This is a genomic window from Streptomyces sp. NPDC087787 (assembly GCF_044743035.1).
Lineage (GTDB): Bacteria > Actinomycetota > Actinomycetes > Streptomycetales > Streptomycetaceae > Streptomyces.
The window spans coordinates 66,305-122,740 of the sequence record NZ_JBIUVQ010000003.1 but is presented as its reverse complement, the minus strand read 5'-3'; the positions used below and the strand labels follow the sequence as shown (position 1 = coordinate 122,740).

The following is a 56,436-nucleotide window of genomic DNA, read 5'->3' as shown; positions in this document are numbered from 1 at the left end:
GCACGCGGCGGAGCGCCGCGAGGTCCTCGTCGTCTGCGCCTCTGGCGCCCGCTCGGCCAAGGCCTGCGTCTACCTGGCCCGGCAGGGCGTCGCCGCCGCCACCCTCACCGGCGGCACGGGAGCCTGGGCAGCGGCGGGTCACGAGCTGCACCGGCCGACGGCCTGCGACACCCCGGCCGGCTGGAGCATGGAACGTCAAGTGCGTTTCACGGCCGGATCGTTGGTGCTGCTCGGGCTGGCGCTCGGACTGCTCGTCCACCCGGCCCTGCTGATCCTGCCGGCGGGCGTGGCGGGCGGGCTGGTCTTCTCCGCCCTCACCGACACCTGCGGCATGGCCGTCCTGCTCGGGAAGCTCCCCCACAACCGGCCGCGCGCGGCCCGGCTCGACGCGACGCTCGAGACGCTGCGGAGCAGGTGAGACCGGCGGGGCGGCCGCCCGGCCGCCCCGCGGCGACCCCGCCCCGCAGGGACAGGCCATCCCCGGAGGCCGGGACTCCTTCGCCGGCCCGGAGGCCGGCCCGGACTCACTCGACGGGGCCCTCGTGGTGTTCCAGCAGATGCCCCATGCGGTCGCAGAACAGATGGCCGAACAGCGCGCCGCCGTAGACGACGAACCCCGCGCCGACCAGCCAGGACTCCACCACCAGGATGGTGCCGATGGCGCCGTAGCTGACCGCGTTGGTCACGATCAGCGGGGTGAACACCAGGAACGAGAAGGCGCGCAGGCCCACCAGGCCGACCATGGTGGCGACGGCGCCGGGGAAGAGGAGCCGCCAGCGCACCTGGCTGCCGAGCAGGAAGTGCGGGCCCCACCAGAAGAACAGCACGCCGACGCCCACGCTCAGCAGCATGCGGTAGGTCCCGTTGAACACCGTCCGGGTGAGCACCTGCATGTACAGGTACACCATGAGCGCGACCAGCCAGACGGCCTGCCGCCAGATCCGGTGCCAGGGCCCGGCGGGCAGTCGCCACACCCGCTCGTAGGCGTTCTGCACGCTCGACGCGAAGGACACGCCGAACACCGCGAGCAGCACCAGGCCCCACGCGCTGGTGGTCCCGGCCACCTTGCGCGCCGGGCTGAAGACCTCCGAGAGCACGTCGGCGGACCGGCCGGACAGGTCCATGCCGTCCACCAGCCACAACGCGAACCCGCCGTGGTGCAGCGGATCGAGCGCGGCGACCACGATCAGCAGCGGGGCCAGGGTGACCAGGGAGAGCGTGGCGAACCCCATCGCCCGGTGCATGAGCTCCAGCCGCTTGCCGCGCCGGTAGAGCTCAGCGGCCCACCCCAGGTGCGTCGTCGGGCGGTCGGGGGACTTCCGCTTGCTCAACCCGGCCGCCGTGAACGCCCGTCACGGTGGCCGGTGCCGCTCGACGCCGGAGGGGACGGGGTGGGACATGACATGGCGACGGCGCCTCCTCTCCGGATCACGGGTGACCGGCGCCCGGCCCGCGCAAACCCATCATCGCGACCCACCCGCCCGGCCGCGCCACGGGCAGGCGACAGGCTCCAGGACGGCAGCGGGCCGTCCGTCGAGCCCTTCCGACTCCGGCACCTCCATCGTCGCGCCGCTGCCCCGCACGGGCACACCGCGAGCACGGGCACCCTTCGCGCCCGTCGTCGACGCGCCCAGGCCCCTCCCGCCCCTGGACGAGAAGGGCCCTCCTTTGCCGATGGCGAGGCCGGGCCTCAGCGCATCCTGGTGGTACAGACCATGTGCTCCGAGACCCAGACCCTCTTGCCGTGGCGGGTCGTGAAGTAGTGCCCCTTGACCTTGTGACAGTTGTGGTGCGCTGTCCCGTACGAGGTGGTGCTCTTGGCGGGCGCTGCCGATGCGGTGCCCACGGAGGCCACGGCGGCGCCACCCGCCATGACGCCCGCAGCGAGGCCGGTGGCCAGTGCGCGTGTGAGTCGACGTCGCATTACTGGCTCCCTTTCGCTTGGGAATCAGGTACATTGCCCATTTTCGTCCCTTCCCTGGGCACTTGCATCAGCGCTGGTGGGCGGGCCGGGACCCGGGCCCGGCGGGTGGTGCCGCAGACGTCCGGCGCCTCGTACGGGGTCATTTCGCACGGTGGGACGTGCAGTTCGCCCTCGCCCCTGGGGTGGCGCGCAGCCCCGGAGTCCCGCGCGCCCGGTCCGTTCCGCACCGTACAAAGCCGGGCGGTCGCTCGCCATACTGGACGAGGGTCCTCCCGCGGATCAGGCCGGTGCCGGGACGGGGCCAGGGGGCGGCCCGGACGCCGGGCACGGCCCGGAGAGGCGGGGTACACGGCGACGGGGGCGGCGCGAGATGTCGGACACCATGCTGATCCAGGGCCGTTACCGGCTGCTCGACACCATCGGCCGGGGCGGCATGGGCGAGGTCTGGCGGGCGCGGGACGAGTCGCTGGGCCGCCATGTCGCGGTGAAGTGCCTCAAGCCGCTCGGCCCCCAGCGCGACCCGTCCTTCACCCGGGTGCTGCGCGAGCGGTTCCGGCGCGAGGCCCGGGTGGCCGCCGCGCTCCAGCACCGCGGGGTGACCGTCGTCCACGACTTCGGCGAGTCCGACGGCGTGCTCTACCTGGTGATGGAGATGCTCGACGGCCGCAACCTCGGACAGTTGCTGGAGGACAACGACCACCGGCCGCTGGCCGTGCCCGACATCGTCGAGATCGCCGAACAGGTCACCGCGGCTCTCGCCTACACCCACCAACAGGGCATCGTGCACCGGGATCTGAAACCGGCGAACATCATGCGGCTGACCGACGGGACGGTGAAGATCTGCGACTTCGGCATCGCCCGGCTCGGCCACGACATCGGCTTCACCGCCCGCCTGACCGGCACCGGCGTCGCCATGGGCACCCCGCACTACATGTCGCCCGAACAGATCGGCGGAACCGAGGTCGACCAGCGCAGCGACCTGTACTCGCTGGGCTGTGTGCTGTACGAACTCGCCACCGGGACACCGCCGTTCGACTTCGACGACGCCTGGGCGATCCTCGTCGGGCACCGCGACACCCCGCCCGAGCCGCCGCGCCGCCAACGTGCCGAACTCCCCGAGTACCTGGAGCGGATCATCCTCGACCTGCTCGCCAAACTGCCCGAGCAACGGCCGGACGACGCCCACGCGTTGAGCCGCCGCATCATCGCCGGCCGCACGGCGGCGCCTCGGTACGCGCCCACCGTGGTCACCCCGCTCCCACGCCCGCGCCCGTCCGAACCGGCCGGTCGTGACGCCCGACTGCCATCGTGGACACGCGGCATGACCACCGGTCACAAGGCGGCCGGCGCCGCGCCGCGCACCGCACCCCCGGCCGACGCGGCCGGCCTGACCGGCGAGTGGACCCCGCGCACGGCCACGGACGGCCCGGCGGAGACCGGGCGGACGCCCGGCGGACTGCCCGTCCCCGCGCCGGAGGCCGTCAGGGCGCTGAGCGACCGGCACCGGGCGACCCTGAGCCTCGGACGGCTCGGGCGCTGGGAAGAGGCGTGCGAGGCACACCGCGCCATCGCCGACGAGCGGGCCCGCCTCCTCGGCCCCGACCACCCCGACACCCTCGCCAGCCGCTACGAATTCGCCTTCGGCCTCAGCCGTACCGGTCGGCCGGCCGAGGCGCTGCGGGAGTACAAGCGGGTGGCCGAGGCGCGCATCGGGGCGCTCGGCGCCGACCACCCGGACACGCTCGCCGTGCGCCAGGAGATGGCGTACGTACTGGGCCGCCTGGGCCGCCACTTCGACGCGCACCAGGTGTACGCGGCGGTGCTCACCGCGCGCGAGCGCACCATGGGCCCGGACCATCCCGACACCCTGCGCTGCCGGCACAACCTCGCCTTCAGCCTCAGCCGGCTCGGCCGCCCGGACGACTCGTACCGCATGGCCTGCCAGGTCGCCGCCGCCCGCGCCCGGGTGCTCGGGCCGCAGCACCCCGACACTCTGGTCACCATGTTCGAAGTCGCCTATGCCCTAGGGCAGTTGGGGAGGTGGGCGGAGGCTCTGGACACCTACCACGAGGTCGCCGGGGCACGCGCCCGTGCGCTCGGCGCCGACCACCCCGACACCCTGGCCGCCCGCTACGAGGTCGGCATCAGCCTGGGCCGGCTCGGGCGCAGCGCGGAGGCGCTGGAGCTGTACCGGGCCCTGATCGACGACCGCACCCGGGTGCACGGACCCGCGCACCCCGAGACCCTGCGCGCGCGCCACGGTCTCGGGGTCAACCTCGGCAGGCTCGGCCGCTGGGAGGAGGCCCTCGCGGAGTCCCGCGACGTGTGCGCGATCCGCGGCCGCGTGCTCGGCGCCGACCACCCCGACACCCTCGTCAGCCGCCGCGAGGTCGCCGTGAGCCTCGGCTGGCTCGGCCGCTGGGCCGACGCGCTCACCGAGTACCGCGCGGTGGCCGGGGCCCGCGAGCGCGTCCTGGGCGCCGGCCACCCCGACACCCTCGCCAGCCGCACCGACGAGGCCCACTGCCTGGAACAACTCGGCCGCGGCCAGGAGGCCGCGGAGCTGTACCGCCAGGTCGCCGTCCTGCGCGGGCAGCGCGCGACCGACGGGCCGTAGGCGCCCGTCCGCCGCGGACCGCACCCTGGCCGATGTGGATCACCGCGTGTTACGAAGGACCATGCGCGCACATCAGGGACACGGTACGTACGACGCCGTCATCGTCGGCGGAGGGCACAACGGGCTGGTCGCCGCCGCCTACCTGGCCCGGGCCGGACGGTCGGTGCTCGTGCTGGAACGGCTGGACCACACCGGCGGCGCCGCCGTCTCCACCCGCCCGTTCGCCGGCGTGGACGCCCGGCTGTCCCGCTACTCCTACCTGGTCAGCCTGCTGCCCCGGAAGATCGTCCAGGACCTGGGCCTGGACGTCCGGCTGCGCACCCGCACGATCTCCTCGTACACGCCCGTCGAGCGCGGCGGACGGCCCACCGGACTCCTCGTGGGCGGCGGCGAGGAGCGCACCCGCGAGGCCTTCGCCCGGCTCACCGGCTCCGACCGCGAGTGGGAGGCCTGGCAGCGCTTCTACGGCATGACCGGACGCCTGGCCCGCAGGGTCTTCCCCACGCTCACCGAGCCGCTGCCGACCCGCGAGGAACTGCGCCGCCGCGTCGACGACGAGGAGGCCTGGCGGATCCTGTTCGAGGAGCCGCTCGGCGTCGCCGTGGAGGACCGCTTCGCCGACGACCTCGTACGGGGCGTGGTGCTCACCGACGCCCTCATCGGCACCTTCGCCGACGCCCACGACCCGTCCCTCGCGCAGAACCGCTGCTTCCTGTACCACGTGATCGGCGGCGGCACCGGCGACTGGGACGTGCCGGTCGGCGGCATGGGCGCCCTGACCGACGCGCTCGCCGCCGCGGCCCGCCGGGCCGGGGCCGTCATCGCCACCGGCCACGAGGCGGTACGGGTGGTGAGCGACGGGCGCGCGGCGGAGGTCACGTACCGCACCCGCGACGGCGAGGGCACCGTCGGCGCCCGGCACGTGCTGGTGAACGCCTCCCCGCAGGCCCTTGCCGCGCTGACCGGCGAGGAGCCGCCGGAGCCCGCCGAGGGCGCCCAGCTCAAGGTGAACATGCTGCTCAAACGGCTGCCCAGGCTCCGGGACACCGCGGTCGACCCGCGCGAGGCCTTCGCCGGCACCTTCCACATCGCCGAGGGGTACCGGCAGCTCGCCGACGCCCACGCACGGGCCGCCGCGGGGGAGCTGCCCGCCGCGCCGCCCTCCGAGATCTACTGCCACTCCCTGACCGACCCCACCATCCTCGGCCCCGGGCTGGTCGAACAGGGCTACCAGACACTCACCCTGTTCGGCCTGCACACCCCCGCCCGGCTCTTCGTCCGTGACAACGACGCCGTACGCGAGGAACTGCTGAAGTCCACGCTCGCGCAGCTCGACGCCCACCTCGCCGAACCACTCGCCGACTGCCTGGCCACCGACGCCGACGGCCGGCCCTGCATCGAGGCGAAGACCCCGCTGGACCTGGAACGGGACCTGCGCCTGCCCGGCGGCAACATCTTCCACCGTGCCCTGAGCTGGCCCTACGCCCAGGAGGGCATCGGCCGCTGGGGCGTGGAGACCCAGCACGCCAACGTCCTCCTGTGCGGCGCGGGCGCGGTACGCGGCGGAGGAGTCAGCGGCGTACCGGGCCACAACGCCGCGATGGCGGTGCTCGGAGAGCGCGACGACTGACGACGCACGCCCCCGCGAGGCGGGCCGGCGCCCCGCGCCCCGGGAGCGTGACGGCCGGCGCGCGGGCGGCCCCGACCCGGCCCGTCGGCCGCGGCTGCGTGCCACCGGATCGCGGTGGTGTGCGCCGCCGCAGCGGGTGGGAGGCCGGGCTCCGTTCCTGCGCGGCGCCGGGCGGCCGTGGTTCGGGGCCGGGCCGTTGGTGGTGCGCTACCGGATCGCGGTGGTGTGCGCCGCCGCGGCGGGTGGCGGTCCGGGCTCCGTTCCTGCGCGGCGCCGGGCGGCCGTGGTTCGGGGCCGGGTCGTTGGTGGTGCGCTACCGGACCGCGTGGGGTGCGCCGCTGCGGCGGGCAGGGGACCCGTCCCCGTTTCCCGCACGCCGCGCTACCGCACCGCCGCGGCCGGCAGCGTGTGCAGGGTGCCGCCCGAGGAGGCGGCGTGGACGCTGCTGGCGCCGGGGGAGCAAGCCGTGGCCAGGATCTGGCCGCCCAGGTCGAAGCTCTGGAGCGACGCGCCGTCCGCCGCGTCCAGCAGATGGAGCCGTCCGCTCCAGCCGCCCGCGTACACCGCGGCCCCGTCGGAGCACAGGGCGAAGAACTCCTCACGCTCCCCGTGGTGCGCGCGCCAGACCGGCTCGCCGGTCGCCGCGCCCAGGCAGTGGACCGTGCCCGCGACGTCCCCGACGACCACCGTGTCGAGCACCCTGATTGGCGCCGCCACCACCGGCGCGCCGAGCCGGACCTCCCACACGGCGGATCCGTCGGCGGCCGCGAGGCACCTCACCGTGCCCTCGCCGTCCGCGACCACCAGGTGCTCCTCCAGCGGCAGCGGCGACGCAAGGACCGGGGCCGGCAGCCGTACCGGTGCCTTCCAGGCCAGGGCGCCGTCCTCGTCGTCGACGGCGAGGATCTCCGCGCCCCGCACGGCCGACAGGTACACCTGCCGGGCCCCGACCACCACCGGGACGGCCGGGGCGCCCGAGGTGTCGGTGAGCGGATCGGTCTCCCACCACAGACGCCGGGTCACCGCGTCGAAGTGGTGCAGCCGGCCGGTCGCGTCGCCGAGGAACACACTCCGCCCGCGCAGCAGCACCCGCGCCTGGGCGAGTCCGCCCGCCGTCGAGGACCACCACAGGCGGTGCTGCCGGGTGTCCCAGGACTCCAGCCGCCCGTCCGCGTCGCACACCAGCAGCACGTCGCCGTCCGCGCACAGCTGCACCGGAGCCGTGAAGTCCGGCCGGCGGACCTTCTCCGCGCCCGTGGCCGCGTCCAGCCAGCGCACCGCGCCCCCGCCGTCGGCCACGACCACCCCGTCCTCCTCGGTGGCCACGACGCACTGCGGCCACTCCCCGACACCGGCGCTCCAACTGCGCCGTCCCGGACGGAACGGCACCGTCAGATCCGCGGCGTTCCCCACCCCGGTCAGGAAGTCCCGCAGTTCGGTGCGGTACGCGGTCAGGGTGCGGCCCACCACCTCGGGCAGCCGCAGCGCCCCCGGCCGGCCGAAGCCGTCGACGACCTCGTCCAGGTGGGGACGGTCGGCCGGATCCTCGGCCAGACAGGCACGGATCAGCCGTCCCGTGGCGTCGTCCGGCAGCCCGGACAGATCGGGCGCGGCCCCGCTCACCCGGCGCACCAGCATGGCCCGCGCGTCGTCCTCGGCGGTGTACGGCGGGTGGCCGGTGAGGGCGTACAGGACGATGCCGGCGAAGGCGAAGACATCGGTCGCGAGCCCGGTCCTGGCCAGCCCGCGCACCTGTTCGGGCGCGCAGAAGTGGGGCTGGCCGATGACCATGTCGAGGGTGAGCGTGACCCGCTGGCCGCGGATCCGGGTGAGCCCGAAGTCGATGATCCACGGCCCGTCGTGGGTCAGCAGGATGTTCCCCGGGTGCAGGTCCCGGTGCAGCAGTCCCTTGCGGTGCGCGGTGCCGAGGGTGTCGAGGAGTTCGGCGGCGAGCGTGTGCACCGTGTCGCGGGGCAGCGGACCGCCGTGCGCCTCCACGACCCGGTACAGCGACAGGCCGGGGATGAAACGGGTGGCCAGCGTGGGACGCCGGCCGGCCGCGAAGTCGAGCGCGAGCAGCTCGGGGATCCGCGCGCCCCTGCACCGTTCCAGCGCCTTGCTCTCCTGGTGGAAGCGCTGCATGTGCTGGGCGTCCTCGGTGAACTCGTGCTTGAGCAGCTTGACGGCCGCCAGCGTGTCCGGCCCGTGCCGGTCGCCGGGCCGCCGGCCGAGGTAGACCGTGCCGAACCCGCCCGTGCCCAGTCTGCCCAGCAGCCGGAACCCGGCGGCCTCCGCCGGATCCCCGTCCGGGGCCAGGGGCATCACCATGTCGACGTCCTTTCTCCGGGCCTTGCGCGGCCCGCCGGGTGAGGGGTCACTGAAGGACGGCCGCCTCGTTCTCCGTCTCGTGGGAGAACCCGATGCCGCACAGCACGGTGGACTTGCCCAGCTCGCAGGTGCCGGTGTCGCGCAGCCGCTCCCCGCCCGCGCGCGGGGCGTCGCGTTCGCACCGCAGGACGAGGACCGCGCGTCCGGCTTCCTGCCGGCCGCGCACGGTGATCCGGGCCCGCACCTGCCCGGCGTCCGTCTCCTCGGTGACCTCCCGGCCGCGCAGCGGGATCGTCTGCCGGTTCCCGGTCCGCAGGTCGGTGACGACCAGCAGCCCGCCGAGTTCGGGGTTGCGCTGCCGGTGGACCCGCCAGACGAGGGCGGAGCCCAGCAGCAGGACGAGCAGTACGAGGGGGTAGAGCCAGCCGGGCGGCCGGCCGGGCACGGTGCCGCGCAGGTCCAGCGCGGTGACGACCGGCTCGCCGGTGGAGAACTTCGACTCGCCGAGGGAACCGCGGACCGTCGTCGTCCACGCCGAGGAGACCTCGGCGCGCAGGCCCACCCGCTCCCGGAAGTCGCCGGCGCCGGGGAACAGGCTGAACCGGGCCTCCTGACGCCAGGTCAGCGTCATCGGCACGGTCTTCTTCTCACCAGGGCGCAGGGTGACGGGCGCGGCGGGTCCGTCCGGGGTCAGCCGTGGACCGCCGGTGTCCCCGGTGGCCGTCAGCCGGACCGTCAGCGGCACGTGCGTGGCCTTCGACTCGAGCGTCACCCGCAGCGTCCGGGTGCGGGCGCCGGTGCGGTCACCGGTGGCCACGGCGACATGTGCGCGGCCCGCTTTGCTCACGCCCTCCCCGGCGACCGACACGGTGACCGTGCCGCCCTGGTCGGCGCGGAGCAGGGACACCGCCTTCTGCGTGCGGACCTGGTCCTTGGCGGCGCTGAGCTGCGAGCCGAGGGCCGTGGGGTCGACCGGCAGGATGCGCGGGGCGCCGAAGGCGCCGCCGAGCACCTCGGCGACCCCGGTGCCCTCGGCGAGCGGAAGCCCGTAGCCCATGATCTTGCGGTCCTCGCCCAGCGCGGCGAAGCGCGACCTCAGCCGCTGCCAGGCCGTGCTGCCCAGCTTGGCGAACGGGCTGCCCGGCGCGTTGACGGCGCCGTCGGTGAGCATCAGCACCGCCCCGACCGGGGCCGTGCTGCGGTCGAGCTGGTCGGCGGCGGCGTCCAGCGCGGCGCCGTGGTCGCTCGCCGACTCCTTGGCGGACTGGGGGAGTTCCTTGGTGAACAGGCCGTCGGTGCGGTTCGCCGGGGACATCGGGTGGACGACCCCGGTCGCCCGCCCGAAGGTGACGACGGCCACCTGGTCGGCGGGCGTCAGCGAGTCGAGGAAGTCGGCCAGGCGCCGCTTGACCGTGGTGTAGAGCGGTACGCCGTCCGGGCCCCGGTCCTGCATGGAGCTGGAGACGTCGACGAGGACGACGTAGGCCGCAGGCACGTCGTCGACCTTCAGCGAGCGGTAGATGTCGTCGCGCGGCACCGGTGGGTCCGCGGCCGCGGCGGGCGCCGCGCCGCACAGGGCCAGCAGGAAGGCGAGGGCGAGCAGCGCGGCTCGGTGGGCCGTGGCCCGGGTGGTGGGCATGAGGTGGTGTCCCCCTGTGTCGTGCGGTTGTGCGTCGTGCGTCGTATGTCGTGGGGTTCGCGCTCGTCGGGCTGTGCGTCGTTCACATGCGGGCGCGGGCGGCGACGGCGTCGAGCTTGCGCAGCCGGCTGATCTCCCGCTCGCACTGCCGGCGCTGCCGGTCGAGGTCGTCCTTGAGCTGTGCCTGCCGGCCGATCGCGTGGTCGCGGTACTGGGTCCAGATCCGGTGGCCGGTGCTGCTCCGGATCAGGGCGAGCTCCAGGTCCTCGCGCTCCTCGGTGGCACGGCCGGTCGCGTCGTAGGAGGTCCAGACCTGCTCGTAGGCCTCGAGCAGGGTGAGGACGCGTTCGCCGACGCGTCCGTGGGCCGCCCAGTCCTGCAGGGCGGCGGCGAGCTGGTTGTTCGCGGCGCCCGCCCGTCGTGCCCCGCAGACCTGCACGGCCAGCTTCTCGCAGTCCTCCGGGGTGCCCGAGCACCGCGACGCCAGGCCGTGGACCTGGCGCAGGCCGATCAGGGGCCGCAGGGACGGCAGGCGGTCCGCGACGCGCATGAGCCACCGCCGGTCCTCGGACGTCTCACGCCAGTGCGGCTCCTCGGTGGCGAGCCGGTACACGGCGTCCAGGACGGTCTGCTGGAAGGGGCCGGGCCAGTGCGACAGATGCCAGGCGAGGTCGCGGCCCGCCTGCCCCGGACCGGCACCGGTGGCCCTGTCCACCGACAGGGCCTGGTCGAGCAGCAGGCCGACCACGGCGTGCGCGTGCTGGTGCGCGGGGCGCGTCTGAAGCGCCGCCCGCAGCGTCGAGACGTAGGTGTCCACCCGCCCCGTCACGCCCGCGGTGCCGGGCTGCGGCGCGGTCGCGGCCAGGCTGAGGAAGCCCGACGGCGGCAGACCGGCCAGGAGGCACAGCACGTCCCAGTGGGCCGCCGTCTCCGGCCGCATCCGGGCGGGCGGGCGCCCCAGTGTGCGCAGGAGCGGCGACCGGGGGGTGCCGTCCGCCGCGGCGGGGGAGCGGAGCACGCGGTCGAGGAGCCCCTGGAAGAAGCCGGGCAGCAGGACCTGGTCGACGGCGCCGCAGACGACGGCGCCCTCCAGCAGACGTGCCGCCGCCTCCGGGTGGCCCGCGGCCCATTTCCGGTCGGCCTCGGCCGGACCGGCGCCGGTGCTCAACAGGATGTTCAGCAGAGGGAGTTCGGCGCCACCGGCGATCTCCGTACGCTGCTCGGGCCCGGCTTCGCCGCACAGCCACCGCAGCCAGGCGCGGATGAGGGCGCCCGGTTCGGCCTCCGCGTACAGGGCCCGGACCAGGCCGCCCGCGAGGCCGGGCACCTGGCACAGCATCGAGTGCGTGAAGCGCATGGTGCCCTCGCTGAACGGAGCGACGGCGGGCAGCAGCCCCTCGGTCACGGGATCGGGCACGCCCTGCGGGCAGCGGACCCGGAGTTCGTCCATGGCGCCGGCCAGGACCTCGTCCAGCGGGGCCAGGCTCTGCCCGGTGGAGGTGAGGGCGGCGCGCATGCTCTCGAAGTCGCGGCGGGCCACGTCCGTCCGCCCGTGGAGCAGATCGGCGAAGAGCTGGTCGCGGTAGGCCTGGGAGACCTCGGGGCTCGACATCAGGGGCGCCAGGGCCTCCATTCCGGTGTGCGGATGGGTCAGCGCCTTCCCCGCGAGGACGGCGAGCGCTCTGGAACTGATGCCGGGCATGCGCAGGGCCTGGTTGATCCGGTCCGCGTCCACCTCCTGGCCCGCGCTGACGGCCTGGGCGACCGCCAGCGACGGGTCCAGGGCCGCCAGCACCTCCAGCGCCCGCTCGTGCGCGTCCGGCCCGGCGATGTCCAACGGTTCCCGGGCGTCCGCGAGATGCCGTACGACGGCTTCCCCGCCGTGCGTGGCCCAGATGTCGATGAGGAGGTCGTGGTAGCCGCGGGCCTGCGGGGACAACTCACCGAGATCGGGCAGCGAGGCGCTCACGGGCAGGCCGGTCACCCCGGGAGAGCCCTCGGCGTCACCCCAGTACAGGCGCATGGGCACCTCGGAGCCGGAGGACGTCGAGCTGGCCGCGGACAGGGTGCTGCGCATGCCGAAGGGAAGCAGGGCGGCCACGGAGTCCAGGACGCGCAGCAGTTGGAACGGCTCGTGGTGGCGGTCCCCGGTCACCGCCACCGGGCCGTCCAGCAGATGGGCCGCGGCGGCCGCGAGCCACCGCGTGCGCTCCGAGACCGAAGGGGTGATCCAGCTGACGTCGGTGACGAGCTGGTCCTCCTCGCGGAAGACCAGCTCCGCGGGTCCGGTGCCGGGCAGGCCCGCGGCGGCGGCGTGGGCGGCGCGGGCCAGCGCGCACCAGCCGATGCCCGCCGCGCCCACCTCCGCGTAGGGGACGGCGAAGTGGGTGATCCGGTAGATCGCCCGGTTGCTTCCGTCCACGTCGTCCGTGCGGTCCAGCAGGAAGACCCCGACCGCGCGGGCTCCGTCCACGCCTCTGGCGCAGCCCATGGTGATCCACGGCAACGGGTCGCCGGGCTCCGGAGTACCCGGCGACCAGTGGTGGACGGCGGCGTTGAACTCGGCGCTGCGGGCGGGCGGGTGCGCGACGAGGACCCCGTATCCGCTGCTGGTGTGGGGCTCCTTGCCCCACACGGCCCAGTCGGCGATCAGCCCCGGTGCCATGGCGTGTCCTTCCTCATGCGGGTGTTCGGGTGCCGGATCAGGACTGCGTCGGGCCGAAGCCCCGCAGGAAGAGGAACGGTTCGAGGACGTTGACGGGCCTGGGCGGCGCCACGAAGCGCACGCTGTCCTCGACGTGGTTGATCAGGTACGGGTTCTCGAAGTCGAAGCCCCGGTCGGGGTCGACCCAGAAGCCGACGGCGGAGCAGACGAAGTAGCCGACGCGTTCGGGTGCGAAGAACTGCTCGATCTGCTGCTGGATCTCGCGCAGGCTGCCGTGCGGGAACGCGTTGCACAACCCGTCGAACAGCCGCTTGGCGTCCATGACCTCGGGTTGCCCGGTACGCGGGTTGACCCGGACGTTGCCCTGTTCGCAGGCGAACCGGAACACCCGGTCGTCGTCGAACTTCGCCAGGCACACGGCGATGCTGTGGGGCAGGAAGTTGCCCTGGCGCTCACGGCGCATGTTGATCTCGGTGGCCACCCCGCCGAGGACCTCGGTGAAGAAGTCCGCGTTCTGCCGGGCGTCCTTGGTCACCGGTCCGTCGTCGCCGTTGACCTGCCACTCGCGGACGGGGTCGACCACGTAGACCATGGCCCGCGCGGCACCGAGGTCCTTGATCAGCCTGCTGCCGTAGGCGGCTCCGGTCTGGGAGCGCAGGTCGAACGCCTCCCCGGGCAGGTCGCGGACGGTGACCTTGAACTCCGTCAGGTCGCGTGCGCGTTCGGCGCCGCGCCGGAAAAGTCTGCGTCCGGCGCGCGAGTAGCGCGTACCGGTGAGGTCGCCGGCCAGGGTGAAGCGGACGGGGCGCTGCTCGGTCAGCGTCGCGTTGGGGAACTTGCGCTCCCGGTACAGCAGGCGCGCCAGGTCTCCCAGGAACTTCTGGGAGGCGTGGTCGTCCGGATAGATGGTCCACTTTCCGTACAGCGGGTCCTGCACGGCCCGGGAGAGGGCGGCCAGCAGCGTGGACTTGCCGCTCTGCATACCGCCCCAGAGCGTGATCGTCGACTCGGGCGAGGAGGACCGGTCCTCCGGCTCCTGAGGGGGCGCCTCCTGCTTCTCGCGCTTTTCCGAGGCCCCGTTCCGGCCGGACTTGGCGGGCTTGTCGGCATGTGCGGGCGCGGCCGGCTCGTCCACCTTCTCCAGGAAAACGCTGGGCAGGGCCCCGTCCTCGGGCGCGGACCGGGGCGCGGGCGGAGTGGTCGCGCGTGTCCGGTCCTGCCGCGAGCCCGGGGGTCCCGGGCGGGGACGCAGGGGCGCGGCCGCGGGCGGGGCGGTCGGCGGTGGGGGCAGGGCGGCCAGGCCCCCGACGAGGGTGGACCTGCCCAGGACGTCCAACGGCCCCTGCTCACGGTCCTGTTGCCTGCGGTCCGGTTCGGCGTCCTTTGCGCGCTCGGACCGCGCGTCGTCGTCGACCATGGATCTGCTCCCGCTCGATGGGCGGCGGATGTCGTCCGCCGCGCGATGGTGTTCCGGTCCGCGCATGCGCGCGCCCCGGTGTGGGCGAGACCCGCGCCGACCCCGGATCTCGTCGGGTTCGGTCCTCGTCGGCCTCGGGTCCTCGTCGGCCTGGGTCTTCGTCGGCCTCGGGTCCTCGCGGCCTGGATTCCTCGTCGGCCTGGTCCTCGTCAGCCGACCTCGGCGTGCTGCCAGTCGGCGGTCGTGCCGTCGGCGACGACCAGCCGGATCGGCGCGCCGTCCTGCGGCAGGCACAGCGCGGGCGCCGCGACGACGGCGGCGATCTGCCGCGGGTCGTGCCCCGCGTCGAACCGCCCCTCGGTGCCGAACGCGCCCCAGGCGTGGTCCGCCCAGTGCGCCAGGTGGGGTTCGCCCACCAGCTCGTCCATCCAGGCCGGTTCGTCGACGACGGCCACGCAGGCGACGCCCTCGTGGCGGCGTGCCGCGGCCAGTTCGGCCTGCCAGTCCAGCCGGTCGGGGCAGATGCGCACGGGTGCGCCGCGCCGCAGCACCTGGGGCGGGCGGGCCCGGGGATGCGGCGGCCGGGAGCCGACCACGAGCAGCACCCGGTGGCTGTCGGCCCGCCACTGGTGGCGCCACCCGGGCAGTTCCCCGGGCACGTGCTCCAGCCCCGTGGCGAAGTCGTGCCGCAGGGGGCACGGGCGCCAGGACTCCAGCGCACGCGCGGCGTCCGGCGCCGCCGACATCCCGACCCGGTGCACCACGGGGTCGTGGTCGCGCGGCCCGTGGAGCGGGTCGTGGTCGCGGTAGCCGATCAGGCCCACCCGGAGCGTGTCGTCGCCGCCGACGGCGTCCTGTACGGCGGTGACGACGGCCGCGGCCTCCTGGAGGCGCTCCTCGACCGCGGTGCCCCCGTCGGACTGCGGCCCGGAGACCTCGACGGCGACCATCAGATCGACCGGGCAGGGCCGGGAGAGCTGCTGGGGCGTCCCGGAGGCCAGCGCGGGCCAGGGGGAGGTCTCGGGTTCGTGATGGCCGTCGTAGCGCAGTTCCACCCGGCTTCTTCCGTGCAGGGAGTAGGACAGCGTGGTCCGGGAGCCGGGCGGCAGTACGAGCCGGTCGATGCGCAGCGAGCGCCACCGGGACGCCGGTTCGTCCCGTCCGGCGGCGACGACGGCGGCGACGCTCTCGCCCGTGGTCGCGCCGGGCGGCGGCGCGGTGACCGGGATCCGCACGACGGGCCCGGCGGCGGTACGCCCGTCCGCGCGGCTGCCCGCGGGGAACAGCGGCCGGCGCACCAGGCCCACCGTCCCCGAGGCGCCGTCGACGTGGGCGGCGGCGAGCCACACCGTGGTGCGCAGCGGCAGTTCGCCCGTCAGGTCCTCCGGCGCCAGGGGCCAGTGCGCGGGCAGCCGCAGGCACAGCAGCGCGCCGGACTCCGCCCGCACCGCCTCGGCCGCCCGCTCCAGCGGCTGCCAGCCGGCGGCCCTGACGGCGAGCACGAGCGGCTCGGCCGGATGGCGGTGGCCGGTCCGCGCGAAGGCGGCCAGAGAGGTCCGCAGGGCGGCGCCGACCCCGGCCGTTGAGCCGGGCTTCCCGCCGGCGAGGAGGAAGAGCCGGCCCGGCCGCTCCCGCGGGAGCGCCGTGGAGGCGGGGGCCAGTTCGGTCCAGGACGACTCGGCCAGCCGGATCAGCTCCGGACCGGTCGCGCCGGGGCCGTAGGCCAGCCGGTTCAGGCGCAGCCGCTCACAGCCGACCTCCAGGACGTCCAGGGCGGGGAAGGCGCCGGAAGCGAGGCGGGTGAGCACCCAGCCCAGGCCCGCCGGCGACCGCCCGGCGCGCTCCTCGGCGAGCACGTCCTCCCAGGCGGATCGCCAGGCGTGGACGGGCGGCGGGGCCGCGACGGACAGCAGCCGCGCCACCCGGTGCCGGTCGGGCGGCGCTCCCCGCTCGCCGTCCGGTTCCGTGCCGCGTGTGGCGGGCCCGCCGGCCAGCAGGTCCGCGACGCGGAGCGCGGCCCGAAGGTCGGCCGTCCCGGTCTTCGCACCGTGGTCCGACTGCACTGTTCCTCACCCCCCCCGATACGGCCGCCGGTGGCCGCGGAGGCGGCCGGCGACCGTTGTCGCACATGTTTCAGACATGGAACGGCCCTGACACAGAGGCAGCCATGACTGATCGCAGATCCCGGAATCCCCCATCCGGTTGCGGATTCACATTATCGCCCGTGATGCGGATGGGGCCCCCATTCGTGAGCTTTTTATTTCCGTCGTCGCGTCGCTGGTGGGGGAGCTGAATGGGGTCTGAGGGAGGGGGAGGGGAATGGTATTCGTCTATTTCCGCTGTTGGCGATTGCTGCCAATTTCACGAGTGCGGAAAGGCTGAAATTGATCGAAGTCGACCGGTGTCGATTTTCTCAGTCCGCGGAGGCCGTCCAGCCCTTCGCCTCGATACGGGACGAGTCCGCCGGGCGCGCCTCGTCGAACAGGACGGTGCGGCCGGTCTCGACCCGCTGGGCGTCGACGTAGGCACCGCGGCCCACGTACAGGCGGTCCGTCGTGTACCGCCAGCGCAGGGTCAGCCGTCCGGCCGCCGGGAGATCGGCCGTGAGCCCGTGCCAGACCCGGCCCGAGTAGCCGGTGGCGGTGCCCGTCGGGTGCCGCTCCGGCTCCTCGCCGCGGTGCGTCGTGGTGAACGGCACCGGCCGCCAGGTGGCGCCGCCGTCCGTCGTGCACTCCAGGACGAGCACGTCCGATCCGGGCTCGGTGTCCCACCACAGGTCGCACCGCAGCCGGGCGCCGCCGGCGGAGGTGTCGAGCGAGGGGAGGGCCAGGGTCGCCGTCGTGGAACTCACCATCCCGGAGAACCACGCCGTGCGGCCCCGCGTCGCACGGACCGGTACGGCCCGTGCCAGGTCGTTGCCGGTGGCGACCCGTGGGGCGGAGCCGGAGCGCCAGGTGCGCACCGGGTGCACGGAGTTGCCGAGGACGATCAGGAACGAGTCGGTGGTGGGGTCGAGGACCAGCGACGTGCCGGTGAAGCCGGTGTGCCCCGCGGTGCGCGGAGTGGCCATCGCGCCCATGTACCAGTGCTGGTGGAGCTCGAAGCCGAGGCCGTGATCGTCACCGGGGAAGGCGGTGTTGAAGTCGGTGAACATCAGCTCCACCGATTCCGGCCGCAGGACGCGGGTACGCCCGTACGCGCCGCCGTTGAGCAGCGTACGGCCCAGGACCGCGAGGTCCCACGCGCAGGAGAAGACGCCCGCGTGCCCCGCCACACCGCCGAGGCTGAACGCGTTCTCGTCGTGCACCTCGCCCCACACCAGGCCGCGGTCCAGGCCCGACCAGGGCCTGCGGGCGTCCTCGGTGGCCGCGATCCGCGGCTTCCAGGAGGCGGGCGGGTTGTAGCGGGTGCGGTCGAGGCCGAGCGGCCCGGTGATCCGCTCGTGCAGCAGGGTGTCGAGGGCCTGCCCGGTGACCGCCTCCAGGACCAGTTGCATGGAGATCATGTTCAGGTCCGAGTACAGGTACGCGGTGCCGGGCGGGTTGATCAGGGCCTCGTTGTGGAGGAGTTCGAGTTTCCCCTCGTACGTCGGCGCGTCGTACAGCGGGATCCAGGCGCGGAATCCCGACGTGTGGGTGAGGAGTTGGCGGATGGTGACGTCCTGCTTGCCCGCCCGGCCGAAGTCCGGGAGGTAGGACGCGACCTTGCCCTCCAGCTCCAGCGCGCCCCGTTCGAGCTGCTGCACCGCGAGCAGCGAGGTGAACAGCTTGGAGACCGAGGCCAGGTCGAAGACGGTGTCCCTGGTCATCGGGATCCGCCGGTCCGCCGGGAACTCCACGGCGGTGTCGGTCTTCTCGTCGTACGCCGAGTAGCGCACCGCCATGCCGATCGGCTCGTGCAGCGCCACGGTACCGCCGCGCCCGGCGAGCAGCACGGCTCCCGCGTACCAGGGGTGCGTGGGGGACGGGCCGAGGAACGCCACGGCGTCCTCGATGAGTTGGCGCAGCGGCGCGGCCAGCAGACCGGCCCGCTCGGGGGATCCGTACCGCAGGGTGGGGCTGCCGTTCGCCGGGGCTGCGGCGGCCGGTCCCGCGGGCAGGGCCGTGAGCGCCAACGCACCGCCCAACGCCATCGTGCCCCTGCCCAGTTGGCGGCGTGTCAGCCCGCCTGCTGCTGCTCTGCCTGCCGCGCCGTCGGTCGTCATGAGGCCTCCCGCCCACCGTCTGAAAGTATCTTTCGGGGATGGTCGTGCGCAGTGAAACTTTCGTGTCAGGTGAGGGCCGTGTCAACGGGGCGTGCGTGCCCGCGTGAACCTGACCAGGTGTCAAGTCAGTCTGCGTGAAGCGCTTCCACGGCGTTTCTTGACCTTCCGCCGCAGCGGAACGAGGATCATGTGTCATGACGCCTGGACACGGCAGTACGGTCGACGGAGTCCTGCGGCGCAGTGCCCGGCGCACCCCGGCACGCGTCGCCGTCGAGTACGGCGAGCGCGCCTGGACGTACGCCGAACTCGACGACGCCGTCTCCCGCGCGGCGAACGTCCTGCTCGGCGAGGACCTCTCCCGCGGCGACCGCGTCGCCGCCTACGGCCACAACTCCGACGCCTACCTGATCGGCTTCCTCGCCTGCGCCCGCGCCGGCCTGGTGCACGTGCCCGTCAACCAGAGCCTCACCGGCGACGATCTCGCCCACATCGTCGGCCAGTCGGGCAGCGCCCTGGTGCTCACCGACCCGGACCTGGCCGGACGACTCCCGGCCGGGGCAAGGACATTGCCGCTGCGCGACGCGGACGTCTCGCTGCTCGCCCGGCTGCCGTCCACGCTCCCGTACGGCGGCCCCGAGCCGCGTTCCGAGGACCTCGTGCAACTGCTGTACACCTCGGGCACCACCGCCCTGCCCAAGGGCGCGATGATGACGCACCGGGCGCTGGTCCACGAGTACCTGAGCGCGATCACCGCGCTCGACTTCAGCGCGGGGGACCGCCCCGTCCACGCGCTGCCCCTCTACCACTCGGCGCAGATGCACGTGTTCCTGCTGCCGTACCTCGCCGTCGGCGCGACGAACATCGTCCTCGACGCGCCCGACGGCGACCGGATCCTCGACCTGGTCGAGGCCGGACGCGCGGACAGCCTGTTCGCGCCGCCCACGGTCTGGATCGGGCTGGCCGGGCGCCCCGACTTCGCCACCCGCGACCTCGGCGGGCTGCGCAAGGCGTACTACGGCGCGTCGATCATGCCGGTGCCGGTACTGGAACGCCTCCGGGAGCGCCTGCCGCGACTCGCCTTCTACAACTGCTTCGGCCAGAGCGAGATCGGCCCCCTGGCCATGGTGCTCGGGCCCGACGAGCACAAGGGCCGCATGGACTCCTGCGGCCGGCCGGTGCTGTTCGTGGACGCCCGCGTCGTCGACGAGGAAGGCAACGACGTGCCCGACGGCACTCCGGGTGAAATCGTCTACCGCTCACCGCAGTTGTGCGAGGGCTACTGGGAGCGTCCCGAGGAGACCGCGGAGGCGTTCCGCGCGGGCTGGTTCCGCTCCGGCGACCTCGCCGTACGCGACCCGCACGGCTACTACACGGTGGTCGACCGGGTGAAGGACGTCATCAACTCCGGTGGCGTCCTGGTGGCTTCGCGCCAGGTCGAGGACGTCCTGTACACGCACCCGGGTGTCGCCGAGGCGGCCGTGGTCGCGCTCCCCGACGAGCGGTGGATCGAGGCGGTCACCGCGTTCGTGGTCCCGTGCGGCGAGGTCACCGAGGCCGGTCTGATCGCCCACGCCCGTGAGAAGCTCGCGTCGTTCAAGGCCCCCAAGAAAGTGATCTTCGTGGACGAACTGCCGCGCAACGCCAGCGGGAAGATCCTCAAGAGGGAACTGCGCGACCGGTTCACCGCGCGGTGACGGCGTACCCGACGGCGCAGGCGACCCCCGGCGCCCCCGCGCCGACCCTGCGCCCCTGGCGCGCGGCGGACGCGGCCGACCTGGTCGAGGCGTACCGGGACGAGGCACTGCGCCGCTGGGCCGGTCCCGTCGTGGATGACGGGACCGGCGCGGCCCGGTGGATCCGGGAGCGGCAGCGGGACTGGGAGACTGGGGACCGCTTCTCGTTCGCCGTCCTGGAGGCGCAAGGCGCCGAGGGGTGCGAGCGGCTGGTGGGGCACTCCGTCGTCAAGGGCCTGCGTCCCGGCGTCCCGTCCGCCGAGGTGGGCTACTGGACCGCCGCGCACGCACGCGGCAGGGGCGTGGCGTCCCGGGCCCTGCTGGCCCTGACCGACTGGGCCTTCGCCCTGTTCGGGGACCGGGGGCCGGTCCGGCTGGAACTGCTGCACCAGGTGGACAACACGGCCTCCTGCCGGGTCGCGCGCACATGCGGGTACGAGCAGGCCGGGATCCTGCCGGCGGCGCCGCCCGACTACCCGCTCGACGGCCACCTGCACATCCGCAGGCGGCCTGGCGCCTCTGCTGAGAAGTCCTCCTCACGTGGCCTGTCGACGCCGGGACTCGATCGCTAGGCTGACCCGCGGACGACGATTGGGGAGGAGCACGGACGTGGCCGAGAGCACTGTCCAGCAGCACCCGCTCGCGGGATGGGACAAGCCGGAACTGGATCTCAGCAGCGCGCAGTGGCAGTCCAGCAGCGGCGGCCTGGGAGATGTCCAGATCGCCTTCGTCGAGGGTTTCGTCGCGATGCGCAACGGCGGCCGCCCGGAAAGCCCCTCCCTGATCTTCACCCCCGCCGAGTGGGGCGCGTTCATGTCAGGGGCACGGCAGGGGGAGTTCAACCTCACCTGACCGGACGCGGAACGGGGGTGTTTCCCTCGCGTCCGGGGACAGGGGACCTTGAAAGCCCCGCCGGGGCCGACGGCCGAGCGACGCCGGGTCCGCGGGGAGGTCTCCGTTCGGAGGAGAGGAACTCATGAGCACCCCACCGGTCGTCGCCGCCGTCGACGGCTCCGACGACAGCCTGCGCGCCCTGGACTGGGCCCTCGACGCCGCCCGTCGGCGCGGGGCGGCCCTGCGCGCGGTCCATGTCCGGCAGTACGCGGCCCTGGCCCAGCCCGACATCCTCGTCGCCGGACCGCACGGCGACAACGGCGATCCGGTGCTCGACCAGGCACGCGCCCATCTGGGCGAACGCGCCTCCGGTACGGAGGTCGAGTTCGCCGGTCTGGACGGCCTTCCGGGCGCGCTGCTGCCCGAACTCGGTGCCGATGCCCAGCTGTTGGTGCTCGGCTCACGGGGGCGCGGCGGCTTCGCCAGTCTGCTCCTCGGCTCCAGCAGCCTGGCCGCGGCCCGCGACGCCGCATGCCCGGTCGTCGTGGTGCCCCGGCCCGGCCGCGAGGTGCACGGCGAGACGGCGGCAGGCCCGGGGCCGCGGGTGGTCGTCGGCGTCAATGCCGACAGCCCCGACGACGCCGTGCTCGACTTCGCCTTCACGGAGGCCGCCCTGCGCGGGGCCCGGCTCCAGGTGGTCGCCGCCTACCCGTGGCCGCCTCCGGCCTGGGTGGCCCCGGCGGAGGTCACCACGCTCATGGTCGACCAGGACGCCGTGGAGAACGAGACCCGCACCCTGACCGAGGGCGTCCTCGCCCCGCACCGCACCCGCCACCCCGACGTGCCCGCCGAGCCCCACGTGGCGCCCGGCGACGCGGCCGGCCTGCTGGTCGCCGCCTCCCGCGATGCCGAGCTCGTCGTGGTCGGCCGCCACCGCCGGCGCCTGCTGTCACCGGCCCGCATGATGGGCTCGGTCACCCAGGCCGTCCTCCTGCACGCGGCCAACCCCGTCGCGGTGATCCCTCCGTCACCGCCGGAGGAGTGACGCCGGTCACTCCGCTGCCCCGCACTCCTCACCCGGGCGTGCGGCGCTCCTCACTCGCGCGGGGCGGGCCGGTGCGCCGGGCTCCCCCCGGCGCTCCGGCCCGCCCGCCACGCACCCGGGCACCGGGTGATTCCACCCCCGGTCGGTGGCCTCCCTCACGCCGCCGGGCCGGGCGGGGCACGTACCATGGCGGCATGTCGTTCCTCCGCCGCCGCCACGCCACGCCCGCCGGGCCCGACTTCGACGTCCTGGCCATGGATCCGGGCGACTGGCCCGGCAACCTGGGCGCCGGTCTGCTGCCCGCGCCCGACGGCACCTGCCAGGGCGTGTTCCTGCGCTACGACCTGTTCGGCGGCCGCGGCACCGCGATGATCATCGGCAACCTGCCCGAGGGCTCGGTGGCCCGTGAGGTCGCCGAGGGTGAGGTCCCCTTCGAGGTGGCGCAGCTCCTGCTGGCCCTGGAGAACGACGAGGAGGTCACCGTCGTCGGCAGCGAGGACATGCCGGTGCTCCAGGGCGACAACCTCCTGATCGTGCGGCGGCTGAGGCTCTCCGAGAGCCGTATCTCCTGCGTGCAGTTCGACCGCAGCGACGGCGTCCTGGTCACCATCGCCGCCTGGGACCGGCCGATCACCGACGACCTGTACGCCCTGCTCAAGCCGCTGCCCGCCGAGCTGTTCCAGCAGGGCTGACCCGCCACGCGAAAGGGCCGGCCCTCACGGGACCGGCCCCTCACGTCGTCCTCGTACGCTGTCGGACCGCTACCGGGACGAGCGTTCCACCTGCACGTCCGCGGCCCGCACGAACGCCACCCGGTGGCCGAACTGGACCTCGTAGTACATGTCCTTGCCGACCACGACCCGGTGCGAGTCCGTGGTGAAGGTGGCCGAGTAGTAGTACTCACCCGGCAGCAGATCGCCCACCACGTACCTCTGCCCCGCGAGCAGTTTGTACGGCAGCGGCGACACCGCCTGGACGGGCACGCCCGCCGGATAGGCCCCCTCCTCCGGGTAGGCCCTGCCGTACACCGGCACGCTGTCCAGCCCCGCCTTGGGCGTCACCACCGTGCCCGCCGCGTTCACCGCCGTCGGCTGCTTCGCCGGGTTCTGGAACCAGGCCTTCTGGCCCAGGTACCAGATCGCCGTCCAGTCGCCCTGCCGGTCGGCGACCGCGTACTGCTGCCCGGTCTCCACCCGCGAGGCCACGTCGTTCACGTCGGTCGTCGACGGGCTGCCGTCCGGCCTCAGACCGATGTCCTTGATCAGCGGCGAGGAGGTGTCGGGCTGCGAGTACAGCCGCACCTCGCTGGAACCGTGCGCCGCGCACGGCTTGCCGCTGGTGACGCAGCCCGTGTACTCGGGCCGGTTGGCCGCGTAGTCGGGGCGGATCGTCACCAGACCGCCCTTCTTGCCCGCCGACGGCCCGAACGGGTGACCGAGCAGCTTGAAGTAGTGCCGCCAGTCCCAGTAAGGGCCCGGGTCGGTGTGCATGCCCGGGATGTTCGCGGTGGTCGTCCCCGGCACGGTGTCATGGCCGAGGATGTGCTGCCGGTCCAGCGGGATGTCGTACTTGCGCGCGAGGTACTTCACCAGCCGCGCCGAGGACCGGTACATGGCCTCCGTGTACCAGGCGTCCGGCGAGGCGAGGAAGCCCTCGTGCTCCAGTCCGATCGACTTGGCGTTGATGTACCAGTTGCCCGCGTGCCAGGCGACGTCCTTGGCCTTCACATGCTGGGCGATGTGCCCGTCGGTGGAGCGCAGCGTGTAGTTCCAGGACACATAGGTGGGGTCCTGGATCAGGTTGAGGACGCCGTCCCAGTTGCCCTCCGTGTCGTGGATGACGATGTACCGGATGGACTGCGCCTTCGGCCGGTCGCCCAGGTCGTGGTTGCCGTAGTCGTCCCCGCCGAACTCCTCGTAGGGCGCCGGAACCCACTCGCAGGCCACCGAGGCCGGGCACTCCGTGCCCGCCGCCGAGGCAGGGGGCAGGGCCGCCCGCGTCAGCTGGGCCTTGCGGGGGGCGACGCCGGGCCGCGCGGCCAGGACGATCCGCTGCCCCGAGTCGGTGGTGCGCCGCTCACCGGAGCGGATCACGCTGTACACGTCGTCGGCGTAGGCCGCCGCCGTCGCGCTGTCGTCCGCGCCGGAGTACCGGGCCACCGCGCCGTACCAGTCGGCCGGATCCGCGCTCAGCGGTTCGCCGAGCTTCTTCTGGGCGGCCGCCAGCAGGGCCGCGCCGCCCGCGATGTTCGCCGACTCGTCCTCACGCAGCCGTTCGGCGGGGATCCCGGTCAGCCCGGCCGCCCGGGGCAGCGTCTTCAGCCGGGCGGGCAGGGCCGAGTCCGACGGCACCTGCGCGCCGGGGTGCAGGGCGGCCCGCGCGTCGTCACCGCGCGCGTCCTCCGAGCCCTCGGCGTGGTGCGGGGCCGAGGCGAGCGCGGTGCGCGCGTCGGTCAGGTGCATCGGACCGTAGCCGCCGGTCACGCTCGGGGCGCCGCCGTGCCCGTCCCAGCGCGACTGCAGATAGGACACGCCCAGCAGAACACTGAGCGGCACGTGGTACTCGGCGGACGCGGACGCGAACGCCCGCTGCAACCGGCCGGTGTCGTCCGTGGCGGCGCCCGCGGACGGCGTGCCGCCGAGCAGCGGCAGCAGCAGCGCGGCCGAGGCGACGACTCCCGCCGCGGTGCGCGCGCTTCTGCGTCCCGGCATGGTTCTGGGGTCGGTGGTGGCGGATCCTCGCAATGCAGCCTCCTGGGGCGCTCGGGCGTGGTGGGGCGTGCGGGGCCGGCGTGGATCAGTGGTACCGGCTGCCCGACGATCCGTCAATCATGCGCACAGCAAGGCGATTTCCCATGTCAAGCGGCATCTCGGCGAGTTTCGTCACGGCGCCCCCGAGGCCTGCGCGGCGTCAGTGGCTTACACCAATGGCTCCCGCGGCCACCGCTCCGGAATAGGTGAACTCCCCAGCGCGACGAACTCGGAAGGAGCCGCGCGAGAGCCGGGCAAGGGCGGGCACGACGAAGGTCCGCGGCGCACCCGGGTCGAGGGGTGCGCCGCGGACCTTCGTCCCTGTCAGCGAGTGCCGACCGCCGCGCGTACGGCCCGGCGGGCCAGCTGGCAGTCGTCGTGGAGCCGCCGCAGCAGCAGACGCTGTTCCTCGCCGGAGGGCACGGCACCCGGCTGTGCCGTACCCGGTGCGGCCGGGGCCGTGTCGTGCAGGGAACGCTGCACGGCCGTCTCGTACGTGCGGATCTCCCGGGTGAGCACGAGCATCAGGTTCACCAGGAACGCGTCCCGCGAGGCCGGGCCCGCCGACTGGGCGAGCTGGCTGATCTGCCGCCGCGCGAGCGGCGCGTCCCCGAGCACCGACCACAGCGTCGCCAGGTCGTACCCCGGCAGGTACCAGCCCGCGTGCTCCCAGTCCACCAGTACGGGACCGGCCGGGGAGAGCAGGACGTTGGCGAGCAGAGCGTCGCCGTGGCAGAACTGGCCCATGCCCTGCCGGCCGGCGGCGTGCGCGATGCCGTGCAGCAGCTTCTGCAGGTCACCCAGGTCCCGGTCGGTGAGCAGACCCAGCTCGTGGTACCGGGAGATACGGGCGGCGTAGTCCAGCGGGGCGTCGAACGTGCCCGCAGGGGGCCGCCAGGCGTTCAGCCGGCAGATCGCGCCCAGGGCCGCCCCGATGTCCGCCCGCGGCGGGGCCTCCACCGGGTGCCGCTGCAGCGCGGCCACCCGTCCCGGCGTCCGCTCGATCACCAGCGTGCAGTTGTCCGGGTCCGCCGCGATCAGCCGGGGCACACGGACCGGTGGCCGGTGCCGGACGAACGAGCGGTATGCGGCTATTTCGTGCCGGTAGCGCTCCGCCCACGCGGGGGAGTGGTCGAGTAAACACTTGGCGACAGCGGTGCCGCGCCCGATCGTGCCGACCAGGAGCACGGACCGCCCGCTGCGGCGCAGCACCTGCACCGGAGCGAACTCCGGGCAGATCCGGTGCACCGAGGCGATCGCGGTGCGCAGTTGCGCGCCCTGAGGGCCGGACAAGTCGAGTCTCCCGCTGAGCGGTTGCGTGCCGGGCCCCACGGCGTGCCGCGTCCGGCCGGCACCGAGCGCGGGGGCCGCGGGACGCACGGGGTCGAGGTAGGGGCCGCCGACGCCCGGACGGGGACGCAGCGACCGGGGCGGGGCGGACACGGAGGACGATGCTGCGTACATGTGGCGGGACCGATCCCTTCGTGTGCCTGCTGCTTCAGCGCCTCCCGGCCCGGACGCCCGGGTGCACCCTGGGGAATGTCCCTCGGCGACCGGGTCGGGGTGGCGCGTTCCTACCTGACACCCGGCGCGCACTGGCACACCATGTGGCGCACCCTGGCGAACCCTGGCGAATAGTCGCCCGGCAAGTCGCGGCGGGTCTACTGTCAACTCAGCCGAGTACCTGGGGGCTTGACGTGACAGGACAACCCAACACCCGTCTCGCGGACCTGTTCGGCCTGGCCGGCTGGTCCAAGGGGGAACTCGCGAGGCTGGTCAACCGGCAGGCGGCGGCCATGGGCCACCCCCAGCTGGCGACCGACACCTCCCGGGTGCGGCGCTGGATCGACATGGGAGAGATCCCGCGCGATCCGGTGCCACGGGTGCTGGCGGCCCTGTTCACCGAGCGTCTCGGCCGTGTCGTGACCATCGAGGACCTCGGTCTGGTGCGGCACGGGCGTACAGGGAAACGGCAGGGCGACGGGAGCGAGGAACATCCCGACGGAATGCCGTGGGCGCCCGAGCGCACCGCCGCGGTCCTCACCGAATTCACGGGAATGGACCTCATGCTCAACCGACGCGGCTTGGTGGGCGCGGGCGCCGCGCTCGCCGCGGGCTCCGCAATCAGCAGCGCCATGCACGACTGGCTGCAATCCGATCCGACACTCAAGGCCGACACCCCCGCCCTCGACCATCCCCTGCACGCCGACCCCGCCGGGTACGACCGCTACGACGCCGCCCCCGTCGGGTCGCAGGAGATCGAGGAACTCGAACGCTCGGTGGAGGTGTTCCGGGCCTGGGACGCCGCCCGTGGCGGCGGGCTGCAACGCAAGGCGGTGGTCGGCCAGCTCAACGAGGTGGGCGGCATGCTCGCCTACCGCCACCCACCCCACCTCCAGCGGCGTCTGTGGGGCGTCGCCGCCAACCTCTCCGTCCTCGCCGGCTGGATGTCCCACGACGTCGGCCTGGAACCCACCGCCCAGAAGTACTTCGTCATCGCCGCCCACGCCGCGAGGGAGGGCGGCGACCGGCCGCGCGCCGGGGAGGCACTGTCCCGCGCGGCACGCCAGATGGTGCACCTGGGCCGGCCCGACGACGCACTGAACCTGATGAAGCTCGCCCACTCCGGCGCGGGCGACCGCCTCCAGCCGCGCACCAAGGCCATGTTCCACACCATCGAGGCCTGGGCGCAGGCCTCGATGGGCAAGGGTCAGGCGATGCGCCGCACCCTCGGACGGGCGGAGGACCTCTTCGTCTCCGACACCGGCGACGGGGAGCCGCTCGACTGGATGCAGACCTTCAAGGACGAGGACCTGTACGGCATGCAGGCGCTCGCCTACCGCACACTGGCCGAGCACGACCCGGACGCGGCCGTGCACGCCCAGCACTTCGCGGAGAAGGCCCTGGCCCTGCGGGTCGACGGACGCGAGCGGTCGAAGATCTTCGACCATCTGTCCATGGCCTCCGCCTGCTTCATCGCGGACGACCCCGAACAGGCGGACCGGTACGCGCGGTTGGCCCTGATGGCGATGGGCTCGAACTCCTCCCGGCGTACCTGGGACCGGCTGCGCGAGATGTACCGGCTCACCGCCGAGTACGCCACCTATCCGAAGGTCGGCGAGCTGAGGGAGGAGATCCGGCTGGCGCTGCCGGGGCCGAAGGGCAGGAACCCCGGGAGCGCGCCGGCGTAGGGTTCCGGTTCCGTACGCGGGTTACGAGGTCACCCGGGCGACCAGCACACAGGCGTCGTCCTCGCGCCCGGTTCCGGCGAACTCCTCCACGACCGTCCGTACGCACTCCTGCGCGCCGCGCGCCGCGGTGAACCGCGGGGCCAGGCCGAGCAGGCGGTGTGCCGCGGTGGCCGTCCGTCCCTCACGCCCGGCCGTGCCGGCGCGCGGGGACCCGCACCGGGGCGCCAGTGCCTCGGTGTGCAGCAGGAGCAGGTCGCCCGGCTCCAGGGTCTCCTCGGCCTGCCCGTAGGAGGCTCCGGAAGCGGTGCCGAGCCGGACGCCGTCCGGGGCGTCCAGCATCCGCCCCGTCCCGCCGCGGAACAGCAGCGGGGCGGGGTGTCCTGCCTGCGCCCAGGTCAGGGTGCGGGTGGCGGGACGGTACCGGCAGCAGACGGCGCTCCCGGCGGCCGGCTGCCCGGTGGCGTCCAGCAACTGGTCGAGCCAGGTCATCAGCTGTTCCGGCCGGGCCCCCGCCATCGCCATGCCGCGCAGGGCGCCCAGCAGCATCGCCGCGCCCGTGACCGCGCCCGGCCCGCGGCCGGTGAGTCTCCCGGCGCCGAGCAGGGTGTCGCCGTCGGGCAGTCCCATCGCGTCGTACCAGCCGAACCCGGCCGGGGTGCCGGTGGAGGACTGCAGGTGGTGGGCGGCCAGGTCGAGCCCCGGGCGGCCCCGGTGCGGGAGCCGCAGGAAGCCACGCCACGGGGGGAGCGCGGCTTCCTGCGGCTCGACCGCGAGCCGGTGCTCGGTCTGCGCGCGATGCCGGTGGCGGTGCAGCGAGTCACGGGTCTCGCGCACGGCCGACTGACTGAGCCGCAGTTCGCTGACGTCCCGCAGCACCGCCCACATCGAGGCGGTGCCGCCGTCGGCGTCGAGCACGGGCTCGCCCATCATGTGCACCGCGCGGACGGCTCCGTCCGGCCGCACGATGCGGAACTCCCCGTCGATCGGCTTGGCGTCGACCAGGCAGTCGGTGACCATGGCGGTCAGCCGGGGCCGGTCCTCGTCCAGCACCACGGAGGGCAGTTCGTCGAGGGTGAGCGGGGGAACGGCCGGGTCGCGGCCGAGGATCCGGAACAGCTCGCCCGACCAGGCGGCCTCGTCCGTCAGCAGGTTCCACTCGGCGCTGCCGACAAGGCTGAGGAGCGAGCCGCGCGGGGCGGCGGAGGGTGCGGCGGGCACCGGTGGCGGGCCGTCGCGCAACTGCGCCAAGTGTGCGTCCAGATCGTTGAGTTGACGCATCGCCAGATCACACAGCGCACGCTCCCACCTGCCCCGCGGATCCGAGGTGTCGCCCTGCGCCTCCCGCCGTACCGCGTCCATCTCGCCCCTGAGCCGGCGCGCCTGCGATATCAGCGCGTCGACCGGGCCGCCCCCGGGTGGCTGGGCGGGGGAGCGGTCCGCGGAGACATGGGGCGGCATGGCGCACTCCGATGCGGGAACGGTTCGGCCGGGGCGGCGGGAGGGGGCTCTAGGGCCCTACGACTGTGGCACAGCCGGCGGCGCCCTGTAAGGGATTTGGCAAGACGCGATGCGAGGTTGCACCTGGCATATGCCACAGTCTCCCCAAGGCGGCTGACCGGCACTTTCTGTGTAGCCGCACCGGTGGCCGAGGCGTAGACGGGGTACGCGATTTGATGGTCGGCCGGAGGCGGCGCGCGGACGCTCAAGCGTGTGTTCTACGGCCGTCTGTTCCCTTGTTGCGGGCCGCTCACCATCGATCCCCGGCAGAGTGACGCAGCTCACACGAATTGGTGGGCCGTCGGGCGTAATGCGAACGGCTCCAGCGGACTCCCAACGACAACGGCACAACCGGCCGACCTGACGACTCACAGGGGAGACCGACCATGGACACCACCCTCGAGCAGACCGCCCGCGCCCGTCTGATCACCGCGGACGGACGGGAACTTTCCGTCCCCGCCGTCCTGCGCTACGTGTCCACCGACCCGCTGGCCGTGCACATGGACTTCCCGCCCGAGGTCTCCCTCGACGGCGAGGCGGTCTCGTGGACCTTCGCCCGCGTCCTGCTGGAGGAGGGCATTGAGGGCCAGGCCGGCGCCGGGGACGTGCACCTGTGGCCGTGCGGAGGGTCCCGTACGGTGCTGGAGCTGCACTCGCCCTCCGGTCTGGCCCTGCTCCAGTTCGACACCCCGGCGCTGCACCGCTTCCTGCTGCGCAGCTACGCCGTGGTCGCCCCGGGGCAGGAGGACCTCACCGCCGCAGTCGACCACGGCCTGAGCGCGATCTTCGGCACCGTCTGAGGCGGCCACCCCTCGCCGCCGGGCACCACCGCGGGGCCTGGCGCCCGGCCTCAGTAGCGCAGCACTCCGGCGATCCCCTGCGCGTCGCCGAGGGTGCCGTCGGGGACGAAGCGCACGTCGGCGCCTGTCTCCAGGCACTGCTCGACGATCTCGTCCACGACGTCCTCGCGGGCGCCCGGTTCCTCGCTCCCGGCCGGAACCAGATGCCCGCCGGCGGATTCGCGCATCGTCACGCGGTAGTTCTCCTCGACGGCCAGCAGCCGGACGCGGCCCTCCCGCGCGGTCTGCCAGACCTCGTCGACACCGGCCGCGTACTCCTTGCGCCCGCGGGCCGCCTCCAGTTCGCGCGCCACGGCCTCCGTGTCGCCCCGCGTCCTCTCGTCCCGCACGGGCCCGATCGCCCGCCACACCGCTTCGGGGGTGGCGTGCGCCAGACCGCCGTGCTGGACGGACACCGCGCACTGGGCGACGCTGCCGACCTCCTCCAGCGCGGACAGCGCGGCCGGCTCGCCCGTGATGTACACCCGGCGCGGATGCTCGCGCAGGACCGCGCTCATCGCACTGTCCGCCTCCCGCAGGAACTGGCGGGTGCTCTGGTCGCGGAACGTGCTCGGCTCGTCGCCGATCTGCATCCGGCGTTCGGCGTCGAAGTTCTCGACGAGCTTCCTGGTCAGCGGGAAGCCGCCGGTGTGGTCCTCCGTGACCCGGTCGACGCCGCCGCTCCACAGCGTCACGCGGTCCGCGGAGACGGACAGGACCCAGAAGGGGCGCTCGGCGGTCCGCGCGGAGACCAGGTTGCGGGTCAGGAAGGTGTCCGAGAGGACCACGCGCTCAGGAACGGCGCGGGCCAGCGACCACACCTGGTGCTCGCCCGGGGCGGCGAAGATCACCAGCCCGTCCTCGGCGTACGTCAGGTCCACCTCCGCGAGGGCCTGGTCGAGCTGCCGGAAGACGTCGTGGCGCTGCTCCCGGCCGACCTGCGGGTTGGCCTCGAGTTGCCGCTTGGCCTCGGCCACGACATTGCGCAGCCGGACCGGATCCTGTGCGTTGTCGGGCTCGCGGCGGTGCGTCGGCGTCAGCACCGAGACCGCGGGGTAGGGGCGCGGACGCCGCAGCTCGGCGAGGATCGAGGGACTCAGCTCGTGCTCCATGACAGCACGATAGGTCCGATTCGCACATCAGGCATTCGGGGCAACTCGGCTGGCGCGCGGGCGCATTCGCTGCTACGGCCCGGCGCGGCCCGGTGCGCGGGCGCCGGAGAAGCTTGCGGACCCCGCGAACCCCGCGGACATGGAGAAGTCTTTGCCCTTGGCCGGTTCCCGCTGCCGCGCCCCAGGTGCGGGGCCCTTTCCGGGCTGTTCCGGGAGCGAAGCACGGCCGGAACCAGCGGGTCCTGACGGCATCCGGGTGAAGCACGCGTTGACCGCCACCGCCCCGGTGGCACACGCTCGACATATAGGTGCTCCATGCAACTGGTTCTCCGGTGGGCCGGAGGGCGGGAGGTAGCGGATGTGCGGCATCACCGGCTGGGTCTCCTACGACCGTGACCTGAGGGCCGAGGACGCGACCCTGCGCGCCATGACCGAGACGATGGCCTGCCGGGGCCCCGACGACCGCGGCACCTGGGCCGAGGGGCCCGCGGCCCTGGGACACCGCAGGCTCGCGATCATCGACCTGCCCGGCGGCCGTCAGCCGATGACCGCCGGCACACCGGACGGCACGGTGGCCCTCGTCTACTCCGGCGAGACCTACAACTTCACCGAGCTGCGCGCCGAACTGGACGCCCGCGGCCACCGCTTCGCCACCGACTCCGACACCGAGGTCGTCCTGCGCGGCTACCTGGAGTGGGGCGACGAGGTGGCCGAGCGCCTCAACGGCATGTACGCCTTCGCGATCTGGGACGGCCGCCGCGGCGAGCTCGTCATGATCCGCGACCGGATGGGGATCAAGCCCTTCTACTACCGGCCCACGCCCGACGGCGTCCTCTTCGGCTCCGAGCCCAAGGCGATCCTCGCCCACCCCATGGTCCGCCCCCGGGTCACCCTGGACGGACTGCGCGAGCTGTTCACCTTCGTCAAGACCCCGGGCCACGCCGTCTGGGACGGCATGCACGAGGTCGAGCCCGGAACCGTCGTCACCGTCGGCCGCGACGGCCTGCGCACCCGCACGTACTGGCGGCTGCGGACCCTGCCCCACCCCGACGACCGCGACACCACCGTCGCCACGGTGCGCACCCTGCTGGACGACATCGTGCGCCGCCAGCTCGTCGCCGACGTGCCCCGCTGCACCCTGCTCTCCGGCGGTCTCGACTCCTCCGCCATGACCGCGCTGGCCGCCCGCCGGCTGGCCGAGGAGGGCGAGAAGGTGCGCAGCTTCGCCGTCGACTTCGTCGGCCAGAGCGACCACTTCGTCGCCGACGACCTGCGCGCCACTCCCGACACACCGTTCGTGCACGACGTGGCGCGCGCCTCCGGCACCGACCACCAGGACATCGTGCTCGACGCGGACACCCTGGCCGACCCGGAGATCCGCCGGAAGGTGGTCCGCGCCCGCGACCTGCCGATGGGCTTCGGCGACATGGACTCCTCCCTGTACCTGCTCTTCCGCAGCATCCGCGACCACTCCACCGTCGCCCTGTCCGGCGAGTCCGCCGACGAGGTCTTCGGGGGTTACCGGCACTTCTTCGACGAGGAGGCGCGCCGCGCAGACACCTTCCCCTGGCTGGTGCGCTTCCTGCGCGACTTCGGCGACGACGCCGGTGTCCTGCGCCCCGACCTCGCCCGCGCCCTCGACCTGCGCGCCTACGTCGCCGACGGCTACCGCACCGCCGTCGGCGCCGTCAGCCGCCTCGACGGCGAGAGCGACTTCGAATTCCGGATGCGCCAGATCTGCCACCTCCACCTGACCCGCTTCGTCCGGGCCCTGCTCGACCGCAAGGACCGGATGAGCATGGCGGTCGGCCTGGAGGTCCGCGTCCCCTACTGCGACCACCGCCTGGTCGAGTATGTCTACAACGCGCCCTGGGCCCTGAAGTCCTTCGACGGCCGGGAGAAGAGCCTGCTGCGGGAGGCGACCGCGGACCTGCTGCCCAAGTCGGTGTACGACAGGGTCAAGAGCCCTTACCCGTCCACCCAGGACCCCAAGTACGCCCTCGCCCTCCAGGACCACGCCAAGGACCTGCTCGGCCGGCCGGGACACCCGGTCTTCGACCTCGTGGACCCGGAAAGGCTGCGCCGCCTCGCGCACAGCGACACCGACCTGGGTGGCAACCAGGCGGCGCGGCGCGGTCTGGAGCGGACCCTCGACCTGGCCGTCTGGCTGGACATGTACCAGCCGCAGATCGTCACCGCCTGACCCCGGCCGGCCGCACGACCCGCCGAACCGTCAGCCGCTCGCGTCCGGCTCCCGGTCCGCGCCGCAGGAGCTGCCGCCGGCCGGCAGGGTGCCGTACAGCAGGAAGTCGTTCACCTTCCGGTGCACGCACCGGGAGGACAGGTACCCGGTGTGCCCGTCGGCCCGGTTGTCGAGCACCACGGTGGACGGTCCGAGCCGCCGCGCCGTCTCCAGCGTCCAGCGGTACGGGGTCGCCGGGTCGCCGCGGGTGCCGACCAGCAGCATCCTCGCCGTGTCGACGTTCTTCACCTTCTCGCGGATGAAGTCGGTGCCCGCGGGGCGGCCGTAGCACATCAGCAGCTCGTTGAGCCGGGCGCGGCCGAAGACCGGCGAGGCCCGCGCGTACTCCGCGCTCAGCCGGCCGAGGTCCCCGGTGAGCTGAGCGGCGCCGGGCCGGTCGGGATCGTCGGCGCAGTTGACCGCCAGGGTCGCGGCGGGCTGGTTGTCCGGCGGGATCTCGCCGGAGCCGACCAGCCCGCCGTCCGCCGGACCCGGCGCGCTCCGCCGCGTGGGCAGGGTGCCGCCACCGGCGGAGAAGGCCTCGACGCCGTGGGTGTCGCCGTCCTGCACCAGGGAGGCGATCGCCCGTTCCAGCGAGGGCCACAACCGCTTGCTGTAGAGCGCCTGTCCGATCGCCCGGGCGAGGTCCTGGCCGGTCAGCTTCCCGCCGGCCCCGTTCGGCACCGGGTTCTCGTCGAGCGAGCGGACGAGCCGTACGACCTGGTCGCCGGCCGCGCGGCGGTCGTCGCCCCACGGGCAGGCGATGTCGCGCACACACCAGTCGAGGAAGTGGTCGAGCGCCGTCTGCTGCGCCTCGGCGGCGACCAGCCCCTGCCGCGCCGACGGCTCGGTCAGCGTGTCGACTCCGTCGAGGGCCATCCGGCCGACCTTGCCGGGGAACAGCGCCGCGTACACCGCGCCGAGCCGGCTGCCGTAGGAGAAGCCCAGGTAGTCGAGCCGGTCGTCGCCGAGCGCCTGACGCATCACGTCCAGGTCCCGGGCCGCGTCGACGGTGCCCATGTGCGCCTGGACCGGGCCCGAGCGCCGGGCGCACTCGGCGGCCGTTCGCTGCCAGGCCGTGAGTTTCTCGCGGGCGACCTTCGGGTCGCCGAGGTCCCCGTTCCCGCCGGTCGCCCGTGTGGCCCGGTCGTCGGTGCCCAGTCCGCAGCCCACCGGAGAGGACCTGCCGACGCCCCGCGGGTCGAAGGCGACCACGTCGTAGCCATTGGTCAGGTCCAGGAACCGCTTGCCGTCGGTGGTCAGCCGGGGCACGCCCGCGACGCCGGGACCGCCGAAGTCGAGCAGCACCGAGCCCCGGGAGGGGCCGGTGGCCCGGTAGCGGGCCAGTGCGAGGTCGAGGGTGCCCGCGCCGGGGTCCGCGTAGTCGAGGGGAACGGTGACCCTGCCGCACTGCACGTCCTTCGGGGCGCCCGCCTCGCACGCCGACCACGCCACCTTCTGGCGGTAGAAGCGGCTCAGGCCGGCCGGCGCGCCGCCGTCGTCCTCCGCGGGCAGTCCCGCGCCGAGGAGGACGAGCGTGACGGCCCCGACGCACGCGCCGCGCCGGGCCGCGCGCCGCGTCGACAGCTTGGCCGGCATGGGCGCCTCCAGCAACGTTCCGCCGCGGACCGGGAACAGGCCTCGGCCCACCTTGGGCGGACCGTCCGGCCCCCGCCTCCCGGCGGGCGCGGACCGCCCCACGGGTACCGCCGGCAGGGCCCACCGCCCCCGCCTCGGCGGCTTCGCTCGCCGTTCGATAACAGGCCCCCCGAAGGGGTGAAAGGGCGGCAGGCCATAACCCTGAACCTTTCACCAGCGTTTTACGAGGTGCGGGTGAACGCCCGCGACCATGTCTGGAAGGCAGGAAACCTATGAAACGGGTCACGCGGAACAGTGTGATCGCCGTGGCCGCCGCCTCCGGCGCGATGGCGATGACGATGCCGATGTCCGCCTTCGCGGCGGACGGCGGCGCCGTGGCGGAGGGTGCCGCGGCGGGCTCGCCCGGTGTGCTCTCCGGAAATACCGTCCAGCTGCCGGTGGACGTTCCGATCAACGTGTGCGGGAACACCGTGGACGTGGTGGGGCTTCTCAACCCCGCGGCGGGCAACCGGTGCGCCAACGCGTCCGCCGGGAGGGATCGGACGCCGACGACCGACGGTGCGGTGGCACAGGCCACCACGCACGACTCCCCCGGGGTGGTCTCCGGCAACACCATCCAGTTGCCGGTGCACGTTCCGGTGAATGTCAGCGGCAACAGCGTGAACGTGGTGGGCATCGGCAACCCGGCGTCCGGCAACACGTCCACGAACACGCCGGGCGAACACGTCACCCCGACGCCTCCGCCGCCCGTGCGGTCCGAGCCGCAGCCGGTGCCGCGGCACGTGACGCATCCCCGGCCCGTGGCCGTGCCCCGGACGCAGGTGTCGCTCGCCCACACCGGCGCGGACCAGACCGCGCCGGTGGTGGCCGCGGGCGCGGCCCTGGTGCTCGGAGGAGCGGTCCTGTACCGGCGCTTCCGGCCCGCCGCGCTCCGCTGACGGATCCGCGCCCGCGGCGGAGGCCCACAGGACACGTGCCCGGTGGGCCTCCGCCTCGGTGCCGGCCCGACGGCCGCGGATCCCGCACCGAAAACCTGTTGCCGAGGACGTCCGCGCTTTGGTCCAGTTGGCGTATGGATCACGCCGCGGTACTCGCCCTGTACGACCGGGACCTGCGCGAAGGCGCCGGGCCCGACGGTTCCGGCCCGCGTGTGGAGCGCGCCGGGAATGTGGTGCGCCAGATCGGCTCGGCTCAGGACTGGAACGGCGTGCTGTGGTCGGACCTGGACGAGTCCTCCGCGGACGCCGCGATCGCCGAGCAGACAGCCCGCTACGGCGAGTCCGGTCTCGCCTTCGAGTGGAAGGTGTATGGGCACGACGAGCCCGCGGACCTCGGCCGGCGCCTTTTGGCCGCCGGCTTCGCGGCCGAGCCGCAGGAGACGCTGATGGTGGCCGAGATCGCCGAGCTGGACCTCGGCACCGAGCCGCCCGAGGGCGTGCGCCTGCGCACGGTCACCGACGAGGCGGGTGTCGATCTGCTGGTCGGCGTGCACGAGCAGGTGTTCGGTACGGACGGCTCCCGTCTGCGCCACCGCCTGCTCGCCCGGCTCGCCGCCGAACCGGACACGCTCGTCGCCGTCGTCGCCCTCGCCGGAGACGAACCGGTGAGCGCGGCCCGGATGGAGCTGCTGCCCGGGACGGTGTTCGCGGGCCTGTGGGGCGGCGGCACCGTCGAGGGCTGGCGGGGCCGGGGCGTCTACCGCGCCCTCGTCGCCCACCGCGCCCGTGCCGCCGCCGACCGCGGCTGCCGCTACCTCCAGGTCGACGCCTCCAGCCGCAGCCGCCCCATCCTCGAACGCCTCGGCTTCGCCGCCCTGACCACCACGACGCCGTACGTGTACGAGCCCTGGAAAGGCCCTGAGCCCGGCGGCGGCCCGAGTGGGGCCGCCGCCGGCCGCCGGCTCAGCGGTGCCCCGCCTTCGCCCGGTCCAGCATCGAGACACCCAGCGCGGCGAGGGCGATCTGGATGAGCCATTCGATCCAGTCGACCCCCTTGGTGTCCGCGACGCCCAACGCCGAGGCGATCGCCGCGCCGATCAGCGCGGCCACGATGCCGATGAGGATCGTCCAGAGAACGCCGATGTGCTGGCGTCCGGGAACGACGAGCCGTCCCAGGACACCAATGATCAAGCCGATGACGATGGCACTGATGATGCCCGTGATCTCCATCTTCCGCCCCTCTGCGTCGTGACCCCCGCGCCCTTTCGCATTCCCGCTGGAACCGGAGCCACACCGGTCGGGTTCCAGTGCCCCGGCCCGGCACCGTCCCTTCTCAGGTCCTCCCTGGCATCGCGTACGGCTCCTCACCGCACGCCTGCTGCTTCAGGCGGCGCCGCAGCTCGTGCAGGCCCCGGCGGGAGTGGCTCTTGACGGTGCCCAGCGGCCAGCCGGTGCGCGCCGCGATCTGGGTCTGGGTGAGGTCCTCGAAGAAGGCCAGCCGCAGCACACGGCGCTGGGCCGCCGGGAGCCGGTCCAGCTCGTAGCGGACCAGGACGCGGTCGAGGGCGGCCTCCGGCCGGCCGTCGGCCGGGTCGGCGGAGCCCAGGGCAGACCCGGCGGCGGCGACCAGCTCCCCGCGACGGGTCCGAGCGGCCAGCGCGTCGGCGATCCTGCGCCGGGTGATGCCGACGATCCACCCCGCGAGCGGGCCGCGCTCGGGCCGGTAGCCGTGCCTGCCCCGCCAGACGCCGAGGAAGACCTGCTGGGTCACGTCCTCCGCCTCCTTGGCGTCTCCCAGGGACCGCCAGGCCAGCGTGTGCACCAGCGCCGACCAGCGGTGGTAGACGGCGGCGAGGCAGGCGTCGTCGCCCGCCACGAGGCCACGCGCGAGGTCTTCCGGTGTCATGACGACGGCTCCTGTGACGGCTCCCCGGGGCACACCCCCGTACCGCCATCGTGTGATCGCCGGCCGCTCCCCACAACTCGCATCGCTTCCGCAGCGTTTTTCCCCAGGGCGGGGTGCGCGGCTCCTCAGCCGCGGTCGCGGGCGCGTTTGAAGCGGGCCAGCCCGTCGGACAGTTCCACCACCGGGTCCGGGTAGTCGAGGGCGGCCCGGGCCGCCCCCTGCAGCTTCCACGGCTCGTGCACGGCCGGCCCGTCCAGCCCGGAGAGCTCGGGCACCCAGCGGCGTACGAACGTGCCGTCGGGGTCGTACCGCTTGGCCTGGGTGACGGGGTTGAGTACCCGGTTGGGCCGGGTGTCCGTGCCGGTGCCCGCCATCCACTGCCAGTTGAGCTGGTTGTTGGCGAGGTCGCCGTCGACCAGGTACCGCAGGAAGTGCCGCGCGCCCACCCGCCAGTCGACGTACAGGGTCTTGGTGAGGAAGCTCGCGGTCAGCAGACGGCCCCGGTTGTGCATCCAGCCCTCGTGCAGCAACTGGCGCATGGCCGCGTCGACGATCGGATAGCCGGTGCGGCCCTGACGCCACGCCTCGACGTCCTCGCGCGCGGACCGCTCGGACCGCCACCGGTCGTGCTTGGTCCGGTAGTCGGCGCTCGCCGCCGCGGGCCGCGCCGCCAGCACCTGGCGGTGGAAGTCGCGCCAGGCGAGCTGCCGTACGAAGGCCTCCGCGCCCGGACCGCCCGCGCCGCGCGCCCGGTGTACGAGTTCGACCGGGGAGAGGGTGCCGAAGTGCAGATGGGGCGAGAGCCGGGACGTGGCGTCGCCGGCCAGGTCGTCGTGGCGCTCCTCGTAGGCGGCAACACCCGAGCGCAGCCAGGCCGCCAGCCGCCCGCGGCCCTCCGTCTCGCCGCCCGGCGCGAGCGCCGGCGACAGGTCCGCGGCGGGCGGCCGGGAGGGCAGCTCCCCGGAGACGACGCCGTCCGGGACGCGGACCGTGCGGGGCGCGCCCAGCGGAGCGCGCAGCCCCTGCCGCGACCACTGCCGGAAGTAGGGCGTGAAGACGGCGAAGTGGTCCGAGGAGGACGGCGTCAGCGTGCCGGGCGCGACGGCCGTGGTCACCGTGTCGTGCACGTGCAGCCGGCGCCCGTCCGCCGCCAGGGCGCGCCGCAGCCGCTCCTCGCGGCGGTGGGCGAAGCGGCTGACCTCGGCCGCCAGGTGGACCTCGTCGGCGTCGGCCTCGCGGGCCACCTGACACACCTGCTCGACGGGGTCGCCGCTGCGGACGACCAGCCGGCCGCCGCGTCGGCGCAGTGCCGCGTCGAGGTCGTGCAGGCAGTCGGCGAGGAACGCCAGCCGGTTCGGGGCGGCGAATCCGGCCCCGTCCACCGCCGGGTCGCGCACGAACAGCGGGACGACGTGCCGGGAGCCGTCGAGGGCGGCGCGCAGCGGCGGATGGTCGTGCACCCGCAGGTCGGCGGTGAACAGGACGACCGAGACGTTCATCGTGGGGTCTCCGTGGAGGGGACGGGGAAGGCCGGACGGACCGCTCCGGACGGTCCGGGGCGCTCCGGTCGCCCCGGATCACTGCGGACGCTCCGGGCGCTCCGGATTGTTTCCCGCGCGGGGCGTCAGGCGGATGCGGGCGTCAGCGGACGGAGGTGCGTTCCCCCGAACGGGTGAGCCGGGCCTGCTCGACCGCAGCCCCGGCGATGTTGCGGGCCATCCCGCCGAAGACGACCGCGTGGAAGGGCGAGACGCTCCACCAGTAGGCGTGCCCCAGCAGCCCGTGCGGATGGAACACCGCGCGCTGGCGGTACAGCGTGCGGCCCTCGGCGTCGGTGCCGACGCGCATCTCCAGCCAGGCCAGGCCTGGCAGCCGCATCTCGGCCCGCAGCCGGAGCAGCCGTCCCGGTTCGATCTCCTCCACGCGCCAGAAGTCGAGCGAGTCGCCCGCCCGCAGCCGCTGCGCGTCACGGCGCCCCCGGCGCAGCCCGACCCCGCCCGCCAGCCGGTCGAGCCCGCCGCGCAGCGCCCAGGCGAGGGAGAAGGAGTACCAGCCGTGGTCGCCGCCGATGCCCTCGACGACCCGCCACAGGGCCTCGGGCGGCGCGTCCACCGTGCGCTCCCGCAGGTCCGTGTAGAGGCTGCCGCCGGCCCAGTCGGGGTCGGTGGGCAGGGGATCGCTGGGCGCGCCCGGCACGGAGGCGGACGACCACCGGGTAGTCACCTGTGCGTCGCGGACCCGTTGCAGTGCCAGCCGTACGGCCTCGTCGAAGCCGATCGGATGACCGGGAGGGTCGGGCACGTACCGCAGGATGTCGTGTTCCCGGCAGACGACCTCGTGGCGCAGCGACTCGGCGAGCGGGCGCGCGATGGCCGCGGGCACGGGGGTGACCAGCCCGATCCAGTGGCTGGACAGACGGGGGGTGAGGACCGGGACGGGGACGATCACCCGTCGGGGCAGGCCCGCCACCGCCGCGTACCGCAGCATCATGTCCCGGTACGTCAGGACGTCCGGCCCGCCGATGTCGAAGGCCCGGTTCACGTCGTCGGGCATCCGCGCGGCCGTCACCAGGATGCGTAGGACGTCGCGTACGGCGATCGGCTGGATGCGGGTGCCCACCCAGCTGGGAGTGACCATCACGGGCAGGCGCTCGGTGAGGTAGCGCAGCATCTCGAAGGAGGCGGAACCTGAGCCGATGATGACGGCGGCGCGCAGGACGGTGGTCGGCACCCCCGAGGCCAGCAGTATGCGGCCGACCTCCGCGCGCGAGCGCAGATGCGGGGACAGCTCCCGCTCCGGCACACCGGCGGGGGTCAGGCCGCCGAGGTAGACGATCCGCCGCACGCCCGCGGCCCGGGCCCGTTCCCCGAAGAGGCGTGCGGCCCGGCGGTCGGTCTCCTCGAAGTCCTTGCCGGTGCCCAGGGCGTGCACCAGGTAGTAGGCGACGTCGACGTCCCGCAGGGCCGCGGCGACCGACTCCGGGTCGGTGACGTCGCCGCGCACCACCTCCGTGCGCGCCGCCCAGGGATGGTCGCGCAGCTTGCCCGGGGAGCGGGCCAGGCAGCGCACCCGGTTGCCGGCGTCGAGCAGCTCCGGGACCAGCCGGCCGCCGATGTACCCCGTGGCGCCCGTCACCAGGCAGCGCGGGCCGTCGCCCGTGTCCTCACCGTTCATCGACCTCGGTCCCTCGTGCGTAGGTGCCCTTTTGTGCGTCTCCGGATCACTTCCACCGGGACGGCCCTCGTGGATGCGTGCGGGGCGCTTTCGGTGGGCCGATCGCGTGACCGTGGCCGCCGCGCCGCGAATGGGCCGATCGTGTGGCCCCCGCTGCCGTGCCGCGAATGGGCCGATCGTGTGGCCCCCGCTGCCGTGCCGTGGTGGCCGGGGAAGGGATGTGGCCGAGGCCGTCGGGCGAGGTGCCGGTGCGGGGCCCACCGTTCGAGCGAGAGGTGGGACGACGGCACGACGTCAAGGAGAACGTCATGAAGTACTACCTGCTCAGCGTGATCCAGCCGGCTGAGGGCCGGCCGCCCGCGGCCGAGGCGCTGGCGCGGATCATGCGCGAGGTCGAGGGCTTCCACCAGGAGCTGCGCGAGGCGGGTGCCTGGGTCTTCGCCGGCGGGCTGCACGGCCCGGAGACCGCCGTCGTGCTGCGCCCCGGGGACGGTGAGGTACGCGTCACCGACGGTCCCTACACCCAGGGTGCCGAATACCTGGGCGGTCTGTGCCTCATCATGGCGCCCGATCTGGACGCGGCCGTGGAGTGGGGCCGGAAGGCGAGCCGGGCCACCACCCTCCCCATCGAGGTGCGGCCGTTCCTGCACCCCGCCGGCGACTGACATCCGGGGCAGCGGACCGGACTGGTCTACACCCTTGACTCGTACAGACCAGTCCGATTGAGTGCCCTCACCCCCCACCGCGGCCGCCCCCACACGTGCCCGGTACCACCGGCGCGTGCGCGCGAGAACCGGCTCCGTCCGGCCTCGCGGGGGTGCGGCCGCGCTCCGCGGATCCTCGGACTCCCGCCGGTTCCGCTGACGCCCGGCCGCCGCCCGTGATGTCATGCCCCTGACCATCCTGGCCGACGGTGTCATCGGCCGCCGGGGCGCGGCCCCGGGGCGACGGCCACCGTCCGGACGAAGGGCAACACCGCCATGCGCACCCCCCACGCGCTGCTCGCCACGACCGCGGCGCTCGCCGCCGTCGTGGCATCCCCCGCCTCCGCTCCCGCGAGCGCCACGGCACAGGCTCCCGCCGCCGGGGCGTACTACGTCCAGAGCGTCACGACCGGCCTGGCCGCGGCGGCCGCCGGTGCCGGCGCCGTGGAACAGCACAACCCCAGGGGCGACGAGGACCACCAGCAGTGGAACCTGAGGTCGAACGGACCGTCGTACGTCCTGGAGAGCGCCGACCTGGCCGGCACCTGTCTCGGCCGCTCGGGCGACCGGGCACGCGCCGTCGCCTGCGCCGACGCGGAGGCGGCCTGGGAGATCGCCCCGGCCGGGGACGACCAGTACACGCTCAAGTCGCCCGGCGCAGACCGCTACCTGACCGTCGCCGCCAAGCCGTCCGGCGCCAACTACCCCGCCCCGCTGGCCCTCGGGCCCGCGGGCGACCTGGCCCGCTGGTACCTCACCCCGGTGGCACCGGCCACCCGGCCCATGCCGCCGGCGGACCAGCGCACCCTCGACCAGGTCACGTTCCTCACCGCCCACAACGCCTACGCCAACGGGGTCGACGGCGGTTTCGCCCCGCCGTTCGTCAACCTCTTCCCCAACCAGAGCCGTGGCATCGACCAGCAACTCGCCGACGGTGTGCGCGGGTTCATGCTGGACATCCATCAGACCCCGGACGGCGCGATCCTCTGCCACAACAGCTGCACGCTGGTCAGCAGGCCGGTCGCCCTGTGGGTGGACCTCCAGCGCATGGTGGACTTCCTGGCATCGCACCCCGACCAGTTCGTCACCGTGTTCCTGGAGGACTACGTCGATCCGGGCGTCCTGCGCGCCGAACTCGCCCGTGTGCGCGGCCTTTCCGACGTGCTCTACCGGCCCGACCTGACCGGCGTCCGGAACAACGGCTGGCCCAGGATGGCCGACCTGATCGCCGACAACCACCGGCTGCTGGTCCTCACCGACCACAGCCGCTCGGCCGACGAGGCGGCGGGCCTGACCCGGGACGGCTTCGGCGTGATGTACCAGCGCGAGTGGACGGTCGAGAACCACTGGTCGATGGGCGCGGGCCTCGGCGCGTCGGACTGGTCCTGCTACAGCCGTTGGTACGGCGCCGACCTCAACATCCCGCTGACGCACACCGAACCGGGCTTCCGGCCGCTGTTCGTGATGAACCACTTCCGGGACAGCGCGATCAGCGCCACGGTACAGACCGACAACGCCAAACTGGCCGACCGCGCCCGGCGGTTCTGCGAGCCCGCGGCACGCAAGAAGCCCAACTTCCTGGCCGTGGACCGCTACGACCTCGGCGACCCCGCGGCCGCCGTGAACGCGCTGAACACCCACACATATCCGTGACATCCGGCCGTACGGCGCACGCGATCGCGACACGCGGGTGTGCGAGACTCCGCCGATGACCTCCGAAACGATCACCGCGGACGCCGCGGGCACCTGGGAACTCGGCGACCTGCCCGTCCACCGCGTCGGCCTCGGCGCGATGCGGCTGACGGGCAGCGCCGCCTTTCACCTCGGCACCCCCAGCGACCGGAACCGCTCGATCGCCGTCCTGCGCCGGGCGGTCGAGCTCGGCGTGAACCACATCGACACGGCGGCCTTCTACTTCTCCGCCCGGCGCTCCGCCAACGAACTGATCAACAGCGCCCTGTCGCCGTACCAGGACGATCTGGTCGTCGTCACGAAGGTCGGTCCGTTCCGCAACTGCTCGGGGGAGTGGGGCCCCTCCGCGCGCCCCGACGACCTGCGCGGCCACGTCGAGGAGAACCTGCGTCAGCTCGGCCGCGACCACCTGGACGTGGTGAACCTGCGCCGGATGGGCCAGGACTCCATCGCCGAGCACTTCGGCGCGCTCGCCGAACTGCGCGAGGAGGGACTGATCCGCCACCTCGGCCTCTCCGACGTGGAGCCGCGCCACCTCGAGGAGGCCCGCGCCATCGCGCCGGTGGTGTGCGTGCAGAACCGCTTCGGGCTCGATTTCCACGACCCCGGCACCGACGAAGTGCTACGGGTCTGCGGCGAGGAGGGCATCGCCTTCGTCCCGTTCTTCGCCATCGCCGGCGAGGGCGGCTCCAAGGGGGCGGCGGACGGCGCCCACGACGAGGAGGTCGCGGCCGTCGCCCGGGCCCACGACGCGACACCCGCACAGGTACGGATCGCCTGGACCCTCCAGCAGGGCCCGCACGTCCTGGCCATCCCCGGCACCGGCAACCCCGACCACCTCGTGGAGAACGTGGCCGCGGGTGCCCTGCGCCTCACCGACGAGGAGATGGCCGGGCTCGACGCGCTGCACACCGGGACCGGCGACGGAACGGGCGAGGGTGCCGGCTGAGCGGCGTCCCGTACCGCACGCGGGGACCGTGCGACCGGCCCCCCGCGCCGGACCCGGCGGCGGCATCCGGTCCCGGTCAGTCCAGCTGCCCGTGCAGGAACGCGACGGTGCTCTGCCACGCGCGGGACGCCGAGTCGGGGTCGTGGCTGGGGCGGCGGTCGTTGAAGAAGGCGTGGCCGGCCGGGTACAGGCGGAAGTCCGCGGTCACGCCCGACTGCCGCCGGATCCTCTCGCGCAGCTCCTCGACCTGCTCCAGCGGGACGCTCCGGTCCTGCTCCCCGTAGTGGCCGAGGAGCTGGGCGCGCAGCCCGGAGAAGTCGGGCAGTTCGCCGCGGATGACGCCGTAGAACGGCACGGCGGCGCTCACCCGCGGATCGACAGCCGCGAGGTACAGCACGAACCCGCCGCCCATGCAGAAGCCGACCGCGCCGACTGTGCCGGAGGTGACCTCGGGCAGGGACAGCAGGTGGCCGACGGCGCCGGAGAGCAGTTCGACACCGCGCAGGACCGGCAGGGCCTTCACCATGCGCTGGGCCTCGTCGGAGTCGTGCGCCACGCTGCCGCCGTACAGGTCGGGCGCCAGGGCGACGAAGCCCTCGGCGGCGAGCCGGTCGGCGACGTCGGCGATGTGGTCCGTCAGCCCCCACCACTCCTGGATGACGAGGACGCCCGGACCGCTTCCCGACCGTGGCAGCGCGAGGTAGCCGTGCGCGGTGTCTCCCGCGCTCGGGAAGGTGACGTTCTGCCTGGCGGGCGTCTCCGCGGGCCCGGGCCGCTCGGACATGGTGCTCACCTCCCTGCCGGATCGCGGATCGGCGCCTCGCCGGGAGTGGCGGAGGGGCCTTTGCGGATTCTTGCCGCGTTCGCCGTGCCGCCGCCGCCCGCCGTTCACGGTCGGGTTCGCCCTCCTTCGTACGCTACTGCCGGCGGTCCGGTCGTGCAGCGGGCCGCCGGAGCGCACCGGGGCGCGGGTGCGCGCGATCCCGCCGTCGTTCCCGGCGGCTCCTTCCATAATGGGCGGGCGGGCGCGCCCGCTGGCGGACCACGACGCCGGACTGACTACAATCATGTAGACGATCTACGACTGTGGGCGACAACGGGGTGAGGACGTACCCATGACCGACGACGACAGGGACGAGCGCAGGCCGGCCGGTGAGCTCGAAGCCGGCGTCATGGCCGTCCTGTGGGCCGCCGGTGCGCCCCGCACCCCCGGTGAGGTCCAGCTCGGCCTCGGCAGCGGCCTGGCCCGCACCACGGTCACCACCATCCTGACCCGGCTGCACGACAAGGGCGTCGTCGAGCGCCGCCGCCAGGGGCGCGGATACGCCTACTACCCCGTCCAGGACGCGCACGGGCTGACCGCCCGCCGCATGCACTCCGAGCTCGACCGCGACACCGACCGCGAGACGGTGCTCGCCCGCTTCGTCGCCCAGCTCAGCCCGGACGACGAGCGTGTCCTGCGCGATCTGCTCGAATCCGGTGAGCGATGACCGCGGCCCTGCTCCTGCTCCTGTCCCTGCTGCTGCCGTTCGCCGCGCCGGCCCTTGCCCGGCGCGCGCTCGACCGTCTCGCCCCCGTCACCGCGCTGTGGATGATCACCGGCTTCGCGGTCGTGCTCGCCGGCTGCTCGCTCGCCGCGCTCGGCGCCTTCGTCCTGACCGGCCTGCTCAAGCTGCCCCTCGTCGCGGCGCTGGGCAAGCTCGTGCATCCCGTGTCCATGCCGTCCGACCTGGTGGTCGTCCCGGCGGCCGCGATCTCCGTCGGAGCGCTCGCCGTGTGCGCGGGCACGCTGAGCCGTGCCGCGCTGAGGGAGTTCCGCGCCTTCCGCAGCGCGCACACGGAGGCCGGCCGCGGGCCCGCCGCCGGCGACCTGTGCGTGGTGGACTCCCCGCACCCGGACGCCTACGCGCTGCCCGGCCGCCCGCACCGCATCGTCGTCACCACCGCGATGCTCCGCAGTCTCGACGCGGCCGAGCGCGAGGCGCTGTTCGCCCACGAGCGGGCCCACAACCGGGGCGGCCACCACTACTTCCTGGCCGCCGCCGAACTGGCCGCCCACTGCCATCCCGCCCTGCGGCGGGTCCGCGGGGCGATCCGCCTCGCGGCCGAGCGCGCCGCCGACGAGGCGGCGGCCGCGGCCGTCGGCGACCGCCGTCTGACCGCCCGCGCCATCGCGCGCGCCGCCCTGGCCGGCCACGAGGCCCGCTCCGCACGCCCGGAGTTCGCCCCCGCCGCCACCTCGGGACCGGTCCCGCACCGCGTCAAGGCACTCCTGGCCGCCCCGCACGTCCCGCGCCGCGCCGCGACCCGGATCGCCGCGCTGCTGACGGCCTGCGCCGCGCTCTCCTTCGCCGCCTCGGCGACCGGCATGATCGACGTCCATCACCGGGTCGAGGTCGCCCAGGGCGACACCTCCCGCTGATCCCCTGCCGACCCGCGTCCGGGATGACTGGCGCCATGCACGTTTTACGTATAACCTCACCCGACGATCGCTCCTCGCGATCGCTGTTCCGAAAGGCCCCGATGAGACGCATCGCCCTGGTCACCCTCGTCGTCGACGACTACGACGAGGCGATCCGCTTCTACACCGGAGCGCTCGGCTTCCGGCTCGCCGAGGACGCCCCGCGCCCGGACGGCTCCCGCTGGGTCGTCGTCGAACCGGGCGACGGGACCGGGACCGCGCTGCTCCTCGCCCGCGCCCGGACCGGGGACCAGCAGGCCCGGGTGGGCGACCAGACCGGCGGACGCGTCGGGTTCTTCCTGCACACCGGCGACTTCGCCCGCGATCACGCCCGGATGCGGGCGGCCGGAGTCACCTTCCTGGAGGAGCCGCGGCAGGAGACGTACGGCACGGTCGCCGTCTTCGAGGACCTGTACGGCAACCGCTGGGACCTGCTCCAGCCCGCTCCCGACGCGAGCTGACCACCGAACACCACCACCGCGGACACCACCACCGCTCGACTGCCCTAGGAAACGCCCCATGACCGCGCCCCGCATCGACACCGACACCCTCCGCCGGCTCCCCAAGGCCGTGCTGCACGACCACCTCGACGGCGGCCTGCGCCCCGCCACCGTCGTCGAACTCGCGGACGCGGTCGGTCACACCCTGCCCACCACCGACCCCGCCGCACTCGCCGCCTGGTACTACGACGCGGCCAACTCCGGCGACCTGGTCCGCTACATAGCCACCTTCGAGCACACCCTCGCCGTGATGCAGACCCGCGAGGGGCTGCTGCGCACCGCCGAGGAGTACGTCCTGGACCTGGCCGAGGACGGTGTCGTCTACGCGGAGGTGCGTTACGCCCCCGAACTGATGGTCAACGGCGGGCTGACCCTCGCCGAGGTCGTGGAGACCGTCCAGGAGGGCCTCGCCGCAGGCATGGCCAAGGCCGCCGCCCAGGGCACGCCCGTCCGGGTCGGCACGCTGCTGTGCGGCATGCGGATGTTCGACCGCACCCGTGAGGTCGCCGACCTGGCCGTCGCCCACCGCGACGCCGGCGTCGTGGGCTTCGACATCGCGGGCGCCGAGGACGGCTTCCCGCCCGCCGACCACCTGGACGCGTTCGAGCACCTGCGCCGCGAAAGCGTGCCGTTCACCATCCACGCCGGCGAGGCGCACGGCCTGCCCAGCATCCACCAGGCCCTCCAGGTGTGCGGCGCCCAGCGCATCGGGCACGGCGTGCGCATCACCGAGGACATCGTCGACGGCAAGCTCGGCCGACTGGCCGGCTGGGTGCGCGACCGCCGGATCGCCCTGGAGATGTGCCCCACCTCCAACCTCCAGACCGGCGCCGCCACCTCGATCGCCGAGCACCCCATCACGGAGCTGAAGGACCTCGGCTTCCGGGTCACCCTCAACACCGACAACCGCCTGGTGTCCGGCACCACGATGACCCGCGAGATGTCCCTGCTGGTCGAGCAGGCGGGCTGGACGGCCGAGGACCTGCGCGCGGTCACGGTCAACGCCGTCAAGAGCGCGTTCCTCCCCTTCGACGAGCGCGTGAGCCTGATCCGGGACGTGGTCCTGCCGGGCTACGAGTCCGCGCTCTGAAGCAGCCCCCTGACATAGGCGGCCTGTCCGGCGTGCTGGAGATCGTCGGACAGGACGCTGACCAGGCGCACGCCGAGCGTGACCGGGGGGTCCCAGTTCTCGTCGACGACGCGTTCCAGGTCCTTGGCGGTCAGCCCGCGCAGGGCGGTCAGGGCCTGCTCGTGCACGGCGTCGTAGTAGCCGGTCAGCAGTTCGCCGTCGTCGACCCGCACCTCGGCGACCTTCGCCGGGGTGTGCCCGTAGCCGGTGTCGTGGCGGTCCAGACGCAGCCCGAAGCGCTTGTGCCAGTCCCGCGCGAGCCACACCTGGTCGAGGCCGAACGCGTCGGCGACGTGGTCGTCCTGCACGCGCGTGAGGTGCCAGACGAGCCAGGCGACGGAGTTGGCGTCCGCCGCGGGACGGGCGTTGAGCAATTCGGACGGCAGGCCGTCGACGACGGCATGGACCTCTTCCCGGATGCGGGCGTGGCCCTCGACGAGGATGTCCTTCGCATGCATACGTCCACCTTGGCGCATCGCCGGCCGTCCCGCGTCCGGAATCCGGCCCGCGTCAGGCGGTGCCCGGCTCCTCCGGCCCGAGCAGGGTGATCAGGGCACGGGCCGCCGGGCTGGTGGCCTGTTCGGGCGGCAGCAGGGCGACGGTCTCGTACTCCGTCTCCGTGGCGCCCTTGAGCGGCAGCGCGGTGAGCGAAGGCCGCTTGTGCCGGAAGTGGCGCGGGACGACGGCGATGCCCAGGTTCTCGTCGACCAGATCGAGCAGGCTGTGCACGTCGTTGACCTCCAGGGCCACCGTGCGCCGGACCCCCGCGGCGGCGAAGGCCGCGTCGGTGGTCCGGCGCGGCCCCCAGTCCGGATGGAAGTCGACGAAGACCTCGCCGTCCAGGTCCCGCGGCGTCAGGACGGCCTGGGCGGACGCGAGGCGGTGGCCCGGGTGGCACAGCACCGTCATCGGCTCGCCGGCCAGGGACACCGAGCGCAGCTGGTCGGTGTCCGCGCGGGTCCGGTAGGCGAACGCCAGGTCGAGCCGGCCGGCCGCGACCTCCTCCGCCAGCGCGCCCGAACCCGTCTGCCGCAGCCGGATCTCCACATCCGGGTGCCGCCGCCGGAACGCGGCCAGCAGCCCGGCCACATGCACCCCGGCGATGCACTGCTCGGTGCCGAGTGAGAGCGTGCCGCGCAGCACGCCCTGCACCGCCGCCACCGCCTCGTGCGCCGCCCGCACCTGCGCCAGGATCCGCTGCGCCTCGCCGAGCAGCGCACGCCCGGCCTCGGTGAGCGTCACCCGGCGCGTGGTGCGCACGAACAGGGAGGTCTGCAACTCACGCTCCAGCGCGCGGATCGACGCCGAGAGCCCCGACTGGGAGACCATCAGGCGCTCCGCCGCCCGGGTGAAGTGCCGGTCCTCGGCGACCGCGACGAAGTGCTGGAGATGACGCAGTTCCATGATTGAGCAGCCTAGTCGTTGAATCCCATCGGATTCTCCTGTTGGACTGCTGCCGCCGGGGCGCGCGAGAGTTGGGGACACTGGTTCCGCCGGAACCGTTCACCTTCGTGCCAACCCCGATGGAGTCGCGTTGTTCACCGCCCACCCCGACCGCTACGCGGACATGCCCTACCGGCGCACCGGACGCAGTGGCCTGAAGCTCCCCGCGCTGTCGCTCGGCCTGTGGCACAACTTCGGCCCGGACCGCCCGGTCGACACCCAGCGCGCGATCCTGCGCCGCGCCTTCGACCTCGGCGTCACCCACTTCGACCTGGCCAACAACTACGGCCCGCCGCCCGGCGCCGCCGAGTCCGCCCTCGGCGACGCGCTCCGGGCCGATTTCGGGCCGTACCGCGACGAGTTGGTCATCTCCACCAAGGCCGGCTACCTGATGTGGCCCGGCCCGTACGGCGAATGGGGCTCCCGCAAGTACCTGCTGTCCTCGCTGGACCAGAGTCTGAAGCGCATGGGCCTCGACTACGTCGACGTCTTCTACTCGCACCGCCCCGACCCGGACACCCCGCTGGAGGAGACCATGGGTGCCCTGCACTCGGCGGTCCAGCAGGGCAAGGCGCTCTACGTCGGCGTCTCCAACTACTCCGCCGACCAGACCCGCGAGGCCGCCCGGATCCTGGGCGAGCTGGGCACCCCGCTGCTGATCCACCAGCCCCGCTATTCGATGCTCGACCGGCGCCCCGAGGAGGAGGGCCTCCTGGACGCCCTGGACGAGCTCCAGGTCGGCTCCATCGCCTACTCCCCGCTGGAGCAGGGCCTGCTCACCGCCCGTTATCTGGACGGCATCCCCGAGGACTCCCGGGCTGCGGGCGACAGCCCGTTCCTCGACTCCGCCGCGGTGACCGGCGAACTGGTGGGCAGGCTGCGCGCGCTGGACGGGATCGCCAAGTCCCGTGGGCAGTCCCTGGCGCAGATGGCGCTGGCCTGGGTGCTGCGCGGCGGACGGGTCACCTCGGCCCTGGTCGGCGCGAGCAGCCCGCGGCAACTGGAGGACAGCGTCGCCGCGACGCGTTCCCTGGATTTCGACGCGGAGGAGCTGGCCCGCATCGACGCGGCCATCGCGCTGTAGCACCGCGTGGCGGGCCCGTGGCCCGAGCCGGCCCCGCGCCCGCACCGGCCCCGGCGGACGCCCGCCGGGGCCGGACCTCCGCCGCGGCGGTGGGTCCTGCTCCGGTGGGACCGCGTCTCAGGCCGCCGCCGGCACCCGGTCGAGGAAGCCGAGGACGGTCCGGATCCTGCCCTCCTCGTCCAGGGTGACCACGTCGGAGCCGGCGACCGGGGCGGTACCCCCGGTCTCGTGGACGAGTTCCCAGGAGAAGCGGGCCGTGTCGTGATGGCCGTCGACGGTGCCGGTGAGCCGGAAGGCGAACCCGGGGAACTGCTCGCGCGCTGCACCGATGACGGCGGCGATCTCCTCGTGGCCGCCGGCCTCGGCCAGGGGGTCGGTGTAGGTGCCGTCGGGGCTCCAGGCGTCGGCCACCGCCTTCGCCCGGGCCTGGGCGTCCGGGGCGTTCCAGGCCTCGAAGTAGCGGGTGACGGCGATCGTGTACCGGTCGGTCTGCGCGGACATGCTGAATCAGCCTCCATCGGGGTCGTAAACGCTGGTCGGAGCCCGGGTCCCGGTGCTCGGCGACCCGATGGGACCACCCTGCCGCGCGGGCGCCGCCGGGGTCGATTACCCCGCGGGTCATGCCCGCGATCACGGATCGTCGCGTTTCGGCCACCTGGCGTGAGGAACATGCCCGGAGACTGGCCGGAAAGTCGTGGTGACAGTGGTTCAGCAGTGAACATACTCGAATTCAGGGGCACTTCACCGCATAAAAGCCGCACGGACCGGGGCCGACCGGGCGGCGAGGCCACGGGGGAGGAGCAGTGCACGACGAATTCCTGTGCCATGTCACCGCGTACGGTGTGTGCGGCGGCCGCCGCATCGGCGTACCGCTCGGCACCTACCGGGCGCCCACCCTGGCCCTGGCCCTGTGGTGGCTGCGCGACCGCGCCTCCTGGATCGCCGAGAGGCTCGACCCCGGCCCCGACACCCCCCATGTCCCGTCCGGCGCGCTGGTCCCGGTGCCGGAGTCCGTGCCCGACGTCCCCGCCATCCTGCGCGCCTGGTGCGCCGACCTGGCCCAACAGGAGATCGTGGCGGACGAGTTGACCGAGGGAAGGCTGGTGCGGATCGCCGCCAGCGACGAGACCACGGAGTACGAGCTGCTCGCCGAGTCGGTGGACGCCCTGCGCATGCACCGCACCCTGCCCGCGCTCGTCATGCCCATGGCCTGACCGTCCGGCGCCGTGACCGGCACGCCGCCAGAGCACCCAGGAAGCCCGTGACCAGACCCCACAGGACGGCGAGGCCCAGCGCACCCCAGAACCGGGGACGCAGCAGCACCTCTCCGGAGAGGCCGCCGCCCACGTCTCCGATGCCGAGGAGCGACAGACCGTAGTGCGCGGAGATCCGGCCGACGGCACAGACCGCCAGGACCGTCAGCAGCAGGGCGACGGCCATGCGGACGGCGTGCCGCCAGGCCGGCGTCCCGGCCGGGGAACGCGCCGCCATCAGGAACGCGGCGCCCAGCAGCAGCACCGCGTCCACGACCACCAGCCACCACACCCGGCCGTCGTGCCCGGCGAGCGTGCCGATGTTGAGCGTGGAGACGTCCGGCGTGCGCAGCACCTCGTCGAGCAGACGCGGCATCGGCAGCCCGAACGGGCCGTCCACCCGGCCGTTCCAGGTGGCTCCGAGGCCGATGGTGAACACCGGCCAGACCACGTTGGGAAGCCCGAGCAGGATCACGGCCACGTGCTCCGCCGGGCGCCCGCGGGTGGCCGCCGTCACGAGCGCGACGACGAGGCCCACGACCACGTACGCGAGCAGCAGGACCACCATGGCGTACGCCGCCGGACGCACCGGCTCCCGCCATCGCAGCAGCCGCGCGGGCAACGGCGCCCCGGGCGCCACCAGGAGGGCCAGCACCAGTACGCCCGCCAGCCACAGCAGCCCGAAGAGCACGGTGAGCGGCACCCGCGCGGCGAAGCCGACCTCCGGCGCGGCGCCGAACAGCCCGCCGATGGCGCCGAGCATCCCGTTGCCGAGGTCGACGGCGAAGGTCTGCCGGGCGACCAGCGCGAGACCGATCAGCACGAGCAGCCACAGGGCGGCGATCCGGGCGGCCCACCCGGCCAGTTCGCGCGCCCCGGCCACCGCGCGGTGCCGCAGCGGCCGCAGAAAGCACGCGGCCACGACGAGTGTGCCGACCAGCGTGACCGACAGCGGCATCACCGTGATGCCCGCGTGCGTCCGGGCGAGGGGGCCGGCGTCGCCGGACAGGTCGACGCTGCCGCCGACGGCCGTCACCACGGTCGCGGCGACCACCCGGGGAAAGGCGTTGCCGGGAAGACGCGCCGCACCGGCCGCCCACAGCCCGAGTGCGGCCATCACGCCCATGGCCGCCACCCCGGCCAGTACTGTGGCCAGGGCCTGCGCCCAGCCATGCCGGGCCGTCGGCGGTGCCGGGGGACTCGGCGGGACCGGGAGGCTCGGCGGGACCGGAGGGCTCGCGGGGCTCACACCGCCACGCTATGCAGGGCTGCGGCGCCGCGCCTGCCGGAGGGTCCGTCCGCGTCCGACGGGTGGGACTGCCGGGCGCGGCTCGGGGTAACAGCACAGGTGCAGCAGTGTCCGGCCTGGCCGGCTTCCGAGAGAGACACGCATGACCGACCATCTGGACGGGGCAGTGATAACGACTGGTTTCGACGTTCCCGTGGAACCGCTCCGGCGGGCGACGCACTACACCGGCGAACCGGGTTGCATCGCCGAGGCGCGGTCCTTCGCCGCGCACTTCCTGGACCAGCTCAGGACCGAGTGGTGCGCCGAGATCGGCCGCCGCTGCGGTGACGCGCTCCTGCTGGTGGTCAGCGAACTGGTCACCAACGCCGACCGGCACAGCGACGGACCGTACATCCTGGAGCTGGAGGGCACGGACAGCACGGTGAACGTGTGCGTGTACGACAGCAGCGCCGTACTGCCCCGGCGCTTCCCCCGGGATCCGCGGCGGGTGGGCCGGCACGGCCTGGAGATCGTGCACGCGCTGGCGCGCGAGGTGACCGTGGAACGCGTCCCGGTGGGCAAGCGCGTCCGCGCGCTGGTCGAACTCGGCAGCGAGTGACCAGCGCGCGGACGGAGTGACCCGCTGAGCCGGCGCGGGCGCGCCGACGAGCCCCAGGGCCTCTCGCTCGGACAGACCCCAGGCTCGTTCGGACAGACCCTAGGCGCAGCCCAGTTCGCCGAGCATGCCCTGGCGTAGCTGGGTGATGATCCGCTTGATCAGCCGGGAGACGTGCATCTGCGAGCAGCCGAGCCGTTCACCGATCTCCGCCTGGGTGGCCTCCTCCACGAACCGCAGATGGATGATCTGCCGGTCGCGTTCACTGAGCCCGGCCACCAGCGGCGCGAGGGCGTGGAAGTCCTCGACGAGCCTGATCCCGTCCTCCTCCACGCCGATGAAGTCGGCGAGCACCGCCTCGCCGTCCTCCGCTCCCTCACCGGTGAGGGCGGCGTCCAGCGACGCGGAGTTGTAGCCGTTGGAGGCGATCTGGGCCTCCACCACCTGGTCCTCGGAGATGTTCATGAGCGTGGCGAGTTCGGCCAGGGTCGGGTCCCGGTCCAGGCGGCTGGACAGCTCCTCGCGCGCCCGGGCCAGTTCGACCCGCAGCTCCTGGAGCCGCCGCGGCACGTGCACCGCCCAGGTGGTGTCCCGGAAGAACCGCTTGATCTCGCCCACGATGTAGGGCAGGGCGAACGAGGTGAACTCCACCTCGCGCGCCAGCTCGAACCGGTCGATCGCCTTGATCAGGCCGATCATCCCGGTCTGGACGATGTCCTCCATGTCGTCGCCGCGGTTGCGGAACCGCCCGGCCGCGAACCGCACCAGCGACATGTTCATCTCGATGAGCGTGTTGCGGGCGTACTGGTACTCGTGCGTGCCCTCGTCGAGTTCGGTCAGACGCCGGAAGAAGTGGCGGGACAGCTCGCGCGCGTCACGCGGAGCGACCGACCGCGGGTCCTCCACCCCCGGCAGCGCCCCGTCACCCGTTTCGGCCTTCCGGGTCTTCCCGACCGCTGCCCCGGACCGGATCACGGTGGTGTCCATCGCCTCTCCCACGTAAGTCACGGTTCGCCCTCTGCCTCGTCGGCCTGCGTACTTCTGCTCCGGCGCTCCGGCACCGAGCGGTTGTGCGACCCCCGGGTACCCGGGGCGCCGGGATGTATGCCCGCCGCCGTCCCCCGGGGGTCCCGCTCCGCTCCTTGCCTGCCCGGCCGTTGGAGCTGCGGATACCCGCAGTCACCGAGGGCATGCCCTTCGTGCGTTGGGGCGGCGCGAATTCGACGGTGCGGGGAGGGCGGACGCGGCTGAGGGGCGGGAGGACCGGCCGCGGATTCACCCAGGGCGCAACCGCCCTCCCTTCCGCCCGAGTCCGGGGCTCCCAGGGTCTTTCGTTTGGATCAGGCCGGATCAGGGAGCGAGGCACGGCACCAGGGCCCGCGAGCCCGGCATGGTCCGAACGAGAGGCCCTAGGGTGGGGGAATGAGCGAACGAGCGCCGAACCGAGCCCCCGTCATCCCCCTGCGCCCGTCGGCCGCGCGCCCGGCGCCGTCCCGCCCGCCACGCGAACGTCCCGCCCAGAGCCGCACCCCGGCGGCCGCGCCCAGAGAACCTCTCTGGCGCGATCTCGTCGGCGACGTCCTGCGTCGTGAACGGCAGGCGCAGGAGCGCACGCTCCAGGACGTCGCCGACGCGGCCCGGATCTCGATGCCGTATCTGTCCGAGGTCGAACGCGGCCGCAAGGAGGCCTCCTCGGAGATCCTCGCGGCCGCGGCGCAGGCGCTCGGCATCGGCCTCGGCGACCTGCTCTCCCTCGTCCAGGACGAACTGGCGCGCACCGCGGCGCGCGGCGCCGTACGCGGCCGCGGCACCTCCATCCCCCGCCACGGCGGACTGTGCCTGGCCGCCTGACATCCGCACCGGGCCGGCGCCTCGGAGCCGTGAGAGGCACCGGCCCGCGTGCGTCAGACCTGTGCGAGGCGCCGGCTCAGCACCTCGTCGGCCAGCCCGTACGCCACCGCCTTTTCGGCGGTGAACACCTTGTCGCGGTCCATGTCCGCGCGCAGTGTCGCCGGGTCGTGGCCGGTGTGCCGGGACAGCACCTCCTCGACCTGGGAGCGGATCCGGCTCATCTCCCTGGCCTGGAGCGCCAG

The 56,436-nt window shown here is 73.7% G+C and carries 47 protein-coding genes and 1 pseudogene (2 of these 48 only partly in view); 24 read left to right on the top strand and 24 right to left on the bottom strand.

The genetic code is table 11. The annotated features are described in order from the left end of the window. On the top strand, window positions 1–418 hold the 3' portion of the coding sequence (locus ACIOWN_RS06510) for a rhodanese-like domain-containing protein (protein ID WP_362354452.1). Its footprint begins 170 nt before the window's first position; the window shows 418 of its 588 coding nt (coding positions 171–588); the start codon falls outside the window, past its left edge; it ends in the stop codon at window positions 416–418. Window positions 419–524: 106 nt separating this feature from the next. On the opposite strand, the gene ACIOWN_RS06505 is transcribed toward ACIOWN_RS06510, so the two are convergent. Both ACIOWN_RS06505 and ACIOWN_RS06500 read right to left on the bottom strand, forming a co-directional pair. Then, window positions 525–1,331 (bottom strand): ribonuclease BN, encoded by an 807-nt coding sequence (locus tag ACIOWN_RS06505; RefSeq protein ID WP_362354450.1) that lies wholly within the window; start codon window positions 1,329–1,331, stop codon window positions 525–527. 359 nt (window positions 1,332–1,690) lie between these two features. Continuing rightward, window positions 1,691–1,924, bottom strand: coding sequence for a hypothetical protein (locus ACIOWN_RS06500; protein WP_100571208.1), 234 nt, complete (start codon window positions 1,922–1,924; stop codon window positions 1,691–1,693). Between the two features lie 370 nt (window positions 1,925–2,294). Between ACIOWN_RS06500 and ACIOWN_RS06495 the strand changes: the two genes are divergently transcribed. Together ACIOWN_RS06495 and ACIOWN_RS06490 are read left to right on the top strand one after the other, a co-directional pair. Further along, on the top strand, window positions 2,295–4,541 hold the full coding sequence (locus ACIOWN_RS06495; protein ID WP_362354448.1) for a tetratricopeptide repeat protein: 2,247 nt from the start codon (window positions 2,295–2,297) through the stop codon (window positions 4,539–4,541). A gap of 61 nt (window positions 4,542–4,602) precedes the next feature. Continuing rightward, window positions 4,603–6,171: a phytoene desaturase family protein gene (locus tag ACIOWN_RS06490; protein ID WP_401980788.1), complete on the top strand. Its 1,569-nt coding sequence runs from the start codon at window positions 4,603–4,605 to the stop codon at window positions 6,169–6,171. 381 nt (window positions 6,172–6,552) lie between these two features. On the opposite strand, the gene ACIOWN_RS06485 is transcribed toward ACIOWN_RS06490, so the two are convergent. From ACIOWN_RS06485 to ACIOWN_RS06460, 6 genes are all read right to left on the bottom strand, one after another. Continuing rightward, window positions 6,553–8,499 carry a protein kinase gene (locus ACIOWN_RS06485; protein ID WP_401980785.1) on the bottom strand — a complete coding sequence of 649 codons (1,947 nt, stop codon included), beginning with the start codon at window positions 8,497–8,499 and terminating at the stop codon, window positions 6,553–6,555. A 46-nt stretch (window positions 8,500–8,545) separates the two neighbouring features. Continuing rightward, complete coding sequence (locus ACIOWN_RS06480; protein ID WP_362354442.1) at window positions 8,546–10,138, bottom strand: VWA domain-containing protein; 1,593 nt, start codon at window positions 10,136–10,138, stop codon at window positions 8,546–8,548. A gap of 82 nt (window positions 10,139–10,220) precedes the next feature. After that, a complete protein-coding gene (locus tag ACIOWN_RS06475) occupies window positions 10,221–12,803 on the bottom strand; it encodes a hypothetical protein (RefSeq protein WP_362354440.1) in 2,583 nt (860 codons plus the stop codon). Window positions 12,804–12,840: 37 nt separating this feature from the next. Beyond that, a complete protein-coding gene (locus ACIOWN_RS06470) occupies window positions 12,841–14,220 on the bottom strand; it encodes a hypothetical protein (protein WP_362354438.1) in 1,380 nt (459 codons plus the stop codon). A gap of 209 nt (window positions 14,221–14,429) precedes the next feature. Then, the gene (locus ACIOWN_RS06465; protein ID WP_362354436.1) at window positions 14,430–16,283 is read right to left on the bottom strand and encodes a hypothetical protein; all 1,854 of its coding nucleotides are present in this window, start codon (window positions 16,281–16,283) and stop codon (window positions 14,430–14,432) included. Between the two features lie 350 nt (window positions 16,284–16,633). Continuing rightward, window positions 16,634–18,424, bottom strand: coding sequence for a serine hydrolase (locus ACIOWN_RS06460; protein WP_362354434.1), 1,791 nt, complete (start codon window positions 18,422–18,424; stop codon window positions 16,634–16,636). A gap of 194 nt (window positions 18,425–18,618) precedes the next feature. On the opposite strand from ACIOWN_RS06460, the gene ACIOWN_RS06455 reads away from it, so the two are divergent. The 5 genes from ACIOWN_RS06455 to ACIOWN_RS06435 all read left to right on the top strand — a co-directional run bounded on the left by ACIOWN_RS06455 (window position 18,619) and on the right by ACIOWN_RS06435 (window position 22,728). After that, entirely contained in the window at window positions 18,619–20,118 is a 1,500-nt protein-coding gene (locus ACIOWN_RS06455; protein WP_362354432.1) for an acyl-CoA synthetase, read from the top strand. Continuing rightward, window positions 20,115–20,729: a GNAT family N-acetyltransferase gene (locus tag ACIOWN_RS06450; RefSeq protein ID WP_362354431.1), complete on the top strand. Its 615-nt coding sequence runs from the start codon at window positions 20,115–20,117 to the stop codon at window positions 20,727–20,729. Before ACIOWN_RS06455 ends, ACIOWN_RS06450 begins: the two co-directional genes overlap by 4 nt. Window positions 20,730–20,766: 37 nt before the next feature. Then, window positions 20,767–21,009, top strand: coding sequence for a DUF397 domain-containing protein (locus ACIOWN_RS06445; RefSeq protein WP_362354429.1), 243 nt, complete (start codon window positions 20,767–20,769; stop codon window positions 21,007–21,009). Between the two features lie 124 nt (window positions 21,010–21,133). Further along, on the top strand, window positions 21,134–22,036 hold the full coding sequence (locus ACIOWN_RS06440; RefSeq protein ID WP_362354427.1) for a universal stress protein: 903 nt from the start codon (window positions 21,134–21,136) through the stop codon (window positions 22,034–22,036). Between the two features lie 194 nt (window positions 22,037–22,230). Then, window positions 22,231–22,728 carry a hypothetical protein gene (locus tag ACIOWN_RS06435; protein WP_362354425.1) on the top strand — a complete coding sequence of 166 codons (498 nt, stop codon included), beginning with the start codon at window positions 22,231–22,233 and terminating at the stop codon, window positions 22,726–22,728. Between the two features lie 69 nt (window positions 22,729–22,797). On the opposite strand, the gene ACIOWN_RS06430 is transcribed toward ACIOWN_RS06435, so the two are convergent. Further along, window positions 22,798–24,780, bottom strand: a complete 1,983-nt coding sequence (locus ACIOWN_RS06430; protein ID WP_401980776.1) for an N-acetylmuramoyl-L-alanine amidase — start codon at window positions 24,778–24,780, stop codon at window positions 22,798–22,800. A gap of 330 nt (window positions 24,781–25,110) precedes the next feature. Next, a complete protein-coding gene (locus tag ACIOWN_RS06425) occupies window positions 25,111–26,250 on the bottom strand; it encodes an aminoglycoside phosphotransferase family protein (RefSeq protein WP_362354421.1) in 1,140 nt (379 codons plus the stop codon). A gap of 233 nt (window positions 26,251–26,483) precedes the next feature. Here ACIOWN_RS06425 and ACIOWN_RS06420 point away from each other — a divergent pair, with 233 nt between their 5' ends. Beyond that, complete coding sequence (locus tag ACIOWN_RS06420; protein WP_362354419.1) at window positions 26,484–27,977, top strand: hypothetical protein; 1,494 nt, start codon at window positions 26,484–26,486, stop codon at window positions 27,975–27,977. A 21-nt stretch (window positions 27,978–27,998) separates the two neighbouring features. Here ACIOWN_RS06420 and ACIOWN_RS06415 read toward each other — a convergent pair whose 3' ends face one another. Further along, window positions 27,999–29,435: a PP2C family protein-serine/threonine phosphatase gene (locus ACIOWN_RS06415; RefSeq protein ID WP_401980772.1), complete on the bottom strand. Its 1,437-nt coding sequence runs from the start codon at window positions 29,433–29,435 to the stop codon at window positions 27,999–28,001. Window positions 29,436–29,860: 425 nt separating this feature from the next. On the opposite strand from ACIOWN_RS06415, the gene ACIOWN_RS06410 reads away from it, so the two are divergent. Continuing rightward, window positions 29,861–30,274 carry an SsgA family sporulation/cell division regulator gene (locus ACIOWN_RS06410; RefSeq protein ID WP_362354415.1) on the top strand — a complete coding sequence of 138 codons (414 nt, stop codon included), beginning with the start codon at window positions 29,861–29,863 and terminating at the stop codon, window positions 30,272–30,274. A 50-nt stretch (window positions 30,275–30,324) separates the two neighbouring features. Here the strand turns inward: ACIOWN_RS06410 and ACIOWN_RS06405 are convergent, their stop codons facing one another. After that, on the bottom strand, window positions 30,325–31,425 hold the full coding sequence (locus ACIOWN_RS06405; protein WP_401980769.1) for a chemotaxis protein: 1,101 nt from the start codon (window positions 31,423–31,425) through the stop codon (window positions 30,325–30,327). 358 nt (window positions 31,426–31,783) lie between these two features. Between ACIOWN_RS06405 and asnB the strand changes: the two genes are divergently transcribed. Then, window positions 31,784–33,628: an asparagine synthase (glutamine-hydrolyzing) gene (gene asnB, locus ACIOWN_RS06400; RefSeq protein ID WP_362354412.1), complete on the top strand. Its 1,845-nt coding sequence runs from the start codon at window positions 31,784–31,786 to the stop codon at window positions 33,626–33,628. Between the two features lie 30 nt (window positions 33,629–33,658). On the opposite strand, the gene ACIOWN_RS06395 is transcribed toward asnB, so the two are convergent. Further along, window positions 33,659–35,266 carry an alpha/beta hydrolase gene (locus ACIOWN_RS06395; RefSeq protein ID WP_362354410.1) on the bottom strand — a complete coding sequence of 536 codons (1,608 nt, stop codon included), beginning with the start codon at window positions 35,264–35,266 and terminating at the stop codon, window positions 33,659–33,661. 272 nt (window positions 35,267–35,538) lie between these two features. On the opposite strand from ACIOWN_RS06395, the gene ACIOWN_RS06390 reads away from it, so the two are divergent. Both ACIOWN_RS06390 and ACIOWN_RS06385 read left to right on the top strand, forming a co-directional pair. Then, a complete protein-coding gene (locus tag ACIOWN_RS06390; RefSeq protein ID WP_362354408.1) occupies window positions 35,539–36,204 on the top strand; it encodes a chaplin family protein in 666 nt (221 codons plus the stop codon). Between the two features lie 134 nt (window positions 36,205–36,338). Next, window positions 36,339–37,112, top strand: a pseudogene (locus ACIOWN_RS06385) (GNAT family N-acetyltransferase); the annotation flags it as partial. A 55-nt stretch (window positions 37,113–37,167) separates the two neighbouring features. Here the strand turns inward: ACIOWN_RS06385 and ACIOWN_RS06380 are convergent. The 4 genes from ACIOWN_RS06380 to ACIOWN_RS06365 form a co-directional block, all read right to left on the bottom strand. Next, a complete protein-coding gene (locus tag ACIOWN_RS06380) occupies window positions 37,168–37,434 on the bottom strand; it encodes a GlsB/YeaQ/YmgE family stress response membrane protein (protein WP_362354406.1) in 267 nt (88 codons plus the stop codon). Window positions 37,435–37,537: 103 nt separating this feature from the next. Then, the gene (locus ACIOWN_RS06375; RefSeq protein WP_362354404.1) at window positions 37,538–38,110 is read right to left on the bottom strand and encodes a sigma-70 family RNA polymerase sigma factor; all 573 of its coding nucleotides are present in this window, start codon (window positions 38,108–38,110) and stop codon (window positions 37,538–37,540) included. Between the two features lie 125 nt (window positions 38,111–38,235). Next, window positions 38,236–39,609, bottom strand: a complete 1,374-nt coding sequence (locus ACIOWN_RS06370) for a deoxyribodipyrimidine photo-lyase (protein ID WP_362354402.1) — start codon at window positions 39,607–39,609, stop codon at window positions 38,236–38,238. A 142-nt stretch (window positions 39,610–39,751) separates the two neighbouring features. Continuing rightward, a complete protein-coding gene (locus ACIOWN_RS06365; RefSeq protein ID WP_401980764.1) occupies window positions 39,752–41,284 on the bottom strand; it encodes an SDR family oxidoreductase in 1,533 nt (510 codons plus the stop codon). A gap of 308 nt (window positions 41,285–41,592) precedes the next feature. Between ACIOWN_RS06365 and ACIOWN_RS06360 the strand changes: the two genes are divergently transcribed. From ACIOWN_RS06360 to ACIOWN_RS06350, 3 genes are all read left to right on the top strand, one after another. Further along, on the top strand, window positions 41,593–41,949 hold the full coding sequence (locus ACIOWN_RS06360) for a YciI family protein (protein WP_362354398.1): 357 nt from the start codon (window positions 41,593–41,595) through the stop codon (window positions 41,947–41,949). A 315-nt stretch (window positions 41,950–42,264) separates the two neighbouring features. Then, on the top strand, window positions 42,265–43,641 hold the full coding sequence (locus ACIOWN_RS06355; RefSeq protein ID WP_401980761.1) for an RICIN domain-containing protein: 1,377 nt from the start codon (window positions 42,265–42,267) through the stop codon (window positions 43,639–43,641). 55 nt (window positions 43,642–43,696) lie between these two features. Then, window positions 43,697–44,629 carry an aldo/keto reductase gene (locus tag ACIOWN_RS06350; protein WP_362354394.1) on the top strand — a complete coding sequence of 311 codons (933 nt, stop codon included), beginning with the start codon at window positions 43,697–43,699 and terminating at the stop codon, window positions 44,627–44,629. Between the two features lie 76 nt (window positions 44,630–44,705). Here ACIOWN_RS06350 and ACIOWN_RS06345 read toward each other — a convergent pair whose 3' ends face one another. Next, a complete protein-coding gene (locus tag ACIOWN_RS06345; protein WP_362354392.1) occupies window positions 44,706–45,413 on the bottom strand; it encodes a dienelactone hydrolase family protein in 708 nt (235 codons plus the stop codon). A gap of 331 nt (window positions 45,414–45,744) precedes the next feature. On the opposite strand from ACIOWN_RS06345, the gene ACIOWN_RS06340 reads away from it, so the two are divergent. From ACIOWN_RS06340 to ACIOWN_RS06325, 4 genes are all read left to right on the top strand, one after another. Further along, window positions 45,745–46,119, top strand: coding sequence for a BlaI/MecI/CopY family transcriptional regulator (locus ACIOWN_RS06340; RefSeq protein WP_362354390.1), 375 nt, complete (start codon window positions 45,745–45,747; stop codon window positions 46,117–46,119). Continuing rightward, on the top strand, window positions 46,116–47,051 hold the full coding sequence (locus ACIOWN_RS06335; RefSeq protein WP_401980757.1) for a M48 family metalloprotease: 936 nt from the start codon (window positions 46,116–46,118) through the stop codon (window positions 47,049–47,051). Before ACIOWN_RS06340 ends, ACIOWN_RS06335 begins: the two co-directional genes overlap by 4 nt. Window positions 47,052–47,152: 101 nt before the next feature. Continuing rightward, window positions 47,153–47,551, top strand: a complete 399-nt coding sequence (locus ACIOWN_RS06330) for a VOC family protein (RefSeq protein ID WP_401980754.1) — start codon at window positions 47,153–47,155, stop codon at window positions 47,549–47,551. Window positions 47,552–47,609: 58 nt separating this feature from the next. After that, window positions 47,610–48,680, top strand: a complete 1,071-nt coding sequence (locus tag ACIOWN_RS06325) for an adenosine deaminase (protein WP_401980752.1) — start codon at window positions 47,610–47,612, stop codon at window positions 48,678–48,680. Here the strand turns inward: ACIOWN_RS06325 and ACIOWN_RS06320 are convergent. Together ACIOWN_RS06320 and ACIOWN_RS06315 are read right to left on the bottom strand one after the other, a co-directional pair. Continuing rightward, a complete protein-coding gene (locus ACIOWN_RS06320; protein ID WP_362354382.1) occupies window positions 48,662–49,177 on the bottom strand; it encodes a DinB family protein in 516 nt (171 codons plus the stop codon). The genes ACIOWN_RS06325 and ACIOWN_RS06320 overlap by 19 nt on opposite strands. A gap of 52 nt (window positions 49,178–49,229) precedes the next feature. Further along, a complete protein-coding gene (locus ACIOWN_RS06315) occupies window positions 49,230–50,123 on the bottom strand; it encodes a LysR substrate-binding domain-containing protein (RefSeq protein WP_100571244.1) in 894 nt (297 codons plus the stop codon). A gap of 130 nt (window positions 50,124–50,253) precedes the next feature. Between ACIOWN_RS06315 and mgrA the strand changes: the two genes are divergently transcribed. After that, the gene (mgrA, locus tag ACIOWN_RS06310; protein ID WP_362354380.1) at window positions 50,254–51,246 is read left to right on the top strand and encodes an L-glyceraldehyde 3-phosphate reductase; all 993 of its coding nucleotides are present in this window, start codon (window positions 50,254–50,256) and stop codon (window positions 51,244–51,246) included. A gap of 117 nt (window positions 51,247–51,363) precedes the next feature. On the opposite strand, the gene ACIOWN_RS06305 is transcribed toward mgrA, so the two are convergent. Then, complete coding sequence (locus ACIOWN_RS06305; protein WP_362354378.1) at window positions 51,364–51,747, bottom strand: nuclear transport factor 2 family protein; 384 nt, start codon at window positions 51,745–51,747, stop codon at window positions 51,364–51,366. A gap of 302 nt (window positions 51,748–52,049) precedes the next feature. On the opposite strand from ACIOWN_RS06305, the gene ACIOWN_RS06300 reads away from it, so the two are divergent. Further along, complete coding sequence (locus ACIOWN_RS06300) at window positions 52,050–52,460, top strand: hypothetical protein (RefSeq protein WP_362354376.1); 411 nt, start codon at window positions 52,050–52,052, stop codon at window positions 52,458–52,460. Here ACIOWN_RS06300 and ACIOWN_RS06295 read toward each other — a convergent pair. Beyond that, window positions 52,444–53,625 carry a streptophobe family protein gene (locus ACIOWN_RS06295; protein WP_362354523.1) on the bottom strand — a complete coding sequence of 394 codons (1,182 nt, stop codon included), beginning with the start codon at window positions 53,623–53,625 and terminating at the stop codon, window positions 52,444–52,446. The genes ACIOWN_RS06300 and ACIOWN_RS06295 overlap by 17 nt on opposite strands. Window positions 53,626–53,890: 265 nt before the next feature. Here ACIOWN_RS06295 and ACIOWN_RS06290 point away from each other — a divergent pair, with 265 nt between their 5' ends. After that, complete coding sequence (locus tag ACIOWN_RS06290; RefSeq protein WP_362354374.1) at window positions 53,891–54,346, top strand: ATP-binding protein; 456 nt, start codon at window positions 53,891–53,893, stop codon at window positions 54,344–54,346. Between the two features lie 99 nt (window positions 54,347–54,445). Here ACIOWN_RS06290 and ACIOWN_RS06285 read toward each other — a convergent pair whose 3' ends face one another. Next, window positions 54,446–55,330, bottom strand: coding sequence for an RNA polymerase sigma factor SigF (locus tag ACIOWN_RS06285; protein WP_362354372.1), 885 nt, complete (start codon window positions 55,328–55,330; stop codon window positions 54,446–54,448). A 435-nt stretch (window positions 55,331–55,765) separates the two neighbouring features. Here ACIOWN_RS06285 and ACIOWN_RS06280 point away from each other — a divergent pair, with 435 nt between their 5' ends. After that, entirely contained in the window at window positions 55,766–56,194 is a 429-nt protein-coding gene (locus ACIOWN_RS06280) for a helix-turn-helix transcriptional regulator (RefSeq protein ID WP_362354370.1), read from the top strand. A 53-nt stretch (window positions 56,195–56,247) separates the two neighbouring features. On the opposite strand, the gene ACIOWN_RS06275 is transcribed toward ACIOWN_RS06280, so the two are convergent. Beyond that, window positions 56,248–56,436 carry the end of a ClpP family protease gene (locus tag ACIOWN_RS06275; protein WP_401980745.1) on the bottom strand. It continues 414 nt past the right edge of the window, so only the last 189 of its 603 coding nucleotides appear in the window; the start codon falls outside the window, past its right edge — the gene reads right to left on this strand; its stop codon occupies window positions 56,248–56,250.

Bases quoted from the DNA above. Each gene is read 5' to 3' on its own strand.
- ACIOWN_RS06405 (WP_401980769.1), bottom strand. From the start codon at position 31,425: ATGGAGCACGAGCTGAGTCCCTCGATCCTCGCCGAGCTGCGGCGTCCG.
- ACIOWN_RS06470 (WP_362354438.1), bottom strand. From the start codon at position 14,220: ATGGTCGACGACGACGCGCGGTCCGAGCGCGCAAAGGACGCCGAACCG.
- ACIOWN_RS06355 (WP_401980761.1), top strand. From the start codon at position 42,265: ATGCGCACCCCCCACGCGCTGCTCGCCACGACCGCGGCGCTCGCCGCC.
- ACIOWN_RS06335 (WP_401980757.1), top strand. From the start codon at position 46,116: ATGACCGCGGCCCTGCTCCTGCTCCTGTCCCTGCTGCTGCCGTTCGCC.
- ACIOWN_RS06285 (WP_362354372.1), bottom strand. From the start codon at position 55,330: ATGGACACCACCGTGATCCGGTCCGGGGCAGCGGTCGGGAAGACCCGG.
- ACIOWN_RS06440 (WP_362354427.1), top strand. From the start codon at position 21,134: ATGAGCACCCCACCGGTCGTCGCCGCCGTCGACGGCTCCGACGACAGC.
- ACIOWN_RS06340 (WP_362354390.1), top strand. From the start codon at position 45,745: ATGACCGACGACGACAGGGACGAGCGCAGGCCGGCCGGTGAGCTCGAA.
- ACIOWN_RS06395 (WP_362354410.1), bottom strand. From the start codon at position 35,266: ATGCCGGCCAAGCTGTCGACGCGGCGCGCGGCCCGGCGCGGCGCGTGC.
- ACIOWN_RS06415 (WP_401980772.1), bottom strand. From the start codon at position 29,435: ATGCCGCCCCATGTCTCCGCGGACCGCTCCCCCGCCCAGCCACCCGGG.
- ACIOWN_RS06375 (WP_362354404.1), bottom strand. From the start codon at position 38,110: ATGACACCGGAAGACCTCGCGCGTGGCCTCGTGGCGGGCGACGACGCC.
- asnB (WP_362354412.1), top strand. From the start codon at position 31,784: ATGTGCGGCATCACCGGCTGGGTCTCCTACGACCGTGACCTGAGGGCC.
- ACIOWN_RS06365 (WP_401980764.1), bottom strand. From the start codon at position 41,284: ATGAACGGTGAGGACACGGGCGACGGCCCGCGCTGCCTGGTGACGGGC.
- ACIOWN_RS06320 (WP_362354382.1), bottom strand. From the start codon at position 49,177: ATGCATGCGAAGGACATCCTCGTCGAGGGCCACGCCCGCATCCGGGAA.
- ACIOWN_RS06435 (WP_362354425.1), top strand. From the start codon at position 22,231: ATGTCGTTCCTCCGCCGCCGCCACGCCACGCCCGCCGGGCCCGACTTC.
- ACIOWN_RS06425 (WP_362354421.1), bottom strand. From the start codon at position 26,250: ATGTACGCAGCATCGTCCTCCGTGTCCGCCCCGCCCCGGTCGCTGCGT.
- ACIOWN_RS06500 (WP_100571208.1), bottom strand. From the start codon at position 1,924: ATGCGACGTCGACTCACACGCGCACTGGCCACCGGCCTCGCTGCGGGC.
- ACIOWN_RS06280 (WP_362354370.1), top strand. From the start codon at position 55,766: ATGAGCGAACGAGCGCCGAACCGAGCCCCCGTCATCCCCCTGCGCCCG.
- ACIOWN_RS06455 (WP_362354432.1), top strand. From the start codon at position 18,619: ATGACGCCTGGACACGGCAGTACGGTCGACGGAGTCCTGCGGCGCAGT.
- ACIOWN_RS06360 (WP_362354398.1), top strand. From the start codon at position 41,593: ATGAAGTACTACCTGCTCAGCGTGATCCAGCCGGCTGAGGGCCGGCCG.
- ACIOWN_RS06460 (WP_362354434.1), bottom strand. From the start codon at position 18,424: ATGACGACCGACGGCGCGGCAGGCAGAGCAGCAGCAGGCGGGCTGACA.
- ACIOWN_RS06350 (WP_362354394.1), top strand. From the start codon at position 43,697: ATGACCTCCGAAACGATCACCGCGGACGCCGCGGGCACCTGGGAACTC.
- ACIOWN_RS06390 (WP_362354408.1), top strand. From the start codon at position 35,539: ATGAAACGGGTCACGCGGAACAGTGTGATCGCCGTGGCCGCCGCCTCC.
- ACIOWN_RS06380 (WP_362354406.1), bottom strand. From the start codon at position 37,434: ATGGAGATCACGGGCATCATCAGTGCCATCGTCATCGGCTTGATCATT.
- ACIOWN_RS06345 (WP_362354392.1), bottom strand. From the start codon at position 45,413: ATGTCCGAGCGGCCCGGGCCCGCGGAGACGCCCGCCAGGCAGAACGTC.
- ACIOWN_RS06370 (WP_362354402.1), bottom strand. From the start codon at position 39,609: ATGAACGTCTCGGTCGTCCTGTTCACCGCCGACCTGCGGGTGCACGAC.
- ACIOWN_RS06475 (WP_362354440.1), bottom strand. From the start codon at position 12,803: ATGGCACCGGGGCTGATCGCCGACTGGGCCGTGTGGGGCAAGGAGCCC.
- ACIOWN_RS06485 (WP_401980785.1), bottom strand. From the start codon at position 8,499: ATGGTGATGCCCCTGGCCCCGGACGGGGATCCGGCGGAGGCCGCCGGG.
- ACIOWN_RS06315 (WP_100571244.1), bottom strand. From the start codon at position 50,123: ATGGAACTGCGTCATCTCCAGCACTTCGTCGCGGTCGCCGAGGACCGG.
- ACIOWN_RS06305 (WP_362354378.1), bottom strand. From the start codon at position 51,747: ATGTCCGCGCAGACCGACCGGTACACGATCGCCGTCACCCGCTACTTC.
- ACIOWN_RS06495 (WP_362354448.1), top strand. From the start codon at position 2,295: ATGTCGGACACCATGCTGATCCAGGGCCGTTACCGGCTGCTCGACACC.
- ACIOWN_RS06330 (WP_401980754.1), top strand. From the start codon at position 47,153: ATGAGACGCATCGCCCTGGTCACCCTCGTCGTCGACGACTACGACGAG.
- ACIOWN_RS06490 (WP_401980788.1), top strand. From the start codon at position 4,603: ATGCGCGCACATCAGGGACACGGTACGTACGACGCCGTCATCGTCGGC.
- ACIOWN_RS06325 (WP_401980752.1), top strand. From the start codon at position 47,610: ATGACCGCGCCCCGCATCGACACCGACACCCTCCGCCGGCTCCCCAAG.
- ACIOWN_RS06410 (WP_362354415.1), top strand. From the start codon at position 29,861: ATGGACACCACCCTCGAGCAGACCGCCCGCGCCCGTCTGATCACCGCG.
- ACIOWN_RS06290 (WP_362354374.1), top strand. From the start codon at position 53,891: ATGACCGACCATCTGGACGGGGCAGTGATAACGACTGGTTTCGACGTT.
- ACIOWN_RS06480 (WP_362354442.1), bottom strand. From the start codon at position 10,138: ATGCCCACCACCCGGGCCACGGCCCACCGAGCCGCGCTGCTCGCCCTC.
- ACIOWN_RS06295 (WP_362354523.1), bottom strand. From the start codon at position 53,625: ATGGGCGTGATGGCCGCACTCGGGCTGTGGGCGGCCGGTGCGGCGCGT.